Genomic DNA, 54698 nt, shown 5'->3' with positions numbered 1-54698 from the left:
GGTGCCTCGGGCGGCATGGGAACCCTGCTGGTCCAGCTCGCGAAGGCGGCGGGCGCCCGGGTCGTCGGAGTGGCGCGCGGCGACCGCAAAACCGCTCTCGTCCAGGGGCTCGGCGCCGACGCCGTCATCGACGCGACCCTCCCCGACTGGGTGGAGCGGGCGGGCGCCGCCCTGGGCGGCAGCGGCGCGGACGTCGTCCTGGACGGGGTGGGCGGCGAGGTCGGCCTGGCCGCGTTCTCACTGGTGGCGGCCGGCGGCAGGTTCTCCGCCCATGGAGCTCCGACCGGAGGCTTCGCGGCGGTGGACCCCGCCGACGCCGAAGCCCGTCAGGTGCGCCTGCTCGGCATCGGAGACGTACAGCTGACGGCCGCTCAGCACGCCGAACTGGCGGCCGAGGCGCTGCGCGCGGCGGCGGAGGGCCGGCTGCGGCCGGTGATCGGCGGGACGTTCCCGCTGGAGCGGGCGGCCTCCGCGCACCGGGCGATCGAGAGCCGCGAGCTGCTGGGCAAGACGGTGATCACCGTCTGACCGGCCGGGGCGGGGGCCCCGCGTCAGAAGATGTCGGGGCACCAGGGCCGGCGCGGGGTGCGGAAGAGGGCCTCCGCCACCGCCGCCGTGCCCGCCGTCGACTCCTCGATCCGGCCCAGCGCCGCCAGCCGGACCGCCGACTCGTCACCGAGAATCAGCGCCCCCAGCTCCCCGATGTCCAGGGTGAGGTCGGCGGACTGCGTGGTCGGGACGCAGGACGCCCCGGACGGTGTGGCATCCAGCAGGAAACGGCCGCCCGCCAGACCCATCGCGTCGCTCAGCTCCAGGACCAGACGCGCCGAGGTGCCGTACGTCCGCGTCTCCAGGACCCGTACGGGATCGAGCACCCGCACCCACAGCAGATCCGCGTGCGTGGTCACCCTGGCCGCGCGCGGGTCGGGCAGCAGCAGCGGAAGCAGGTCGTCGGGGGCGCGGTAGCCGCTCTTCACGGTCTCGATCCAGTCGATCGAGCAGAGGAAGTGCCACAGCGCGCGCTCCGCCGCCGGGGAGACGGCGATCAGGTCCTGCACGGTCGCGGTGTTCTGGGGCTGCTTGCTGTCCGCCCACAGGTCGTCCGCGGTGTAGGCGGCCAGGCCCTCGATCTCGCCGGCCGCCGAGCGGTACACCGCGTAGAAGGGCTCGGTGAAGGGGTAGGAGGCCTGCCGCGCCCGGCCGGTGGCGAGGTCCCAGACGCGTGCGTCGCGGGTGATCACGCCGGGCCGCGCGGCGCGCAGCCGCTCATGCAGCTCGGGACCGGCCTTGCGGACCTCGTCGCCGTCCGTGAGATCGATCCGGCCCCCGTCCCCCGGCCCCGCCCAGCGTGGGTCGAGCCCGGCGCGCCGGGCGTCCACGGTCCACTCGGTGGTCCAGGTGGCGGGGCCGAAGCCGTACCGCCCGTAGATCGGGTACTCGGCCGCGATCAGCGTGGCGACCGCGTCACCGCGCTCCTTCGCCTCCTGAAGGTCCGCCGTGATCATCCGGCTCAGCAGTCCGCGACGGCGATGGGTCGGCGAGACGGCCACCTGCGTCACCGCGTCGGCGGCGAGCGGGGCACCGCCCACGGCGGTCAGCTCCTGCGCAAAGGAACGGTAGGTGGCGACGATGCGGCCGCCGTCGAAGACGCCGCGGACACGCGAGAGATCGACATGGGCGAGCCGGTCGGCGGCCTCCTCGTCCGAGATCACCGGCGGCCGCAGAAAGCCGGTACTCACGGCCTTCACCCAGTCGGGAAACTCGGACTCTGTGACCGTGCGGACATCAGGGCTCATGAGTTCACGCTAGGCAGACGGCCGCGCGGCCCGCACCCGCTTTTCCGTCCGCCGCTCGCGGGGCGGCGGTCCTTCACCTCAACAGGTCGTCGACCTGCGCCTCACCCTCGCGATACCGGCGGGCGATCTCCGCGCTGCAGTCGTCGGCGGTGCGCTGCAACTGCTGGCGGCGGCGCGAGACCTGGTGCTCGTAGCCCGCGAGCCGTCCCATCGCCGTGTGCAGTTCCTCGTCCGTGCGCGCGCCGAGGTCGGACAGCTCCACCTCGGAGAGCATCTCGGCGGCCAGCCGCCGGTACTCCTCGCCGCGCGGGGTGGAGAGCGTGACATGGCGCGCGGAGGTGCGGTGCCGGGACGGGACGTCGGCCAGGATCTCCGAGAGCCGGTCGACGACCGGGGCCTTCGGGCCCGTACGCCGTGCAAGCTCGGCCCTGAGGATGTCGATGCGTCCTTGCAGCAGTCGCCGCACATAGCTGAGGTCCGCCTCGTCGCCCTGCGAGTCACGGCGCAGGGCGCGCAGCTCCGGCAGCTGCATCGTGGAGATCTCCGGCTGCCGCTGTTCCGGCAGGGCCGCCTCGGCCGACCGCTGCGCAGGCGGGCGCACGGCGCCGGTGGCACCGGCGCCGGCTCGGGTCATCGGTACGGGACCGGGCGACTGCCCGGCGCCAGGTGTGTTCATGTGGATCCGTCCCCTCGACCGGTGCGGAGCCGCACCGCCTGACTGGCATGGTGCCACTCCTCCCTGTGGACGTGCAGGCGCTCTGCACCCGTTCAGCCGCCGGATAGGTTGGTCTGTATGCGTGCGGTGGTGCAGCGGGTCGACGGCGCGAGCGTCGTGGTGGCCGGAGAGACAGTCGGCGAGATCGTCGGTGAGGGACTGTGTGTGCTGGTGGGAGTGACCCACGAGGACACTGGGGCGAAAGCGGCACAGTTGGCCAGAAAGCTCTGGTCCGTCCGGATTTTGGAGGGTGAGAAATCCTGTTCGGATGTGAATGCGCCCTTGTTGGTGATTTCTCAGTTCACCCTCTACGGGGACGCCCGCAAGGGCCGCCGGCCCACCTGGAACGCGGCGGCGCCCGGCGAGATCGCCGAACCGCTCGTCGACGAGGTGGTCAGGCAGCTGCGCGAGCTGGGGGCGCGCGTGGAGACGGGCCGGTTCGGAGCGGACATGCGCGTCTCGCTCACGAATCACGGCCCGTTCACGGTGATCATCGAGGTCTAGCGGGTGCGGGGACGCGGCGCGGGGTCATCGCTCCGGCGCCGGCCGCGGCCCGGCCGCGGAACTACGGCTCGACGACGACTTCCTGCGCCGCCGCCGTGTCGCCCGCCATCAGCCGCGCGTCCAGCGGCACATTGCGCTTGATCATCGCCAGGGCGATCGGCCCGAGCTCGTGGTGACGGGCGGAGGTGGTGATGAAGCCCAGCTGGCGGCCCTCCGCGCCGTCCTCGGCCAGCCGCACGGGCGTACCGTGCCCCGGCAGGTGCACCTCGCTGCCGTCCAGGTGCAGGAAGACCAGCCGGCGCGGCGGCTTCCCCAGGTTGTGGACCCGCGCCACCGTCTCCTGCCCCCGGTAGCAGCCCTTCTGCAGATGGACGGCGCTGCCGATCCAGCCCAGCTCGTGCGGGATGGTCCGGTGATCGGTCTCGAAGCCGAGCCGGGGCCGGTGCGACTCGACGCGCAGCGCCTCGTACGCCAGGATCCCGACCGCCGGGCCGTGCCCGGCCGCGTACGACTCCAGGTCGGCACGCGGCAGGAACAGGTCCCGGCCGTGCGCGGTCTCCCGTACGACCACACCCTCCGGCACATCGGCGATGGAGCCGGCCGGCAGGTGGACGACCGCGAACTCCTCCGTGCGGTCGGCGACCTCGACCCGGTAGAAGAACTTCATCGACTCCAGGTAGCCGAGCAGCGCCTCCTGCGTACCGGGCTCGACATGCGCCCAGACCGTCTCGCCGTCGTCGACGAGATAGAGCGCGTGCTCGATGTGGCCGTTCGCCGACAGGATCAGAGCTTCGGTGGCCTGGCCGGGCGGCAGCTCGCTGACGTGCTGGGTGAGCAGCAGATGCAGCCAGCTCAGCCGGTCTTCGCCGGTGACGGTGACGACCCCGCGGTGCGAGAGATCGACCAGGCCGGCACCGTCGGCGAGGGTCCGCTGCTCGCGGAACAGGTCACCGTAGTGCGCGGCCACACCTTCGTCGCTGCCCTCGGCCGCAACGGCGCCGGGCAGGGACAGGAGAGGGCTGATCGTTGAATGTCGCTGCATACGGATAAGCCTACGACTCGGGGGTCGCCGCCTTCGCGGAACAGTCCGCGCACCGGCCGAAGATCGCGAAGTGCTTCATGTCCGTCTCGAAGCCGAAGGTCTCCCGCAGCTTCGCGGTGAAGTCGGCCGCCACCTCCGTGTCGGCCTCGATCACCTCCGTGCAGTCCCGGCAGACCAGGTGCAGATGGTGATGGCGGTCGGCCAGGTGGTACGTCGGGGCGCCGTGCCCCAGGTGCGCGTGGCTGACGAGGCCCAGCTCCTCGAGCAGCTCCAGCGTCCGGTAGACGGTGGAGATGTTCACCCCGGAGGCGGTCTTGCGCACCTCGCCCAGGATGTCGTCCGGCGTCGCGTGCTCCAGAACGTCGACTGCCTCCAGGACAAGCTGGCGCTGAGGGGTCAGCCGGTACCCGCGCTGCCGCAGATCGCTTTTCCAGTCGGTGCTCACCACGCCGTCCAGTGTAGGTCGGCGTGGTGCCACGACCGCCGCGCGTGCGGCCGGATCCTCCGCGGGGAGCCGCTTCTCGCGGGGAGCTGCTCGCGCGGATCTACTTGAAGAACGCGATGCCGTCGTCCGGGAGGTCACCGAGGCCCCTGGCCATGGCGGCGACGTCCTCCGGCGAGACGACCTTCTTCAGGTGCGCCGACATGTACGGCCGCAACGGGACCTCCGGGGTGGCCTTCTCGCCCACCCACATCAGGTCGCCCTTGACGTAGCCGTAGAGCCGCTTGCCACCGCTGTACGGCCCGGAGGCGGCGGTGCGGGCGACCGCGTCCGTCACCAGGTCGATCTGCGGCTTCTGGTCGGCGAGGTCGCCGTACCAGATCTCCACGACGCCGTGGTCGCGGACCATGACGATCTCGACCTTGCGGTCCTTGTCGATCCGCCAGTAGCCGGACTCGCTCTCCAGCGGCTTGACCTTGTTGCCCTCGTCGTCGAGGACCCAGGTCCGCGAGACGTACTCGAGGAAGTCCCGGCCGTCGTGGCTGAAGGTGACCGACTGGCCGAAGTTGCACTTCTCGGCGCCGGGGAAGTCGGAGACGCCCGCGCCCTCCCACGTGCCGAGGAGGAACGCGAGGGGGACGAGGTCCGGATTGAGGTCGGACGGGATCTCGATCATGAGCAGCTCTGTCGATCTGTAGAGGTGATTAACGCTGACCCTGGTACAGCTTCTTCACAGCCAGTCCGGTGAAGGCGAGCACGCCGACGCAGACCAGAGCCAGAAGGGCTTCGAAGAAAACGATCACAGGTGCTCCTCGAATGAGCGTGGAGGCGGAACGGGCCGTCTCCCAGCTTAGTGGGCGGGGAGACGGCCCTCCGTGTGAGGTGCGCGTCAGCCCAGGAGCTGGTTCTGGAGGATCACCGTCTGGTGGAACGGCACCTCGGCCGCGGCGCCCTTGCGGGACTGGACGATCATGGCGAAGGTGTCACCGGCCAGGACATAGGCGAGGCGGGTCTGTTCGGGGCCGTACGGCTTGGTCTCCTCGTACACATAGGCACTGGTCCGCCTCACGGCGGCGGAGGCCGACCACTCCTCGTCGAGGACCCGATCGGGGTTGCCGACGAGCGGGGTGCCGGCGGTCATCCCGATCTCGATCTCCTCGTCCTTGAAGGCCTCCGCGTAGGCGACCGAATGGAACTGGACCAGATAGATCCGCGTCGACGTCCCGTCCGGCATGGTCCATCCCCGGGCGGCGACGTGCCGGAGGGCGGAGTCGGCGAGAGCCTGCTTGAGTCCGGCGCGCTTGTCGGGCGCGTACTCGGAGAGGTACGCGTCGACGCTCGTCCAGCCGCCGTTCAGCGTCTTGTGCGCGGTCGCGCCGGCCGGGGCGGGCAGCAGCAGCTTCCGCAGGTCGGCGTGGTGGATCTCGCCCTCGTTGCCCTCGCTGAAGGGGCGCGGGGTCCCCTCGGCGAGCGCGGGCAGGGCGAGCTTCGGGTACGCCCAGCGGCCGTCGTCCGCGGTGGCGAGACCGGGGACGTCGGTGCGCTCCATGGCCGTGATCCCGGCGGTGACACCGGCGCCGAGTCCGCCGCAGACGACGACGGCGGCGGTCCAGAGGGCGACGGCCGCGAGCACCCGCCGACGCGGCGCGCCGTCCCCGGCGGGCTGCGCCTCCGGCACCGGCGGGACAGCGGGGACGGCGGAGGTGTCCGCCGGGGCCGCCGGGGCATGCGGAGGTTCGGGAGTCGCCGGGGTCTCCGGGGACTGAGCCTGCGGAGCGGCCGGGGGCTGCGGAGTCTCCGGGGCCGGCGGGACGGCCGGGACGGCGGGGACGGCGGGGACGGCCGGGACGGCCGGAACGGCGGGGGTGTCCATCGGCTGCTGGGCCGGGACGGTGGGGGTGTCCATCGGCTGCTGGGCCGGGATGGTCGCCTCCGGCCGGTCGGTCGGCTCGATCACTTCGGGCTGCTGCTCGGTCATACGTACTCCCCCGGGGACGAGATGTGGTCGAGCTGCTTCTTCACCAGCTCCGAGACGGCGCCCTTGTCGAAGGGCTTGCTCCCGAACGCGGACACCGTCACCAGCAGCTCGGAGTCGTACGCCGCACACGTCATCCCGTCGAGCTCCGACCTCTTCTCCTCGCCGTCGCCGTCGCCCTTGCGCTTGGGCATCAGGAAGCACGCGGAGTTCTTGTGACCCTTGATCGCCGGGCCCTTGGGGAACTCCAGGAGGGTGTAGAGCTCGGACTTGACCTCGTACATGTCGTGGAGCCGGCTCTTGTTCTTCATCCGGATGATCTCCACCTCCACGACGAGATCGTTCGCACTCGCGCTGAAGGAGCGCATCGCGACGCCCCGCACGCCGAGCGTGTCGACCCGCTTCTCGTAGTCACGGCGCTTCTTGCCGGACAGGCCGCGCCCCTCCTCCTTGAGCAGGGCGACCGCCTGCTTCTCGGTGAGCTCACCGTCATTGCCGTAGGCGTCGATGTCCGGGCCGAGGCGGTACCCCTGCGGTACGGGCAGCAGCAGCTTGCTGAGCGGCGTCGTGGCGCGGCCCCGGGCGACTCCCGCCGCCGGGTCCTTGGGCGGTGTGCCCGTGGGCGGTTCCCACACGGTCGTTTCGGCTGTGCGGTCGGCGGCGTTCACGGTGACTGCGGTGTACGTGAGACCGCCGCCGACGGCGCCCACGACGAGGACGGCGGGGAGCACGACGGTGAGCAGCTTGCGGCCCCTCGTCGCCGGGGACCCGTCGGAGTGCCCGTCCGCCGGGGCGGTCGCGGGGACGGTCGCCGCGGACACGTCGGGCTGTTCCTCGGTCACAGACGCTCCAGCTGTCGTTCGGCCACCGTTCGGATGGCGTCCTTGGTGATCCGCTCGGTGTCGAAGATGGTGATGTCGACCATCACGTCCCCACGGTGGAAGAGGGCACGGGCCTGGTACATGTCCAGATAGCCGGCCTTCTTCTCGACCGGGTAGAGGAAGTAGCGGCCGTTGCCGCTGCCCTTGATCGCGTCGCCCGCGTTGCCCGCGTATTCGGCGTCGGGCATGTAGCCGAGCTGTCCTTCGGCGTGGTCCGCCGCGCCCGTCACGTCGCTCGGGCGGAACTGCACCAGATGGATGACCGTCTGGCGGTGCTCCCCCTGCTCCCAGGACGTGGCCGCGACCCGGCGGATCCGGCTCTCCGACAGGGACTCGAGCATGCGGCCCTCGTCCTTGAACCCCTCGGCGTAGGAGGCGACATCGACCCAGCCGTCGCCCCGCCGGATCTCCGGCTCGCGGGCGCCCGAAGGCCTCGGCAGCAGCAGCGTCCGCAGGTCGCCGTCCGTCTTGACCGTGCGGTCCTCCGCGGCGGTGAGCGGCTCCGGGGTGCTGCCCTTCGGGAGCGGCTTCGCGGGATGCGCGAGGTCCGGCTGGTTCAGCGCGGGCAGCGGTGTCGGGTCGCGGTCGGCCTGGATCGTGTAGCCGACGGCGGTGCCGCCGACGACGCCGAGGACGGCGGCGACGGCGAGGATCAGGGCGGTACGGCCGCGAGTGCGGCGGCGCACCGGCGCGACCGACGGCGTCTTTGCCGGTTCCTGCTGGTCAGGAACGGTTTCTACGGGTTGATCGATATCCAACGGGGTCCCCCACAAGACCAGAATCGCGGGTTCCGTCACCCGCGCATCCAACTGACCCGTGACGCACGGCCGGGGTTGTACCCCCGCGTATTACAGTTCGGCATATGGCGAAGAAGCTCGTGATCAAGGTGACCGCCGGGGCCGACGCCCCCGAACGCTGCTCGCAGGCCTTCACGGTGGCCGCCGTCGCCGTGGCCAGCGGGCTCGATGTGTCGCTCTGGCTGACCGGCGAGTCCTCCTGGTTCGCCCTGCCCGGCAAGGCCGCCGAGTTCGAACTCCCCCACGCCGCCCCGCTGCCGGACCTGCTCGCGGCGATCCAGGCCTCCGGGCGGATCACACTGTGCACGCAGTGCGCGGCCCGTCGTGAGATCACCGAGGAGGACGTCCTGGACGGTGTCCGGATCGCCGGCGCGCAGGTCTTCGTCCAGGAGATCACCGCGGACGACGTGCAGGCGCTCGTCTACTAGGTCCGGCCCGCGACCAGTTCCGGCCCGCGACGGGGCCCGGGCGGGCCTCCGGCGGCTCAGGGCTCTCGGCGCTTCTTGCCGTCGAGCTCGTCCCACCACTCGTCGGACTTCGGGTCGCCCGACGGATCGTCCCACCAGCGGTCCTCGGGCCCTCGCCGGTTCGCGATCATGGCGGCGACCGGCGGAATGACCATGGCGACGACGCACATCCCGATCGCGACGGGCATCGACCACAGCCTGACGACGGCCCAGGCGCCCACGAAGAGCGCCAGGCACACCCCCATCATCAGGAAGTAGAGGTGCCGCCGGCGCGCGTACATACCTTCAGCGTACGACCGAAGGGGCCGCGGGAGACCGGCGGACGGAGGGCGGCGCGGCGGCGCGAGGCCCGGAGCGCGCGCCCCGCGCGGGAAGACCGAAGGGCCGCACCTCAGGTCCTGGAATGGCGTCCAACCCCCCAGGAGGTGCGGCCCTTCGGCCGGTAGTGCGTCGCCGTCAGACGGCGATGGCGACCTCTGCCAGGCCACCCGTCTGCGCCACGACCGTACGGTCCGCGGTGCCGCCCGGCACCAGCGCGCGGACGGTCCAGGTGCCCTCGGCCGCGTAGAAGCGGAACTGGCCGGTCGCGGAGGTCGGGACCTCCGCCGTGAACTCGCCGGTCGAGTCCAGCAGGCGCACGTAACCGGTGACGGGCTGGCCGTCGCGGGTCACCTGGCCCTGGATCGTGGTCTCACCGGGCTTGATCGTCGAGGCGTCGGGGCCGCCGACCTGCGCTCCACACATGTTTCTGTCCTTACGGTCGGGAGGGTCCGGGTGGTCCGGGAGGGTCCGGGAAGGGGCCCGGGGTCTTACTTGTTGGCGCCGAGCTCGATCGGGACGCCGACGAGGGAGCCGTACTCGGTCCACGAGCCGTCGTAGTTCTTGACGTTCTCGACACCGAGCAGCTCGTGCAGCACGAACCAGGTCAGCGCGGAGCGCTCACCGATGCGGCAGTACGCGATGGTGTCCTTCGCCAGGTCGACCTGCTCCTCCTCGTAGAGGGCCTTGAGCTCGTCGTCCGACTTGAAGGTGCCGTCGTCGTTGGCGTTCTTCGACCACGGGATGTTGCGGGCGCTCGGCACGTGGCCGGGACGCTGCGACTGCTCCTGCGGGAGGTGCGCCGGGGCGAGCAGCTTGCCGCTGAACTCGTCGGGGGAGCGCACGTCGACCAGGTTCTGCGCGCCGATCGCCTTGACGACGTCGTCGCGGAAGGCGCGGATCGCGGTGTTCTGCGGCTTGGCCTTGTACTCGGTGGCCGGACGGACCGGCACCTCGGCGACGAGGTCGCGGGAGTCGAGCTCCCACTTCTTGCGGCCGCCGTCGAGCAGCTTCACGTTCTCGTGGCCGTAGAGCTTGAAGTACCAGTAGGCGTAGGAGGCGAACCAGTTGTTGTTGCCGCCGTAGAGGACCACGAGCGTGTCGTTCGCGATGCCCTTGGCCGACAGGAGCTTCTCGAAGCCCTCCTGGTCGACGAAGTCACGGCGCACCGGGTCCTGGAGGTCCTTGGTCCAGTCGATCCGGATGGCGTTCTTGATGTGGTTCTTCTCGTAGGCCGAGGTGTCCTCGTCGACCTCGACGATGGCGACCTTCGGGTCGTCGAGGTTGGCCTCGACCCAGTCGGCGTCTACCAGGACGTCGCTGCGGCTCATGCTGTTTCTCCTCCGGGGCAGTGTGCGGCGGGGTGGTGCGGGTACGCGGCATCGCGTGCGTACGGTGAGCACGGTTCGGCCCTGAACGCGGTCAAAGGGCCGGGGGAATGCGGGCGTGAGCGCCCGCTCAGACGGAACGACAGAGCATGGCGGCGACGCGGCACAGGTCTACTGCCCGCCGCTTCGTGAGATCCGCCTGTCGCTTCATGCGTCGATCGTAGGGACGGACAGGCGGCCATGTCACCGGCGTGTCGTATTTTGAGACGCGATCGTCCACGATGCGGGACGTGATCGCCGCGTCACGCGTGCCCGGGCCCGGGGAACGGGCCGGGGGCCGTTGCGCATCTACGGACCGGACGGCGGTGTCTCACCATATGGCCGAAGGCCGTTTTCAGCCCGCCAGGACGACGTTCCGGCCGGTGACCGCTATCGCGACCCCGTCGGCCCGTGCCTCGACCTTGGACAGCTTCAGCCCCTCGGGCAGCCCGCCGATCTCGCGGTCGAAGTCGGTCCGCTCGCGAATCAGGCCGGCCAGGCCCGGGATGCCCTCGCCGGGCACCCGGTCGGCCCTGACGCGAATGGTGTCGCCGTCGACCAGGGTCACGGTGGAGACCACGCTGCGCGCGAGCGTGCGGCCGAGGATCTCGAACCCGCCGGTGACCTTGACCTTGCCGTTCCCGCCGTAGGAGACGCTGACATTGCTGTTGGCGGCGCGGGTGAGGTCCTCGTACGAGATGAGCGCGGTGCCGGTGGCGGTGGCGGCCGTGGCGCCCGCGTAGTCGTCCTCGACCCGCACGTCGTGCAGCTCGGCCGACATCTCCGAGATCCGCAGACGGCGGCTGCCCGCGGTCGTCTCGACGCCGGTCAGGGTGACGTCGACCTCGTCGAAGCGCTTGTCGAGGGCCTGGGTGAGGAACGGGAAGCCCTTGATGGAGACGTCCGTGGAGGCGGCTCGCGCGGGGCCGAGCCTGATCCGGTCCGCGGCCTCGGACTCGGCGTAGTTCACCGCGATCCGGTCCAGGGCGACGAAGACGCCGCCGAGTATCACGGCGACGATCAGCACGATCCGCAGCGCCCGCATTGGTCTCAGTCCCCCACCCTGGTCCGGGCCCTGGTCCGGCCCCCCGACATCAATGATCGACGTGCCGGAGGGCCGGATGGTTCCCCTCGGGGCCCCTAGGCGAGGGCGCGGCCCAGCAGGTAGACGGCGGGCGCGGCGGCGGCGAGCGGCAGGGCGACCCCGGCGGTCATGTGGACGAACCGGGACGGGTAGTCGTAGCTCGCCGCCCTCAGCCCGACCAGGGCGCACACCCCGGCGCCGAGCCCCAGCAGCGCGCCCGAGGCGCCCAGATCGGTGAGCCCGCCGGCGGCGATCCCGGCGCCCGTGGCGGCCAGCAGGGCCACCACGACGGAGGCGGGCCCGGGCAGCGGCAGCGCGCGGGCCGAAGTGGCGACCGCGACCGCGACACCACCGACCACCACCGCGTCGGGCTCGGCCCCCAGGTGCCCGGCGGCGACGATGGTCAGGGCGGCCGAGGCGACCGTGGCCATCAGCCCGTACATCCGCTCGTCCGCGCCCGCGTGGCTGCGCAGCTGGAGGACGAGCGTGAGCAGCACCCATACGCCGAGCGTTCCGATGATCGCGGCCGGGGCGTTCTCACGGCCCACGGCGAGCAGCGCGATGTCGGCGGTCACACCGCCGGCGAAGGCGAGCGCGATGCCCTGCCGGGCGGGCCACATGCCGTTGAGGCGGAACCAGCCGGCGGCGGTCACGGCCTGGAGCAGGACCAGCGGGACGAGCAGCGCGTAGGAACCGACGGACGCCCCCACCGCGAGCAGCAGACCCAGCACGGCCGTCAGACCCGCCGGCTGGATGCCCGGCTCGATGACGGGCGAGCGCCCCTCGGCCCGGGCGCGCTGCGCGTCGGTGACACGGGCGTTGCCCAGGGTGGTGGGGGCGCTGTAGGTCGGCCCCGCGTCGGCCCGCGGCTCCTGCCGCTCGTCGTACGCCACGGGTGCGACCGGGACCTCCGGCGGCAGGGGGTGGGCGTGCGCGGGTGCCTGCGGCGGCAGATACGCCGTGTCCGCGGCGGTCGGCTGCGCCTGGGGCCGCGCGGTCGGCTGGTACTGGGTGTCCCAGGTCTGGCCCTCCCAGATCTGGGTGGCCGGCTCCTGGTACCCGTACTGCTGCCCGTGCGCACCATGCTGGTCCTGCGGGGCGTACGGGTCGTACGGGTACTGCTGATCGCTGCTCATGACGTGCGGTTCACCCTCCTGCGAACGGCGGGAGCACCTCGACCGTGCCGCCCTCGGCCAGCCGTACCGTCTCATGTCCGCGCTTCCCGACGGGGTCACCGTCGACCAGGAACGAACACCGCTGGAGTACCCGGACGAGCTCGCCCGGGTGCCTCTCACGGGCGGCGTCGAGCGCCTGCGCCAGGTTCTCCGCCGTGTACGGCTCCTCGGCGACACCGGCGGCGGCCTTGGCCGCGGCCCAGTAGCGGATGGTCCCCGCTGCCATAGCGGCACTCCCTTCGTTGGTCTGCGCGCCGCCCTCCATGATGGGCTATCGGCGCGTGAGCCAGTCCGCGATGCGGCCGAGGAGCTCGTCCCCCGCCGCGTTCTCGGCGTGCCCCATGCCGGTCTCCAGCCACAGCTCGGCGTCACCGGCGGCGGCCAGCGTCCGGGGGTGGTCGAGCGGGAAGTACGGGTCACGGTCGCCGTGGACGATCAGCAGCGGCGTCGGCGCGATCAGCGGGACGGCCTCCACGGGCGAGAGCGGTACGGGGTCCCACTCCTCGGGGTGGATACGCGTACCGAAGCCGTAGCGCCCGACGAGCCGCCCGGCGGGCCGGGTGACGACCCAGTGGAGCCGGCGCATCGGGGCCGTACCCCGGTAGTACCAGCGCGCGGGGGCGCTGACGGCGGCCACCGCGTCGGACCGCGCGTCCGTGCGCCCCCCGTGCGACGGCTCGTGCAACGCGGCGTGCCGGAGCACCACCGAACCGCCCATCGAGAAGCCGACGGTCACCACACGCGGATGGCCGAGCGCCCGCGCCCAGGCCACGGCGGAAGCCAGGTCGAGGACCTCGCGGTCGCCGACGGTGGAGCGGCCGCCCGAGCGCCCGTGTCCCCGGAAGGAGAAGGTGACCACGGCCGCACGCTGGGCGAACACCGCTGCCGCCCGCCGGACGGCGGGCCGGTCGGCGGATCCGGTGAACCCGTGGGCGACCACGATGGCGGTATCGGTCGGGCCGTGCGTGAATGGCTGGTAAACCGCGTCGATCGCGACACCGTCGTCGGTCGTCAGGGTTGCGCGCCGGAGTCCGTACGTGATCGAGGAGACATCCACCATGTGAAATCGGCCCTCTGCCTCGGAACTCATGTGAGCTATTGTGCTGGGAAGAGGATCCGGGCAACGCAGCCCCCGGGTCCTTTTGTGTTTCCCGACCGTTGTTACGGCTGGGTGAACAAACGCTCACAGACGGTTCGCAGGGCGCGAGAACCGTGGTGGGGCGAGTAGGAGTACGAAGCAGTGCCGCAACGTCCTCGCAGGGACCGAGGAGGAACCGACGTTATGGGCGAGCGAACCGTGCACGACCGGAAGACGACGAACCAGGCAGGGACGGCCCGGGTATGGGGATCTCCCCTGCTCGACCGGAGCGACGAGCTCGGGGGTGGGTCGCGATGAGCTCACTTCTCCTGCTGACCAATGCCCTCCAGCCGTCGACGGAGGTGCTCCCCGCCCTCGGACTGCTTCTGCACAACGTGCGGGTGGCCCCCGCCGAAGGACCCGCTCTCGTCGACACCCCCGGTGCCGACGTCATCCTGATCGACGGCCGGCGCGACCTTCCGCAGGTCCGGTCGCTGTGCCAGCTCCTGCGCTCCACCGGGCCCGGCTGTCCGCTGATCCTCGTGGTCACGGAGGGCGGTCTCGCCGCCGTCACCGCCGACTGGGGCATCGACGACGTCCTGCTGGACACGGCCGGCCCGGCCGAGGTCGAGGCGCGGCTGCGGCTCGCGATGGGCCGCCAGCAGATCGTCTCCGACGACTCCCCGATGGAGATCCGCAACGGAGACCTGTCGGTGGACGAGGCGACGTACAGCGCGAAGCTGAAGGGCCGGGTCCTGGACCTGACCTTCAAGGAGTTCGAGCTGCTGAAGTATCTGGCGCAGCACCCGGGACGGGTCTTCACCCGTGCCCAGCTGCTCCAGGAGGTCTGGGGATACGACTACTTCGGCGGCACCCGAACGGTCGATGTCCACGTGCGGCGTCTGCGGGCGAAGCTCGGCCCCGAGCACGAGTCGCTGATCGGGACCGTGCGAAACGTCGGATACCGCTTCGTGACGCCCGAGAAGGTGGAGCGCGCGGCGGAGGAGGCGAGGGCCCAGGAGGCACGGGTCAAGGAGGCGGCCGCGGCGGTCCCCCGTTCGGAGGATGCCGTGGAGATCGAGGAAGCAGCGGTACGACCTGCCAAGAGGTAGGTCACCCCGCGTAGACTTCCGCGCGTGGCCAAGGTGACGCGGGACGATGTGGCAAGACTGGCGGGTACGTCGACCGCGGTCGTCAGCTACGTCATCAACAACGGACCCCGGCCGGTCGCCCCGGCCACGCGCGAGCGTGTCCTCGCCGCGATCAAGGAACTGGGATACCGGCCCGACCGGGTCGCCCAGGCGATGGCGTCGCGGCGGACCGACCTCATAGGCATGATCGTGCCGGACGCGCGGCAGCCCTTCTTCGCGGAGATGGCGCACGCGGTCGAACAGGCGGCGGCCGAGCGCGGGAAAATGGTCCTCGTCGGGAACTCCGACTACCGGGACGAGCGCGAGGTGCACTATCTGCGCGCGTTCCTCGGGATGCGGGTCTCCGGGCTGATCCTGGTCAGCCAGGGCCCGAGCGAGCGGGCGGCGCAGGAGATCGAGGCCTGGGACGCGCGGGTGGTGCTGCTGCACGAGCGGCCCGAGGCGATCGACGACGTCGCGGTGGTGACGGACGACATCGGCGGCGCGCAGCTCGCCACCCGGCACCTCCTGGAGCACGGGTACGAGTACGTGGCCTGCCTCGGTGGTATCGAGGAGACCCCGGCCGTGGGTGACCCGGTCGCCGACCACGTCGAGGGCTGGCGCCGCGCGATGCTGGAGTCCGGCCGCTCGGTGGAGGGCCGGCTCTTCCAGGCCCCGTACAACCGCTACGACGCCTATCTCGTCGCCCTGAAGATCCTCTCCGTCCCCGACAGGCCGCGGGCGATCTTCTGCGCGACCGACGACCAGGCGATCGGTGTCCTGCGGGCGGCCCGTGAGCTGCGGATCGACGTGCCGACGGAGCTGGCGGTGGCCGGCTTCGACGACGTCAAGGAGGCCGGGCTGACGGACCCGCCGCTGACCACGGTCGCCTCGGACCGCCCGGCGATGGCCCGCGCCGCGGTCGACCTGGTGCTGGACGACGGGCTGAGGGTGGTCGGTTCGCGCCGGGAGCGGGTCAAGCAGTTCCCGTCCGCGCTGATCGTGCGACGGTCCTGCGGCTGCGGGTGAACCGGAAGCGGTAGTCGCCCGGCGGCGGTCGCGCGGCCGACTTCGGGCGACGAACTTGCGACAAACTTCGGGCGGCGCCCTTTGCGCGGCCTCCTTTATGTGGGGCATACACGCTTCTGTCCGGGTTCTCAGACCCTCCTCAGACAGTTCTCATGTACGGCTCCGAGAGTCGTAGCCATGACGGACCACTACCGCCACAGCGGCGAAGACGGCACCCCGCACCCCTCCCAGCCGGCCGGCGCCTTCCCGCCGCCGCCTCCGTACGCCCCCGGGCCCACGCACGCCGCGCCGCGCGCCAAGCGGCCCGTGGCGCTCCTCGCGGCCGTGGCGATCCTGGCGGCGGTCGTCGGTGGCGGTGCCTCCGCGCTCGTGAACGAGTTGACCGGCGGAAGCACGGGCACCTCGGCAAGCGGCGTCTCCGGCACGACCGTGTCGCAGAGCACCAAGGGCACCGTCGCCGGGGTCGCGGAGGCCGTCTCCCCCTCCATCGTCGAGATCAACGCGACCTCGAACGCGGGCAAGTCCACCGGCTCCGGGGTGATCATCACCGGGGACGGCGAAATCATCACCAACAACCACGTCGTCTCCGGCGCCCAGTCCGTCAAGGTGCGGCTCAGCGACGGCACGACGTACGACGCCCAGGTCGTCGGCACCGATCCCGACAAGGACCTCGCGCTGATCAAGCTGAAGGGCGCGAAGGGCCTGAAGGCCGCCACGCTCGGGGACTCGTCCAAGGTGAAGGTCGGTGACGAGGTCGTCGCGATCGGCTCGCCCGAGGGCCTCACCGGCACGGTCACCAGCGGGATCGTCTCCGCCCTCGACCGCGATGTGACCGTCGCCAAGGACGAGGGGGGCGGACAGCCGCAGCAGGATCCGCGCCAGGGCTGGCCGTTCGAGTTCGGCGGCCAGCAGTTCAACGGCGACACCGGCTCGTCGAAGACGACGTACAAGGCCCTGCAGACCGACGCCTCGCTCAACCCCGGCAACTCCGGCGGCGCCCTGATCAACATGAACGGCGAGATCATCGGCATCAACTCGGCCATGTACTCGCCCAGTTCCTCCAGTGGCTCCAACGCGGGCAGCGTCGGCCTCGGCTTCGCGATCCCCGTCGACACCGTCAAGGCGGACCTGGAAAGCCTGCGCTCCGGCGGCGACAGCTGAACGCGTGCGAGGCTGAGTCCATGACGACGCCGCCCCCGCACACCACCGAGCCCGACCGCATTCTCGTCGTCGACGACGAGCCCGCCGTCCGGGAGGCGCTGCAGCGCAGCCTCGCCTTCGAGGGGTACGGCACCGAGGTGGCCGTGGACGGGATGGACGCCCTCGCGAAGGCGGAGGCGTACGCGCCCGACCTGATCGTCCTCGACATCCAGATGCCCCGGATGGACGGGCTGACGGCCGCCCGGCGGATCCGGGCGGGCGGCTCCACCGTGCCGATCCTGATGCTGACCGCCCGGGACACCGTCGGCGACCGGGTCACCGGCCTGGACGCGGGCGCCGACGACTATCTGGTCAAGCCGTTCGAGCTGGACGAACTGTTCGCGCGGATCCGGGCGCTGCTGCGGCGCAGCTCGTACGCGGCCGGCGCGGGGGAGCTTCCCGGGGCCGACGCCGACGTGCTGTCCTTCGCCGATCTGCGGATGGACCTGTCGACGCGCGAGGTCACCCGGGGCACCCGGCGCGTCGAGCTGACCCGGACCGAGTTCACGCTCCTGGAGATGTTCCTGACGCATCCGCGCCAGGTGCTCACCCGGGAGCAGATCCTCAAGGCCGTGTGGGGCTTCGACTTCGAGCCGACCTCCAATTCCCTGGACGTGTACGTGATGTACCTGCGGCGCAAGACCGAGGGCGGCGGCGAGCCGCGCCTGGTGCACACGGTGCGCGGGGTGGGGTACGTGCTGCGGGCCGGCGGCGCCTCGGGCGGTGACGGATGAGGGGGCCGGCCGGACGGTTCCGGACGCTGCCGCTGCGGTCCAGGCTGGCGCTGCTGACGGCGACGGCGGTCGCGGTGGCGGTGGCGGCGGTCTCCGCGGCGTGCTGGTTCGTGACACGGGCGCAGCTGACGCAGGAGTTCGACGCGACCCTGCGCAACAGCCGGTTCCCGGACGGAGCGGTGCAGGGGCTGCTGGCCTCGTGCGCGGCCGGGGGCGACTCGGCGGTGCCGTCGGCGCCCGTCGGCTACACCATGCGGATCGTCCTCGCCAACGGCACCACGTGCATCAACGGCTCCTCCCCCATTCCCGCCGACGCGAGCGACATCGCGGTGGCGCGCAGGGAGATCCCGGACGTGCTGCACACCTCGACGGCTCAGGACGGCACGGAGATGCGGGTCTACACCTATCCGTTTCCGTACAACGGCCGGGATCTCGTCGCGGTCTCCATGGCGCGCCCCCTGACCGAGATCGAGAATTCGATGTCCACCCTCGCCTGGGTGCTCCTCGCCGTCTCCGGGGTGGGCATCGTCGGCGCGGGGGCCGCCGGGCTGTGGGTCGCCCGGGCCGGGCTCAAGCCCGTGGACCGGCTCACCGGAGCGGTGGAGCACGTGGCCCGTACGGAGGATCTGACCGTCCGCATCCCGGTCGAGGGCGAGGACGAGATCGCCCGACTGTCCCGGTCCTTCAACTCCATGACCGCCGCGCTGGCGTCCTCCCGCGACCGGCAGGCGCAGCTGATCGCCGACGCCGGACACGAGCTGCGCACCCCGCTGACCTCGCTGCGGACGAACATCGAGCTGCTGGCCCGCAGCGAGGAGACGGGCCGGGCGATCCCGCCCGACGACCGCCGGGCACTGATGGCGTCGGTAACCGCCCAGATGACGGAACTGGCCTCGCTGATCGGCGACTTGCAGGAGCTGTCACGACCGGACGCGGTGCATCCGGGGCCGCTGGAGGTGGTGGGGCTGCACGACATCGTGGGCGCCGCCCTGGAGCGGGCGCGGCTGCGCGGTCCGGAGCTGACGATCACGGCGGCCGTGGACCCCTGGTTCGTACGGGCGGAACCGGCGGCCCTCGAGCGGGCGCTGGTGAACGTGCTGGACAACGCGGTGAAGTTCTCGCCGCCGGGCGGCAGGATCGAGGTGACCCTGGCGGACGGCGAACTGACGGTACGGGACCACGGGCCGGGGATCGCCGACGAGGAACTGCCGCATGTCTTCGAGCGGTTCTGGCGTTCCCCGTCGGCCCGCAGCCTGCCGGGCTCGGGGCTCGGCCTGTCGATCGTGGCCCGTACGGTGCAGCACGCGGGCGGCACGGTGTCGCTGACGGCGGCCGAGGGCGGCGGCACGCGCGCGCTGATCCGGCTCCCGGGCGCTCCGACGCCACCGCCGCCGGTGTCAGTTGTGACGGATGAGTGACTCGACGAGCCCGGAGCGGGTCTGGGGGAAGTCCATCGGGACGATCCCGAGGCCCTTCCAGCCGCTCGCCTCGCCGCCGTCGACGAAGGAGTGGACCCTCGGGTTGAGGCGGTCGGAGTTCCAGCGGGGCGGGAGCAGGGCCGAGGTCGAGACGTAGTTGATGTACAGCCTGCCGGGCTGCTGGACGGCCTTGCGGAAGTGCGCCTCGATCTTCGGGTACTTGACGCCGGGTTCGGCCATGTAGTCGTCCTGGATGTCGAAGAGCGCGCCGTCGCCGTAGCGGACACCGGGCAGTCCGCCGTTGTCGGCGAGGAGGACGACCTTGCCGCGTGCCTCACCGAGAGAGGGGAGGCCGTCACCGATGCGGAAGAGGGGCCGCCAGCCCTTGGTGTCCAGGTAGAGGTCGAAGATCCGGCGGAAGGTGGCGTCGGAGTCCTCGGAGTACTCCTGCTTCACGCGCATCAGGACGGTTTCGGAGGGGTGGGCCGCGAGGAAGTCGCGGCAGGCGATGAGGACGTCGCCGAACATCAGGTTCTGGAAGTACGCGCCGTGGTGGATGGCGAAGGAGTCGCCGGTGACCCGGCACCGTACGTCCAGGAAGCGGATACCGCTGTTCAGCTGCTGGGCGATGGTGGTGTTCTGGCAGGCGACCCAGAGACCGCCGTAGCGGGCGCCGGAGTCATGGGTGCCGGGGATGGTGAGCTGCCGCAGGGGGGTGGCGTCGCCGTGGCCGGCCATCCAGTCCTGGACGCCGAGGGCCGACGCCGGGGCGGAGGCGCCGATGAGGGCGGTCGCGGAGACGGCCAGGGCACCGGCGAGAAAGCTTCGTCGCTCCATGAAGCGGGATTATGACGGGTCCACGTCAAGAAACACCAGAGTCGAGACGCTCCGCGAGGGCCCGCAGCCCCGCCGCGATCTCCCGCCCGTCCGGGGCGTGTTCGGGATCGGTGAGCCACTGCGTCATCACACCGGTGAGCAGGGCCATGTGCACGGATCCGAGCGTACGGATGTCCTCCTCGCCGACCTCGTCCTCCGGCACGCCGGCGAGCTCGGCGGCGACCCCGCGCCGGCCCGCGCGCTGCCCGGCGGCAAGGAGCGCGAGAAGCTCCGGCGAGGTCTGGGCGTGGACGAACGCCTCGAAGCTCGCGAGCCACAGCCATCGATGGGTGGCGAACGAGCGGATCTGCGCGTCCCACAGGTCCGCGTAATCGCCGCCCCCGGCCCTCCCCGCCCCCCGCTCCTTGCCCCACTCGTCCATCGCGGCGAACAAGGCCTGGTTGAGCAGGGCTTCACGGGAGCCGAAGTGGTAGCCGATGGCGGCCATCGAGACCCCGGAGGCGGCGGCGAGGTCCCGCACGGTGGTCCGCGCGTACCCCTTCTCCTCCAGGCAGCGTCGCGCTCCGGCCAGCAGCTTCTCCCGGTTCCCCATGCGGGGATCGTACGGGCAGACCTTGGGCGCACGCCTTATACAAGTGTCTTGCGCGATCGATCTATACACACGTATAGTTCAGGTGTCGGCGCACACCGGACGAGGGAGACACGCGATGCGCAAGGAACTGACGATCGACGGCCGCACCATCTCGTACCTGGACTTCGGGCCGCGGGACGCCCGCCCGCTCGTCGCCCTGCACGGACACCTCTCCGAAGGCGCCTCCTTCAGCCACCTCGCCGAGGCCCTCGGGGACACCTGCCGTGTCATCGCCCCCGACCAGCGCGGCCACGGCGACTCCGACCGCGCCGCCGAGTACACCCGCGAGGGCTACGTCGCCGACCTGGTGGCGCTCCTGGACCACCTGGGCCTGGAGCGGGCCGTCCTCGCCGGCCACTCGCTGGGCGGGATCAACGCCTACCACCTGGCCGCCGCCCACCCCGAGCGCGTCGAGGCCCTGATCAACGCCGACGCACCCGTCGAACTCCCGGACAGCGGGCCGAGCCCGCTCTCCTTCGTCCTCGGCTTCCCCTACACCGCCGCCACCCGCGAGGAGCTCATCGCCGCGTGCGGACCAGTCGGCCCGATGGTCGCGCCGGTCCTGCGCCCGCACCCGGACGGCTGGCGCCTGCCCTTCCACCCGCAGGACACGGTCGACTCCGAGACCCTGGTCCACGGGGACCACTGGGCGTACTGGCTGAAGAGCACCTGCCCGGCGCTGCTCATTCACGCCCGCCGGAGCCAGGCGCTGCCGACCGCGCAGGCGCGGGCGATGGTGGAGCGCCGGCCGGGCACCTCGCTGGTCGAGGTCGACACGGACCACTTCATCCAGCTGCAGGCCCCGGAGGCGTTCGAGGCGGCGGTACGGGACTTCCTGGCGACGCTCTGAACACGCCGGAGGGGCGGCGGACATGGTGTCCGCCGCCCCTCCTGCCGTACGGGACGCGCGCTTACTTGATGACGGTGATCCGGCCCGTCACCGGCGGCGCCAGCGGGGCGCTCGCGCTGGAGTGCGCCGCCAGGTAGGCGGTGAACAGGTCCAGGTCGGACGCGCCGACCAGCTTGTTCTTGTGCTCCTTCAGGACGGCGAAGCCGTCGCCACCGCCCGCGAGGAACTCGTTCATCGCGACCCGGTAGGTCTTCGCCGGGTCGATCGCCTCGCCGTTCAGCTTCACCGAACCGGTCACGATCCGGTCGGCGCCGGTCTTCGTCATGTCCAGGGTGTAAGTGAAGCCCTTCGACACCTGGAGGATCTTCGGCGCCGCCAGGTTCGCGCCGCTGACCTGCTGCTGGAGCGCGGTGATCAGCTGGGCGCCGGTCAGGTCCACGGCCGTCATCATGTTGGTGAACGGCTGGACGGTGTAGGCCTCGCCGTAGGTCACCACCCCGTCGCCCTCGCTGCCGGACGCCTTGTGCACCAGGGGCGCGCGCACGCCGCCCGGGTTCATCAGCGCGAGCTGGGCACCGCCCTTGTCGGCCGGGGTCATGCCCTCCAGCTGCGCGTCCGCGATCAGATCGCCCAGGGGCTTCTCGTACGCGTCGGAGGGGTTGTCGATGTCACCGGCGATGTAGCCGACGGGCCGTGAGGCGATCGGCGCGGCCAGCGTGTTCCAGCGGGTGATCAGCCGGGTCATGTCCTCGGCCTTGGGCACATCACGCGTCACGACGTGGTTCGCGGAGGCGACGGCCGTACGGACGATGTCCTTGGTGCGGCGGTCGTAGGTGAGCGTCGTGTCGGTGTAGAGCCGGCCGAAGGACGCCGCCGAGGTGACCGTGCGCGGCTTGCCCGACGGGTCGGGGATGCTGCATGCGTACGCCTGGTGGGTGTGACCGGTGACCAGGGCGTCGACCTGCGGGCTGACGTTCTTGGCGATGTCGACGATCGGGCCGGAGATGCCGTCGCCCGGGCCGGGGCTGTCGCAGTTGTAGTTGTACGACCCCGAGGCCGGCAGTCCGCCCTCGTGCAGCAGGGCGACGATCGACTTGACGCCCTTGCGCTCCAGCACCTTGGTGTACTTGTTGATCGTCTCGACCTCGTCACCGAACGCCAGGCCCTTGATGCCCTCGGCGGAGACGATGTTCGCCGTGCCCTCCAGGGTCACGCCGATGAAGCCGATCTTGACCCCGTTCTTCTCCCAGATGAAGTACGGGTCGAGCAGCGGCTTGCCGGTCTTCTCGTCCGTCACGTTGGCCGCGAGGTAGGGGAACTTCGCCCCGTTGAAGGTCTTGCCCTCCTCGTAGCAGCCGCCGGTCGGGTGGCAGCCGCCGTTCTGGATCCGGGCCAGCTCCTTGGCGCCCTCGTCGAACTCGTGGTTGCCGACGGAGGTCACGTCCAGCTTCAGCCGGTTCAGCGCCTCGATGGTCGGCTCGTCGTGGAAGAGCCCGGAGACCAGCGGAGAGGCGCCGATCATGTCGCCCGCGGCGGCGGTGATGGTGTACGGGTTGCCCTTGCGGGCCTCGCGCAGGTGCGTGGCGAGGTACTCCACACCGCCCGCGTCGATGGTCTTGGTGGTGCCGTCCGCGTTGGTGTGCGTGACCCGCCCGGACGAGCCGGCCGGCGGCTCCAGGTTTCCGTGCAGGTCGTTGAAGGAGAGCAGCTGCACATCGGCGTAACGCCCCTGCCCGTATCCCCCGCCCCCGGTCCCGGTGGTCTCGGACGCCCCCGCGGGCATCGCCGCGACGAGCGCACCCAGGGTGGCGATCCCCGCGCCGGCGGCGAGTATCCGCCGGGCCGCTCGGTTCTTCTGCGGTGTCGCTGACATCTGTCCCCTTGTGATTCAGCGTGTCTCTTGTGTGGCCAGCGCAAGTCTGGCCAGCGCAGCCTAGGGTCAACGCGCGTAGCGCAACAGGGGGGAGCGGGTTACGAGCTGGTTGCCTTTGAGGACGGCGGGGCCGCCCGGGCGTCTCGGCGGGGGAGGGAGCCGGCGCCGGGGCCGACGGCGGCGCGGTCACCGATCGGGGTGGTGCGAGAGGCCGCTGGCCCGGTCGCCGTCGGCCCGGCCGCCCTCCGCCGTACGCTCGTACGTATGACGACTGACGCACCAGCAGCCCTTGAGCCAGGACGGCAGATCCACACCCTCGACGAGCTCGGCCCGGACCAGGTCGAGCAGGTCAACGACCTGCTCGCGGCGGCCGCCCGCGCCGACGGCATGCAGGCCGTGTCCGAGCAGGGCCGGCTGTATCTGCGCGGCGGCCGGCGCGAGGGCGTACGGCACTTCCTGCTGACCGTCGGCTCCCAGCTTCTCGGATACGCCCAGTTGGAGGACACCGACCCGGTGGAGGCGCCGGCCGCCGAGCTGGTCGTCCACCCCGCGCACCGCGGCCGCGGCCACGGCCGGGCGCTCGGCGCCGCGCTCCTGGCCGCGACCGGGAAGCGGCTGCGCGTCTGGGCGCACGGCGGCAAGTCCGCGGCCCGCCATCTCGCGCAGGTGCTCGGCCTGACCCTGTTCCGCGAACTGCGCCAGCTGCGCCGCCCCTTGAGTCCGCTGAACATCCCCGAGCCTTCACTCCCCGAGGGCGTCACCGTGCGCACCTTCGTACCCGGCCAGGACGACGCCGCGTGGCTCGAGGTCAACGCGGCCGCCTTCGCCCACCACCCGGAGCAGGGCTCCCTGACCCAGCGGGACCTGGACGACCGCAAGGCGGAGCCATGGTTCGACCCGAAGGGCTTCTTCCTGGCGGAGAAGGACGGCGGGCTCATCGGTTTCCACTGGACGAAGGTGCACGCCGAGGATCGGCTCGGCGAGGTCTATGTGGTCGGCATCAGCCCGGACGCGCAGGGCAGCGGCCTCGGCAAGGCACTGACGGCGATCGGGCTGCGGCATCTGGCGGCGCAGGGGCTGCCGACGGCGATGCTGTACGTGGACGCCGACAACACGGCGGCGGTGACGGTGTACGAGCGGCTGGGTTTCGTGACGCACGAGGTCGACCTGATGTACCGCACCGAGTCCTGAACCGGTGATTCCGGCACGCTGACGCCGCGACGGCAACTCGAGCCGACGAGGGGGCGGTTGACACCGCCCCCTCTTTTGCACCACCCTTTCACTACTCAATTAGTGAAAGGGCGGTGCAAGGGATCGTGGTCGAATACCGCATCGACCGGCGCAGCGGCGTCGCCACCTACCTCCAGATCGTCCAGCAGACCAAACAGGCCCTGCGCCTCGGCCTGCTGGAACCCGGCGACAGACTGCCCACCGCCCGCGAGGTCGTCGAGGCGACGGCCATCAACCCGAACACCGTGCTCAAGGCCTACCGCGAACTGGAACGCGAGGGCCTCGTGGAGGCTCGCCGCGGCCTCGGCACCTTCGTACGGAAAACCCTGGGCAGCGCCCCGGTCGACTCCCCGCTCCGCTCCGAACTCGACGCCTGGGCCCTGCGAGCCCGCGCGTCCGGACTCGAACGGGACGACGTGGCCGCGCTCTTCACTTCCGTACTCGACGCACACTTCAAGGGGGACGACGACCAGTGACCGCATCGGCCATCGAGGCGCACAGCCTCGGCAAACGCTACGGACGACGGCGCGGATGGGCGCTCAGGGACTGCTCCTTCCGGCTCCCCGCCGGCCGCGTCTGCGCCCTCGTCGGACCCAACGGCGCCGGAAAGTCCACGCTGCTCGCCCTCGCCGCGGGCCTGCTGCGGCCCACCGAGGGCACCCTCCGCGCCCCGGCGCGCGAGCGGCTGGCGTACGTCGCCCAGGCCAAACCGCTCTACCCCCAGCTGACGGTCGACGAGACGCTCAGGATGGGCCGCGAACTCAACCCGGGCCACTGGGACGAGACGACCGCCCGGCGGATCGTGGACGACGGCCGCCTGGAACCGGCCGCCCGGATCCGTACGCTCTCCGGCGGCCAGCGCACCCGCGTCGCGCTCGCCCTCGCCCTCGGCAAGCGCCCCGAACTGCTGCTGCTCGACGAACCGATGGCCGACCTCGACCCGCTGGCACGCCACCAGCTCATGGGCACCCTCATGGCCGACGCCGCCGAACGCGGCACCACGGTCGTGATGTCCTCGCACATCCTCACCGAGCTGGAGGGCGCCTGCGACTACCTCCTCCTCGTCGACGGCGGCCACATCCGCCTCGGCGGCGGCATCGACGACATCCTCGCCGCCCACACCCTGTTGACCGGCCCGGTCGCCGACCTCACCCCGCACACGGTCGTCGAAGCCCGTACGACGGGCCGCCAGCTCACCGCGCTCATACGGCCCGAGGGCACGGTCGAGGGCCCCTGGCAGACCACCGAACCCTCCCTGGAGGAGCTGTTGCTGGCCCATCTGCGCTCCCCCGAGGCGCCCGTCCTGCTGACGCCCAGCGCGGAGGCGGTGAAGACGGCATGAGCACGATCACCCTGAAGGGACCGGAGTGGGTCACCGTACGCCAGCACCGGCGTGCGCTGTGGTGCGCCCTCGCCCTCGTGGCCCTCGCCGCTGCCGCGCTGATCACCTCACGGCTGTGGGCGGACAGCGCCCAGGAGGCACTGCGGGCGGCCGGTTGCGCCGTGAACAGCACCGAACAGTCCTGCTTCCAGCCCGCCCGCGACTACACGGACACCCGGTGGTTCGCCCACCTCCTGATCGAGTACACCGCGCTCGGCATGCTCGTCCTGCCCGGTGTCGTCGGCGCGTTCGTGGCGGGCCCGATGATCGCCCGCGAGCTGGAGAGCGGCACCCACGCCCTGGCGTGGACCCAGTCCATCACCCCGGCGCGCTGGCTCGTCGCCAAGCTGGCCGTGCCCGCCGTGTGCGTCCTCTCCGGCGTCTCGCTGCTGAGCCTGCTCTTCCACTGGTCCTGGTCGACCGGACCGTCCAACGACGTCCCCTCGTACTGGTACGAGCCCAGCATGTTCGTCTCGTACGGCACCGTGCCGGTGGCCCACGCCCTGCTCGGCCTCGCCGTCGGAACGCTCACCGGCCTGCTCGTACGCCGGACGGTGGCCGCGATGAGCTGCACCGCGCTGCTCACCGGTCTGCTCCTGGCCGCCTTCGCCGCCGTACGCGCCGGGCTCTGGCCCGTCCAGACGCTGACGGGCCACGATCTGTCCCCCCGGGGGAACGCCTGGCAACTGAGCAGCGGCATGCTCACCGCCTCCGGGGAGCGGCTCCTCTGGAAGGACTGCTGGGCCGCCGTGCGGCCGGACCGGGGCGCGAACGACTGCATGGCGTCACGCCGCGGGGTCGTCGGGTTCCTCGACGTCCATCCCGCGTCGCACTACTGGCCGCTCCAGCTGGTGGAGACGGGCATCGCGCTGGCGCTCGCGGCTCTGGCCGTCTTCGCGGCGTTCAGGGTGCTGCGGGCGCGGCACGCGTGAGGGGGCAACGGGGCGGGCCCGGGGGGCGCTGGGGCACCTCGGGGGCCCGCCCCGATATCCCGCACGTCATGTGACCGTTACCGGCCATTCAGACACGCTTGCGACGCTCACTGAATGAAGCCCGCCGTGTCCGCGCTCCCCAAGGGGAGACTTCCCTCCACCACGGCCCGCTCCGACGCGCCCGACCACCCCTTCGCGCGGAAGAATAGGGCCATGAGCCAGCAGCCCGCCGAGGTCCCGGTCCAGTCGTCCCCTTCCGTCGCCGCCCAGCCCTCCGTCGGCTCCATAGCCGCGCACCGGCCCCACACCGTGGCCACCGGGCCGACCAACGGCCTGGAGCCGGACATCGACGCCGATCTCGACGCGTACGAGGAGGACGGCTTCGACGCCGAGCTCCCCCAGGGCCGCTTCCTCGACCGCGAACGCAGCTGGCTCGCCTTCAACGAGCGGGTGCTGGAACTCGCCGAGGACCCGGCGACCCCGCTCCTCGAGAGGGCGAACTTCCTCGCGATCTTCGCGTCGAACCTGGACGAGTTCTTCATGGTCCGCGTGGCCGGTCTCAAGCGCCGCATCGCCACCGGCGTCGCGACGCGGTCCGCGTCCGGCCTGCAGCCCCGCGAGGTCCTGGAGCAGATCTGGACCCGCTCGCGCGAGCTCATGGCCCGGCACGCCGCGTGCTTCCAGCAGGACATCGCGCCCGCACTCGCCGACGAAGGCGTCCACCTCATCCGCTGGCCCGAGCTGACCGAGAGCGAGCAGGCCCGGCTGTTCACGCTCTTCCGGCAGCAGATCTTCCCGGTCCTCACCCCCCTCGCGGTGGACCCGGCGCACCCCTTCCCGTACATTTCCGGGCTCTCGCTCAACCTGGCCGTGGTCGTCCGCAACCCGGTCAGCGGCCACCGCCACTTCGCCCGCGTGAAGGTCCCGCCGCTGCTCTCCCGGTTCCTGGAGGCCTCCCCCCAGCGGTACGTGCCCCTGGAGGACGTCATCGCGGCGCACCTCGAGGAGCTCTTCCCGGGAATGGAAGTGCTGGCCCACCACATGTTCCGGGTGACCCGGAACGAGGACCTGGAGGTCGAGGAGGACGACGCCGAGAACCTCCTGCAGGCCCTGGAGAAGGAGCTCATGCGGCGCCGGTTCGGACCGCCGGTGCGCCTGGAGGTCGAGGAGTCCATCGACCCGTACGTCCTCGACCTGCTCGTACGCGAACTGAAGGTCTCCGACGCCGAGGTGTACCCGCTGCCCGGGCCGCTCGATCTCACCGGCCTGTTCGGCATCGCGGCGCTGGACCGGCCGGAGCTGAAGTTCCCGAAGTTCATCGCCGGCACCCACCGGGACCTGGCCGAGGTCGAGTCCGCCTCGGCCCCGGACATCTTCGCGGCGCTGCGCGAGCGGGACGTCCTGCTGCACCACCCGTACGACTCGTTCTCCACCTCCGTCCAGGCGTTCCTGGAGCAGGCGGCGGCCGACCCGGACGTCCTCGCGATCAAGCAGACGCTGTACCGGACCTCCGGCGACTCCCCGATAGTCGACGCTCTGATCGACGCGGCCGAGTCGGGCAAGCAGGTCCTCGTCCTCGTCGAGATCAAGGCCCGCTTCGACGAACAGGCCAACATCAAGTGGGCCAGGAAGCTGGAGGAGTCCGGCTGCCACGTCGTCTACGGCCTGGTCGGCCTGAAGACGCACTGCAAGCTGTCGCTGGTGGTCCGCCAGGAGGGCGAGACCCTGCGCCGCTACTCCCATGTCGGGACCGGCAACTACCACCCCAAGACGGCCCGCCTCTACGAGGACCTGGGGCTGCTCACCGCCGACCCGCAGGTCGGCGCGGACCTCTCCGACCTCTTCAACCGGCTCTCCGGCTACTCGCGCCGCGAGACCTACCGGCGTCTGCTCACCGCCCCCAAGTCCCTGCGCGACGGGCTGGTCTCCCGGATCAACAAGGAGGTCACCCACCACCGCGCCGGGCGCCCGGCCTACGTCCGCATCAAGGTCAACTCGCTGGTCGACGAGGCCATCATCGACGCCTGCTACCGCGCGGCCCAGGCCGGTGTACCGGTGGACATCTGGGTCCGCGGCATCTGCGCCGTACGCCCCGGAGTCCCCGGCCTCTCCGAGAACATCCGGGTCCGCTCGATCCTCGGCCGCTTCCTGGAACACTCCCGGATCTTCGCCTTCGGCAACGGCGGCGAGCCCGAAGTCTGGCTGGGCAGCGCCGACATGATGCACCGGAACCTGGACCGGCGGATAGAAGCCCTGGTCCGCGTCTCCGACCCGGCCCACCGCGTCTCGCTCACGCGGCTGCTGGAGACCGGGATGTCCGACACCACCTCGTCCTGGCACCTGGGCCCGGACGGCAACTGGACACGGCACGCCCACGACGCGGAGGGCCAGCCGCTGCGACATGTCCAGGCGATGCTCATAGACGCGCGGAGGCGCCGGCGTGCACAGCCCTGAATACACGCGTGACGTGACGGCGGGGGAGGTCCTGGCGCCGTATCTCCACGCACAGGCGGCCGCCTTCCTGCGGAGCCTGCGGCTCCACGCGGAGGCCGGCGCGAACACGTCGGCCGCGGAACAGGCCACCCGGGCGCTGCGGGGCGCGGCGCGGCGGATCAGCGGAACACTGCACACGTTCCGCCCGCTGCTGGAGGCGTCCTGGGCGGACCACCTGCGCTCCGAACTCGCCTGGCTGTCCGGCACCCTCGCCCTCGAGCACGCCTGCACGTCCCGGCTCGTCCGACTGGTGGACGCGCTGTCCCGCCTCTCGGGCGGGGGCGGAGCCGTGCCCGTCGCCCGGGGAGCGGACAGCGGCGGACTGACCGTGGGCGCCGCGCGGGCCGGGGCGCTCCTCGAACGGCAGCTGACACTCGCCCGAACGCGCGCGCACTCGGCGGCGCTCCAGGCCCTCGGCTCGTCCCGCTTCCACGCGGTCGCGGACGCGGTCGCGCTGCTCGCCTCCGAGGTCCCGCTCGGCCCGGCGGCGGCGGCCCCCGCCCCGGAAATCCTCGACCTGCCGGCCGAAACGGTCGAACGGCGGCTCCTCGACGCGGTGGCGGCGCTTCCGCTGGGCCGCGCCGCGCATCCTTACAACGCGGACGCCCTGGCGCTGTCGGCCGGGGAGAGCCAGGACGCGCCCTGGCACCAGACACGGCTGCTGCTGCGGCTCCACCGGTACGCGGAGGAGGTCCGCACCGGCGGCGGTCCGGACCCCGTGCTGTACGAGGCCGGGCGCGCCCTCGACCGCCACCGCGACGCCTCGGACGCGGCGTCGGCGGCCTCGACGGCGGCCCGCACCCCTCGCATCGCCCCGGCCACCGCCTACGCCCTCGGGGTCCTCCACGCCGACCAGCGCCACGAGGTCGAGGCGGCCCGCTTCGCCTTCCAGCACGCCTGGCGGCAGCGCGCGACGGTCGCGGTCCCATGACGGTCCTGGCGGCGGGGTGCGTGCTGTGGCGGCGCTCGCCGTACGGGGACGGCGGCATCGAGATCGGTCTCGTGCACCGGCCGAAGTACGACGACTGGTCCCTGCCGAAGGGCAAGCTGAAGCGCGGCGAGGACGCGCGGACGGCGGCACTCCGCGAGGTCCTGGAGGAAACGGGCCACACCTGCACCCTCGGCTCCCGCCTCCCGACCGCCCGCTATCTGGCGAACGGCCACCGGAAGGAGGTCTCCTACTGGGCGGCGGAATCGACGGGCGGCACCTTCATCCCCACCACGGAGGTCGACCGCCTCCTCTGGCTTCCCCCTTCGGCAGCCCACCACCGCCTGACCCACTCCCGCGACCGGCCCCTGGTGGACGCGCTGCTGAGGACCCTGCCGTCGGCCTAGCCCGGCGCCGGGGCCGCGCGCGGGGCCGCGAGGGGCCCCGCGCACCACCTCACCGCAGCTTCCGGCACGGTTCACTTCCCGTTCATCCTTCCCCGTCGGCCGCTTCACCTGTTCTGCCTAATTTCGGCCTTACACGGTGCCCGGCAATGCGCCGCACCCACCACCCCGACACACGCCGCCGTACAACGTCAGGACACAGGTCCACGGCAGGCGGCTTCTGGAAGGAACACCCGAAAGTGAAGCTTTCGCGGAAGAACGGGCTTCGCGCCACTGCGGTCGGTGCCCTTGTCGTCTCCGGCGCCCTGGCCCTCACGGCGTGTGGTTCGGACAACAACACGGGCACCAAGGACGGCGGCACCAAGACCTCCGCCGCCTCGAACATCAAGTGCGACGGCGCCAAGGGCCAGCTCCTGGCCGCCGGTTCCACCGCGCAGAAGAACGCCATGGACCTCTGGGTCAAGAACTTCCAGGCGGCCTGCTCCGGCGTCGAGGTCAACTACCAGGCCATCGGCTCCGGCGGCGGCATCACCAAGTTCAACCAGGGCCAGGTCGCCCTCGCCGGCTCCGACTCCGCCCTGAAGGAGGAGGAGGTCGCCGCCTCGCAGAAGATCTGCAAGGGCGGCAAGGGCATCAACCTCCCCATGGTCGGCGGCCCCATCGCCATCGGTTACAAGCTCGACGGCGTGGACAACCTCGTCCTCGACGCCCCCACCCTCGCCAAGATCTTCGACGACAAGATCAAGAAGTGGAACGACGAGGCGATCGCCAAGCTCAACCCCGGCGTGAAGCTCCCCGACACCGCCATCCAGGCCTTCCACCGCTCCGACGAGTCCGGCACCACCCAGAACCTGGGCAAGTACCTGAGCCAGGCCGCCCCGGCCGACTGGAAGCACGACCCGAAGTCGAAGTCGTGGCCCGCCCAGGGTGGCCAGGCCGCCAACGGCTCCTCCGGTGTCGCCTCCGCGGTCAAGGACGCCAACGGCGCGATCGGCTACTTCGAGCTCTCCTACGCGACCGCCGGCAAGATCAGCACGGTCAAGGTGAACACCGGCGCCGCCGCCCCGGTCGAGGCCACCACGGCCAACGCCTCCAAGGCCATCGCCGCCGCCAAGGTCAAGGGCACGGGCAACGACCTGGCCCTGAGCCTCGACTACGCGACGAAGGCCGAGGGCGCCTACCCGATCATCCTGGTGACGTACGAGATCGCCTGCGACAAGGGCAACAAGGCGGAGAACCTGCCGACCCTGAAGGCGTTCCTGACCTACACCGCCGGCGAGGACGGCCAGAAGGTCCTCTCCGAGGCCGGCTACGCCCCGCTCCCGGCGGAGATCGCGGCGAAGGTCCGCGCGATCGTCCCCACCCTGTCCTGATCCCTGCCGGGCCGGCCCGTCCACACCCCTGACGGGCCGGCCCGGCATCCGGTGCACCGCCGCCAGGAACCCGTGAGGGTTCCGCAGACCGGAGATTCCGATGGTTACGACGACCAACCAAGTACCACCGCCCAGGCGCTCCGACATACGCGCCGAGCGGTCCAGGAGCACGACCCGCCCCGGTGACCGGATCTTCCTCGGGCTGTCCCGCGGGTCCGGCATCACCCTTCTGGTGATCATGGCCGCGATCGCGGTCTTCCTGACCTACCGCGCCGCCCTCGCCATCTCGAAGGACGACGCGAACTTCCTCACCGCCTCCGAGTGGAACCCGGCGGGCCGGCCCCCGGTCTTCGGCATCGCCGTCCTCGCCTTCGGCACGATCGTCAGCTCGGTCATCGCGATGGCCATCGCCGTGCCGGTCGCCATCGGCATCGCGCTGTTCATCTCGCACTACGCGCCGCGCAGGCTCGCCGGCCCGCTCGCGTACATCGTCGACCTGCTCGCCGCCGTGCCCAGCATCATCTACGGCCTGTGGGGCGCGATCTTCCTCGTGCCGTACCTCGACGGCCTCAACCAGTGGCTCGACGAGTACTTCGGCTGGACGTACGTCTTCGACAAGGCCGGCGAGGGCCTCGCCCGCAACCTCTTCACCGTGGGCATCCTGCTGGCGATCATGATCCTCCCGATCATCACCAACGTCACGCGCGAGGTGTTCCTCCAGGTCCCGAAGATGCACGAGGAGGCCGCCCTCGCCCTCGGCGCCACGCGCTGGGAGGTCATCCGGCTCTCGGTCCTCCCCTTCGGCCGCTCCGGCATCATCAGCGCCTCGATGCTCGGCCTCGGCCGCGCCCTCGGCGAGACCATGGCCGTCGCCGTGGTGCTCTCGCCGAGCTTCGTCATCTCGGCGCACATCCTCGACCCGGGCGGCGGCACCTTCGCCCAGAACATCGCCGCCAAGTTCAACGAGGCCAACGAGTTCGGCCGCGACGCGCTGATCGCCTCCGGTCTGGTGCTCTTCTTCATCACGCTGCTGGTCAACGGCGCGGCCCGATGGATCATCGCGCGGCGCAAGGAGTACTCGGGGGCCGCCGCGTGAACGACGCACGCTCGGCCGCCGTGCCGCGGACAACGCCGAAACCCGCACCCCTGTGCCGCGCGGGCGGAGAAGAGAACGTAAGGGGAGCAGCATGAGCCAGAGCCACGCCGTCCAGGACCGCCCGGTCTCGAGCGCCGTCCGTCACGACCCGCTGCGCCACGCCCGGCTCCCCCGCTGGACCCCGCTCGCCATCGCCGCCGGATCGATCGCGGCCGGCGTCGGACTCGGCCTCGCCGCGGGCTGGCACAGCCGCGTGCAGTGGGGCATGATCGCCGCCCTGATCTTCGTCGCCGCGACCTACCTGATCACCGCCAAGGTGGAAGGCGGCCGCCAGGCCAAGGACCGGGTCGCCACCAGCCTCGTCTGGGTGTGCTTCGTCCTCGCCGTCGTACCGCTGCTGTCCCTCGGCTGGGTCACCATCAGCAAGGGCCTGGAGGTCCTCGACCCGTACTTCCTCGGCCACTCGATGAACGGCGTCCTCGACGCCGAGACCGGCGGCGGCATCTACCACGCGTTGCTCGGCACCATCGAGCAGGTCGGCATCGCGACCCTGATCGCCGCGCCGATCGGCATGCTGACCGCCGTGTATCTCGTCGAGTACGGACGCGGGAAGCTCTCCCAGGCCGTCACCTTCTTCGTCGACGTGATGACGGGCATCCCCTCGATCGTCGCGGGCCTCTTCATCCTGGCCACCTGGAATCTGATGCTGGGCTTCGGGCCCTCCGGATTCGCCGGCGCGATGGCCCTGGCCATCCTGATGATGCCGGTGGTCGTCCGCTCCACCGAGGAGATGCTCAAGCTCGTTCCCAACGAGCTGCGCGAGGCCTCCCTCGCCCTGGGCGTGCCGAAGTGGCGAACGATCCTGAAGGTCGTCCTGCCCACCGCGATCGGCGGCATCACCACGGGCGTCATGCTCGCGGTCGCCCGCATCACCGGTGAGACGGCCCCCGTGCTGCTCCTGGTGTTCGGTACGAAGCTGATCAACCCGAACCCCTTCGAAGGCGCCCAGGCCTCCCTGCCGCTGTACGTCTACGAGCAGTACGCAGTGGGCACCGACTCATCGGTCGCCCGCGCCTGGGCAGCCGCCCTCGTGCTGATCGCCTTCGTCATGCTCCTCAATCTGGTGGCCCGCGGCATCGCCCGCTGGAAGGCCCCGAAGACCGGCCGCTGACGCGGTCAATTGGAAGTGATTCACATGGCCAAGCGAATCGACGTCAGCGGCCTCTCCGCCTACTACGGCGCCCACAAGGCGATCGACGACATCTCGATGACCGTCGAGCCCCGCTCGGTGACGGCCTTCATCGGCCCCTCCGGCTGCGGCAAGTCCACGTTCCTGCGCACCCTGAACCGGATGCACGAGGTCACCCCCGGGGGCCGCGTCGAGGGCAAGGTGATGTTGGACGACGAGAACCTGTACGGCTCCCACGTCGACCCGGTCGCCGTCCGCCGCACGGTCGGCATGGTCTTCCAGCGCCCGAACCCGTTCCCGACCATGTCGATCTTCGACAATGTCGCGGCGGGCCTGCGGCTGAACGGCAAGTACCGCAAGAGCGAGCTCACCGACATCGTCGAGCGGTCCCTCAAGGGCGCGAACCTCTGGAACGAGGTCAAGGACCGGCTCAACAAGCCCGGCTCCGGTCTCTCCGGCGGCCAGCAGCAGCGTCTGTGCATCGCCCGCGCGATCGCGGTCGAGCCGGACGTGCTGCTCATGGACGAGCCCTGCTCGGCGCTCGACCCGATCTCGACGCTCGCGATCGAGGACCTGATCGGGGAGCTGAAGGAGCGCTTCACGATCGTCATCGTGACGCACAACATGCAGCAGGCGGCGCGCGTCTCGGACCGTACTGCGTTCTTCAACCTGGCGGCCGTGGGCCAGCCGGGCAAGCTCATCGAGTTGGACGACACCGAGCGGATCTTCTCGAACCCGTCCGTCCAGGCGACCGAGGACTACATCTCCGGCCGCTTCGGATAGACGCAAGGGACTTGCAGTGCTGCATGGCGGTGCCACTGCAAGGCGAAGGGCCCGCCCCCTCTCCCGGGGGCGGGCCCATCTCGTTCTCAGGTCCGTACTGCCGAACGGCGCGCCTAGCCGAAGAACAGCTGCACCACGAAGTAGCTCACCGCCGCCACGACCGCTGCCGCCGGCATCGTGATGAACCAGCCCATCACGATGTTCTTGGCGACACCCCAGCGCACCGCGCGGGAGCCCTTCGTCGAGCCCACACCCATGATCGCCGAGGTGATCACATGCGTCGTCGAGATCGGCGCGTGGAACATGAACGACGCCGTGTACATCACGGACGCCGCCGTCGTCTCCGCGGCGAAGCCCTGCGGCGGGTCCAGTTCGATGATGCGGCGGCCCAGCGTCCGCATGATGCGCCAGCCGCCCGCGTACGTACCCAGCGACAGCGTCAGCGCACACGCGACCTTGACCCAGATCGGAATGGCGTCGGCCGCGGTCTGCACATCGGCGATGACCAGGGCCATCACCACGATGCCCATGGTCTTCTGCGCGTCCTGGAGGCCGTGTCCGAGCGCCATGCCCGCCGCCGAGACGGTCTGGGCGATCCGGAAGCCCCGCTTCGCCTTGCTCGGGTTGGCCTTACGGAAGATCCAGAGGATCGCCACCATCACCAGGTAGCCGAGGATGAGCCCGACGAACGGCGAGACGAACATCGGGATGACGACCTTCTCCAGGACGCCGGTCCAGATCACCTCGGTGCCGCCCGCGAGCGCCGCGCCCACCATGCCGCCGAACAGCGCGTGGGAGGACGACGAGGGCAGCCCGAAGTACCAGGTGACCAGGTTCCAGACGATCGCGCCGATCAGCGCGGCGAAGAGGATGCCCATCCCCTTCGAGCCCTCGGGCGTCTCGATCAGGCCCTTGCTGACGGTCTTGGCGACCCCGCTGCCCAGGAAGGCACCGGCGAGGTTCATCACGGCCGCCATGGCGAGCGCCGCCCGCGGGGTCAGCGCCCGCGTCGAGACCGAGGTCGCGATGGCGTTCGCCGAGTCGTGGAAGCCGTTCGTATATGTGAAGCCGAGCGCGACACCGATGGTCACGATCAGCGCGAAGGTGTCCACGAAGCCTCAGGACTCCTTGACCGCGATGGTCTCCACCGTGTTGGCCACGTGCTCGAACGCGTCGGCCGCCTCCTCGAGCACATCCACGATCTGCTTGAGCTTGAGCACCTCGATGGCGTCGTACTTGCCGTTGAAGAGCGTCGCGAGCAGCTTGCGGTGCACCTGGTCGGCCTGGTTCTCGAGGCGGTTGACCTCGATCCAGTAGTCGGTGAGGTTGTCCATGGTTCGCAGGTGCGGCATGGCCTCGGCGGTGAGCTCGGCGGCCCGCGCCAGCACCTCGATCTGCTGCTCGACGCCCTTGGGCAGTTCCTCGACGTTGTAGAGGACGACCAGGTCGACGGCCTCCTCCATGAAGTCCATGATGTCGTCGAGGGACGAGGCGAGCTTGTAGATGTCCTCGCGGTCGAACGGCGTGATGAACGAGGAGTTCAGCTGGTGGAAGATCGCGTGGGTGGCATCGTCCCCCGCGTGTTCCGCCGCCCGCATCCGCTCCGCGATCTCGGCCCTGGCGGAAGCATCCGCACCGAGCAGTTCCATCAGGAGCTTCGAGCCCGTGACGATGTTGTCCGCGGACGCGGCGAACATGTCGTAGAAGCTCGTCTCCCTGGGGGTCAGACGAAATCGCACGTGGGGTCCTCGGGGTGCATGGGTTTCGGTCAGGCTGATGCTAGGCGCATCATCCGGCCACGGCTAACCGGCGTCCCTTCAGTGTCGCCCATCAGGCACAGTGTTCCGCACGGGCCCCCGCAGCGATAGGCGGGGATCGGTACCATATACCCACGCGGGGTATACACACCCTTTCTGGACAACGGGAGGACGCGATGACGACCACCGAGGCGACCGGCCCCACGGTCACGGACGAGGTCACCGAGGTCACGGGCGCGGCGGCCGACCACGACCACGGTGTGCACGGGTACCACAAGCAGAAGGACGAGCACCTCAAGCGTCTGCGCCGGATCGAGGGGCAGATCCGCGGCCTGCAGCGGATGGTCGACGAGGACGTCTACTGCATCGACATACTCACCCAGGTCTCGGCGTCCACGAAGGCGCTGCAGTCCTTCGCGCTGCAGCTCCTGGAGGAGCATTTGCGCCACTGCGTCGCGGACGCGGCGCTCAAGGGCGGCGACGAGATCGAGGCGAAGGTCGAGGAGGCCACCAAGGCCATCGCCCGCATGATGCGCACCTGAGCCGCCCGGTCGGCCCGGGCGGCGCGGACCTCAGCGCTCGGCCCGGTCGGCGGTCACCTTCAGCACCTCGTCGATACGGTCGGAACTGAGCCGCTCCCCGGCCGCCGCGGCGGCCGCGATCATCAGCTCACCGCACAGCTCGATCTCGGCGAGGGCGACGTGGTCCTGGACGGTTGTCGTACTGGGCGGTGCCACGTGCGTTCACCTCTTCCAGCCGGTGTCGACTTCCTAGCGTAGGGACCGCGGCACACACCGCGCATGGCACGTCCGGACCATTCTTCCGGCCCCACAAGGCCCACCCCGGACCACTGTTTTCCGGCCAAGGCGCCCCATGCCGCCCACACGTGCCGCGGCGGGGCGGTCCCCGCGTCAGGTCTTGATCTTCCCGGCGTAGATGTCCCGCGGATCCGGAAGCCGTACGTCCACCGGGGAGCCGAACGCGTACAGCAGGGTCGTCGACGCGACCGCGACCGAGCGGCCCTGATTGACGAAGCTGAACTGGTGCCGCACCTTGCGCAGCCGCCCCTCCTCGTCGATGTACGCGTCGAACGGCACGCTGTCCTTGGCGAACCCTTTCGCCGCCGCCGCGAGCGCGCCGCGCAGCTGGGGCGACGCGGCCCGCGCGGCGTGGCCGATGTCGGTGGTCCCCCGGTAGTGCCGGACCTTCACGCCCGCGAGCTCCTCCTCGCCGGCGAACGTCACCTGCCGTGCACCGCGCAGCAGTTCGGCGGCGGCCGCCGGGTCGGTGGCGCCCCCGGTGACCAGGTTGCCGTCCTCCAGGGTCGTCGTGTCGATCCGGACCCACTTGTCGTCGGGGACGCCCGCCCCGCGGTTCTTCATGTACAGCGCGCCGGGGGCGAGGAGTTCGGTGATGGGCCGGTGTTCGCTGGCCCCGGCGGCGTCCTTGGGAAGGACGACCTTGAGCCGCCCGAGCCGGCGGCGGAAGTCGTAGCCGCCCTCGCCCCGGATGGTGACCCGGGTCCCGCCGGTCGCCATCTCCATGGACGTACGCGCCTTGGAGGTGCCGGACCTGGTCAGCACGTCGGACGCCGCCCGCACCGTCCGGCCGGGGTCCGCCTCGGCGGCGCCGCCCGCTCTGGCCCCGGCCACCTCTCCGGCGCACCCGGCGGCCATCGCCCCCATCACGGCCACAGTGACGGCGAACGCCCCGCCCTTGAGCCTGTGCTGTTGCACCACCATCGCCTGCCAACCCCCAACGCCCGACCGCCGCTTGCCCGAGAGCCCCACCCTTCCCCTGAGCCCTGAGGACCTGGGGACAACCCATCCGGATAACGACTGCCCCGGCTCCCCGTCACGCGGGCGGTGGACGCCGTGGGCCGAGTACCGTGGAAGCGTGCATCAGCAGGCCCCGTCCCACGACAGCCCCGTACACCGGACCACCACCGTCGAACGTGGCTCCTTCTGCCTCGCCCGGTGCAGCTGCGGCTGGACGGGACCCGCCCGCCGCTCGCGCGACCGTGCCCGCACGGACGCGGCGCAGCACCACGAGCCGGGCGCCTGAGGACGCGGCCGGGCGGCCAGAACCGCCACGCGGCCGGACAGCGGGTCGGGCGGCGGGCTCGGCAGGGCGCCAGGCAGCGCGCCGTCAGACTGCGGGGGCGGACAGCTGCGTCAGGCCGCGCGCTCGGGCGGCGGCGTCAGGCGTCAGGCCGCGAGGTCGTTCTCGCCGCTGCCGAGGTGGGCCTCGGGGATGTCCAGCGTCTCGGGCCGCTCCAGGGCCGGAGCGCGCCGGGAGCGTACGAGCCGGCCGGCCGTCCCGGAGCGGGCGAGGACCGAGACGAGCGGGGTCAGCAGGGCCAGCGCGACCGGAGCGAGCAGCAGCGCGGCCGCCGTGCCCAGCGCGAAGCCGCCGATGACGTCGGTGGGGTAGTGGACGCCCATGTAGACCCGGCAGAAGCCCTCGGCCAGGGCGAGGCCGATCGCCGCGAGGCCGAACTTCCGGTGCGCGACGAAGACGCCTACGCCCAGCGCCATGGCCAGGGTGGCGTGGTCGCTCACGAAGGAGAAGTCGGTCTTGCCGGCCACGAGGACCTCAAGGCCCTCGTGGTCCAGGAACGGGCGGGGCCGTTCCACGAAACCGCGGATGGGAATGTTGATCAGCAGGGCGATGCCGGCCGCGAGCGGCGCCCAGACCAGCCCGGCGACGGCGCTCACCGAGTCGGACGGCGTGCCGCGCCGGCGGACGCTCCACCAGCACCAGAGCACGACGAGCACCATCGCGAGCATGATTCCGTACTCGCCGACGAACTCCATGACCCGGTCGAACCACGACGGAGCGCTGCGCGCCAGCCCGTTGATGTCGTAGAGCAGGCCGACATCGGGGTTCGAACCGTCCGATGCGAGTCCAGCCATCTGCTGAGGCCCCTTGCCTTGTCGCCTGCGGCGGCGCACGTCCGTGTGCGCCGCGCTTCCAACCCCCGTGTCCGTGCGGTCAGTACTGCGCGGTCAGTCGCATGGTCATATGCGGCTGTCCCAGACCAGGGAACGACCCGCTCGAGGGGTACGTTCCACTCTCCACCGAACGATCACCATGACGTTATCGAAGAGTGACACATCGTCGCAGTTCAGGGCCTCGGCTCAACGGAGGGTTCCAGCCATCGCCGACACCGCGTCAGATGGCCGCCGGGTGCCCGCCGACCGGTCGTCAGACCCGGGGCCTGGCGGGCGGCAGGGCCGCCGCGCCGTCCTTGGTGACCCGGGTCGCCCCGAAGTAGTCCGGTGTGTCGATCTTGTCGAACCGGATGACGGCCCCGGTGTACGGCGCGTTGATCATGTAACCCCCGCCGACGTAGAGCCCGACGTGCCGGATCGCGCGCGAGTTCGTCAGATCGTCGGAGAAGAACACCAGATCGCCCGGGAGCAGCTCGTCACGGGACGGGTGCGGTCCCGCGTTGTACTGGTCGTTGGCGACACGCGGCAGTTCGACGTCCACCGTCCGGTACGCCGCCTGCGTCAGCCCCGAACAGTCGAACCGGCCACCCTGCTCCGGCGTCCCGTTGCCGCCCCACAGATAGGGCGTCCCGAGCTTCTTCTGCGCGAAGTAGATGGCCCCGGCCGCCTGCCGCGACGGGTCCACCCTTCCGACGGGCCGCGCGAAGCTCTTCTCCAGGGTCCTGATGATCCTGACGTAGTTCTGCGTCTCGCTGATGCGCGGCACCCCGCCGGACTTGATGACCCGGTACGCCCCCGCGTTGTACGCGGCGAGCATGTTGTCCGTCGGATCGCCGGGCACCTTCCTCACGTACTGGGCGAGCTCGCAGTCGTACGAGGCGGCCGACGGAATCGCGTCGTTCGGGTCCCACACATCGCGGTCCCCGTCCTTGTCCCCGTCGATGCCGTGCCCGGCCCAGGTGCCGGGGATGAACTGGGCGATGCCCTGGGCGTTGGCCGGGCTGGTGATCTTCGGATTCCAGCCGCTCTCCTGGTACAGCTGCGCGGCGAGGAGGGCAGGATTGATGGCGGGACAGAGGTTCCCCCACCGCTGCACCAGCGCCTGGTACGCGGCCGGCACGGACCCCTTGGCCAGGCCCACGGAACCGTTCTTCCCGGTGCCCGCGCCGCCGATGAGGCCGGCGGCGGCGGAGTACGTACCGACGACCAGCAGCCCGACGAAGCTCAGGCAGACCCCGAAGGACACCGCGGCGACGAGCCAGGCCTTACGCACCGTCAACCACCCCTCGGGTCTTGGCAGTCCACCGCCCGTCAGTCTAGGTGTCGGAGCCCCTCTTGAGGGGAGGTCGGCCGATTCGTGCCGGTCACCGGGCCGGAATGCGCGGGGCGCGGCCCCAAGAGTGCAACAACGACAGTCATTGCCCGGAGTCACCCTCCGTGATACACAGAGTGACCATACGACTCCTCGCACACAACCGGTCCGTCCGTCGCAGGTCAGCGCGGCCGGTTCGGTCAAATGTGCGGTGATCGGGTAAAGAGAGCCGCCAAGTCGGCATACTCGGACGGTTTCATCAGCGAAGATAGGGCGATGACCCATGCCATCAGGCAGGGGGCAACGAACTACCCAACAGGGGCGGTGAGTTACATGTACCTGGCGGCCGAAAAGGGCGACATCACCACCATCATCGGTGGAATCGCCCCGAACTGGGGGCCCTTCGGGAGCCTGGGGAACGAGGCCCGAGTGATGATCGAGGTCGTGATGGCCGTGGCCATCCTGCTCTGTCTCGGTATCGCGATCTGGGGAGCGGCCAAACAGCGCATCGGCGCGACCGCGCTCCGGGACACCTTCAGCGCCGAGCAGGGCAAGGGCCTGATCGTGGCCGGCCTGACCGGCGTCTTCATCATCGGGTCACTGGGGACGCTCTTCACCATCGTGTACGGGATGGCTGTCTAGCCGCCCCGCCAACCCCACTTTCCTCCCGTTCCCACGAGGTTGCGTCTCCCTGATGTCCAGTCACCACACCGCGCCCGCGCGGGAACCAGCACGGCTACCGTCGTACTACCTGCAATCGGTTGAGGGGGCGAACCCGTCATGAGCCTCGGCGACGAGAACGACGGCTTCGACGGCATGGGCGGCGCGGGCCAGACCCGTACGCGCCTCCCCGACGGCGGCACCGGCGACGTCTACGGCGACACCCGCCGCCCGGTCCGCGCGTCGCGGTCGCTGATCACGGTGGTGGGGGTGGTGGTGCTGCTGATCGCGGCCATCGCGTTCGCGAACCGGGGCGGCGGGACACCGGACACACCCGAGACCAACGCGAAGGGCGGCGGGGCGGCACCGACGGCGCCGACGGGGGTGAGACCGGTGGGGTCGGGATTCGCACGGGACGAGCAGGGGGCGCAGAGCGCGGCGGCGAACTACGCGGTGGCGCTCGGATCCGACGGCATGTTCAAGCGGGCCAGCCGCCACACGATCGTGGACACGCTCTACACGGCCACGGCCGCAGCGAAACTGAAGGAACATCAGGACCGGGCCTACTCGGCGGACCTTCTCAAGAAGCTCGGTCTGGACCCCCAGGGGAACCCGCCCAGTGGCAGCACGTTCGTCTCCCGGGTCATTCCCGTGGGAACCAAGGTCGAGGCCTTCTCCGAAAACACGGCGAAGGTCTCCGTCTGGTACACGGGACTGATCGGCATGTCAGGAACCGGTTCCACCGATCCCGTGCGCACCACGTGGAAGACCTGGACCTTCGACCTCCAGTGGGCCAACAACGGCTGGAAGATCACCCAGGATTCGGAACGGGACGGCCCCGCTCCCGTACCCGGTGATGTCGCGGCATCCAGCGCCGACGAGATCAGCAAGGCAGTAGAGGATTTTGGAGGGTTCACTTATGCCCGGTAGTCCTCGCTCCCGCACCTATCCGGTCGTCGCGCTGCTGACGGGAGTGCAGACCGCGGCCTTGCTGTTCGCCGCCCGTGCAACCGCCGCTCCCTCACCGACACCGACCCCTTCCCCCAGCGACAGCAGCGACGTCTGCCGGTACCTCAGCGGCCACGCCAAGCGGTACTGCGAGCAGGGCCAGAACGGGAACCCGGGCACGGGAGGCGGGAACCCAGGGAGCCCGCTCGAACAACTCGACCCCCTCTCCTCCCTCGCCCGCGGCTGCGCCGACGCCGCCGTCTCCATCGTCGACACCCTCTCCAAGGCCGTGAAGGAGACCGCCGACGTCGACTTCACCAACCCCGCCTTCCTCGCCCGCTACGCCGTCGTCTTCGCCGCCGCCACCGTCCTCACCCTCCTCCTGTGGCTGCTCGCCGTCGCCAAGCGCGCCATCCGCGGCGTGCCCCTGGCCACCGCGCTGTCCGAGGCCATCGGCTTCCTCTGGCTCACCGTCCTCGCCTCGGCCTTCACCCCGCTGATCCTCTACACCGTCGTCTCCGCCACCGACGCCGTCACCGAGGTCATCGCCTCCGGCACCGGCAAACAGACCGACGTCTTCTTCGGGTCCTTCAAGGAGGCCCTGCAGAAGGGCGACTCCATCGGCGGCGGGCCCATCATGCTCATCATCGTGTCGCTGGTGACCGTGCTCGCCGCCGGTGTGCTCTATCTGGAGCTGTTCCTGAGGGCCGTCCTGCTCTACGTCGGCGCCCTCCTCGGCGTCGTCGTCTACGCCGGGCTCGTCGACAAGAACATGTGGGGCCACGTCCGCCGCTGGGCCGGAATCATGATCGCCGTCATCCTGGTGAAACCGGTGATCGTGATCGTCCTCGGCCTCGCCGGGGCACTCGCCGCCGACGACGGGCCGAACTCCTTCTCCGCCGTCGTCTCCGGCCTCGCCATCATCCTGCTCGCCATCTTCGCGTCCGCGATGATCTACCGCTTCGTACCCGGATTCGGCGACGAGATCATCGCCTCCCGGAACAACCGCCTCCACCAGGGCGGGGAGAACACGGCCGCCGCCGTCATCTCCTCCCCCGCCGCCCTCGTCTCGCAGGGCATCAAGACCCACAGCAGCCGCGGCCCCCAGGGCGACGGCGGAAGCGCTGGCGGCGGCGGCCGCCCCGTGAACCCGCTCGCCGGGGGCGTGGCGGCGCACAGCTCCCGGACGTCGACGGCCGGGGGCGGGTCCGGCGGCGGAACTGTCCCCTCCGCCGCGCCCCCGCCCCGTAGCGGCAGCCCCGCCGTGGGCACCCCGCACAGCAACCGCAAGAGCACCGGCACAGGTACAGGAAGCACAGGAGGTGGAGGGCGTTGACGACCCAGTCCCAGCCGATCACGCCCCGTCGTACGTATCTCATCGGCCGCGCCCGGCCGAACGCGATCGTCGGCAAGAACCGCGAGACCGGCGAGATCGCGCTGATCATCGCCGGCGCGTTCCTCGGCATGATGAGCGGGCTGCTTGTCCCCGTCCTGTCCGCGCGGATCGTGCTGCTCATGGGGTTCCCGCTGCTCGCACTGGCCGCCGTGTACGTCCCGTACAAGCACCGGACCTTCTACAAGTGGTTCGAGATCAACCGCAGTTACAAGCGCACGCTCAAGCGCGGCACCGCCTACCGCTCCGGCTCCGCCGAGGCGGGCACCCGGCTCGACGGCCGCGAGGTCGAGGTCGGCCCGCCGCCCGGCATCGGCCGCATCGGCTGGCTCGCCGCGCCCTTCGGCCCCGACGAGATCGCCGTACTGCTCCACGCCGACCGCAGGACCGTCACCGCGGCCATCGAGATCGAGGGCCCGGGCGTCGGACTGCGCGACAGCGAGGACCAGGAAGCCCTGGTGGACCGTTTCGGCACCCTCCTCAAGCACGTCGCCAACGGAGACGGCTTCGTGACCCGGCTCCAGATGCTCGCCCGCACCCTCCCCGCCGACCCCGACGCGCACGCCAAGGACGTCGCCCAGCGCGGCGACCACAACGCCCCCGGCTGGCTCCAGGACTCGTACGACCAGCTCCAGTCGATGGTGTCCACCTCCAGCGAGCAGCACCGCGCCTACCTCGTCGCCTGCATGCACTACAGCCGCGAGCTCGCCGCCGAGGGCCAGGCCATGGCCCGCGCCGCTGCCCAGGCCACCGGCCGCCGCAAGCTCGACAAGGACGCCGGGCTCGCCGTCGTCATGGCCCGCGAACTCACCGACATCTGCGCCCGCCTCGCCGAGGCCGACATCCGGGTCCGCCAGCCCCTCGGCCAGAGCCGGCTCGCGTCCCTGGTGCACTCCATGTACGACCCGGACCACCCCATCGACCACATCCAGGCCATGACCAAGCGCAACGCCTGGCCCGCCGAACTCGACGCCATGGAGCCCACCTACCTCCAGGCCAAGACCCGCGAGTCGTCGACCCGCGCGCCCTGGTGCCATGCCACCGCCTGGATCAAGGAGTGGCCGATGACGCCCGTGGGCGTCAACTTCCTCGCCCCGCTGCTCGTCCACACCCCCGATGTGATCCGTACGGTCGCCGTCACCATGGACCTGGAGCCCACCGAGGTCGCCATCGAGCGGATGCTGACCGAGAAGACCAACGACGAGGCCGACGCCTCCCGGGCGGCGAAGATGAACCGGACCGTCGACCCCCGCGACATCGCCGCCCACGGCCGGCTCGACCAGCGGGGTGAAGATCTCGCCAGCGGCGCGGCAGGCGTCAATCTTGTCGGGTACATCACTGTGTCGTCACGTTCGCCCGAGGCCCTGGCCAGGGACAAGCGGACGATCAGGGCCTCGGCCGGCAAGTCGTATCTGAAGCTGGAGTGGTGCGACCGCGAGCACCACCGGGCCTTTGTGAACACCTTGCCGTTCGCGACCGGCATCCGCCGATAGCGCTGATAGGGGCCCTGACTGATGCGAGATCCGCTGTCCCTCCTCACCGAAGCCTTCACCTCCCTCCTCTTCGGCAAGGTGGAGACCACCCGGCTGCCCGTACGGACGTCGACCGGCCAGGCGCAGGCCGTCTATCTGCCGACGGCCGCGCCCGGCCTCGGCGACTCCGGCGTGATCATCGGCCGGGAGGTCTACAGCGGCAAGGGCTACATCTACGACCCGTTCCAGCTGTACGGACAGCAGCTCCCCGCCCCCCACTGGCTGGTACTGGGCGAGTCCGGCAACGGCAAGTCCGCGCTGGAGAAGACGTACGTCCTGCGGCAGTTGCGGTTCAAGGACCGGCAGGTCGTCGTCCTGGACGCCCAGGGCGAGGACGGCGTCGGCGAATGGAACCTCATCGCCCAGGAGCTGGGAATAACCCCCATCCGGCTCGACCCGATGGTCGCCGTCGACGACGGGATCCGGCTCAATCCGCTGGACCCCGCCATCACGGCTACCGGGCAGCTCGCGCTGCTGCGCACCATCATCGAGGTCGCGATGGGCCACGGCCTCGACGAGCGGGCCGGCTTCGCGCTCAAGGTCGCGCACGCCTACGTCGTGCAGACGATCACCGACCGCCAGCCGGTCCTGACCGACATCGTCGAGCAACTGCGCCACCCCGAGGCCGACTCGGCCGAGTCGATGAACGTCGACATAGACGACGTACGGGCCTGGGGCCTGGACGTGGCGCTGGTGCTCGACCGGTTGGTCGACGGTGACCTGCGGGGGATGTTCGACGGGCCGACGACCGTCGGCATCGACCTCGACGCGCCGCTGATCGTCTTCGACCTCTCCCACATCGACCGGAACTCGATCGCCATGCCGATCCTGATGGCGATCGTGGGCGTATGGCTGGAGCACACCTGGATCCGGCCCGACCGCAAGAAGCGCATCTTCCTCGTGGAGGAGGCGTGGCACATCATCAACTCGCCCTTCGTCGCCCAGCTCTTCCAGCGGCTTCTGAAGTTCGGCCGGCGGCTCGGCCTGTCCTTCGTCGCGGTCGTCCACCATCTCTCCGACGTGGTCGACGGGGCCGCGGCGCGGGAGGCCGCCGCGATCCTGAAAATGGCGTCGACCAGAACGATCTACGCCCAGAAGGCGGACGAGGCACGGGCCACCGGCCGGGTCCTCGGTCTGCCCCGCTGGGCGGTCGAGATCATTCCGACGCTGACACCCGGTATCGCGGTGTGGGACGTCAACGGCAATGTCCAGGTCGTCAAACACCTCATCACGGAGACGGAACGACCTTTGGTCTACACCGACCGCGCGATGACCGAGTCCTCGCTCCCGGACCTCCCGGAGGAACTCCAGGCCGCGGAGTGGGAGGCGGAGCAGCGCGCGTCCCTGAGCGAGTCGTCCGAATCGACGGTGGCGTGACATGCCCCCGGCGCACCCCCGAGAGGAACGGGGGATCCCGGACGGCCTGTTGGTGGGGCTCCTCGGGTTCCTGCTCGGCCTGACGGTCATGGTGTGGACGGCCACGGGCCTCGCGGGACTTTTCTCGCACGGCGCGTGGCCGCGGGGCGTGACCTTCGCGCACACCCCGTCCGCGATGCGCGGCCTGCTCTCCCGGCCGCACGACCTGGCGGCCGCCTGGCCCGCCACACCGCCGGGACAGCTCTCCGGGTACGGGTTGTTCTGGGGCCTGTTCATCGGCGAGCTGATGGTGCTGGTGGTCCTGACGGTGTTCGTCCTGGGGACGGTGGCGCGCTGGCGAGCGGTACGGGCGGCGCGCAAGGCCCGTTCGTACGGCACGAAGTACGAAGCCGGGGACGGAAGGGAACAAGGGTCGGAGTACGGGACGGAGTACGCCGCCGCCGGGAGACGGCCGAAGGCGCCGGCACCGCTCCCCGCCCGGGCGTCCGCGTCCGTACCCCTGCAGCCGCAGCCGGTCCACGAAGCGGAGACCACGGCATTGCCGGGACCGGTGCCGGCGCCTACGGCCGTATCCGCACCCGCACCCGCACTCGCGCCCGCGCCCGCGCCGACCCCCGTCGTCCCCTCCCCCCGTGGCGCCCGCCTCCTCTACGGCGACTCCGCCACCCGCCGCCCCGCCGCCCTCCAGGCCATCCGCGACGCGGAGGGAGCCGCCCTCGTGGTCACCTCCGACACGACCCTGTGGTCCGAGACGAAGGACGCCCGGGCCAAGCTCGGCCCCGTCCTCGTCTACGACCCCGGCCACCTCTGCGACACCCCCGCACGTCTGCACTGGTCGCCCGCCACCGGCTGCGAGGACCCCGCCACCGCCGAGGCCCGCGCCGCCGCGCTGCTGGCCCCCGTGCGGCCCCACGCCCGCCTCGACGCGGCCGTCGCCGACGCCGCCGAAACGCTCCTGCGATGCTGGCTGCACGCCGCCGCGGTGGACGCCCGGCCGTTCAAGCAGGTCCACCGCTGGGCCCAGGGCGGCGCGGCCCACGAACCCGTACGTGTCCTGCGTACCCATCCCAAGGCCGCCGGTGGCCAGGCCGGGCTCCTGGAGTCCGCGCTCACCGCACATCCCGAACGGCGGGAGATGGCCCAGGAACTGACGGCGCGGGCGCTGTCCGCGCTGTCGTCGATCCACATCCGGGACGCCTGCACCCCGAATCGAACTGATTCGCTGACGCTGGAATCTTTCATCGACGAGGGGGGCACTCTTTATGTGGTGGGTGAAGCCATCGAGGACCCCCGCACCCACCCCGGCGCGATGCCCCTGCTCACGGCACTCGCCTCCAGCGTGGTCGAGCACGGCCGCCGCATGGCCGTACGGTCATCCGACGGTCGGCTCGACCCACCACTGACGCTGATCCTCGACGACATCGCCGCCGTCGCTCCGCTTCCCCCGCTACCGGAGCTTCTGACGCGGGGCGAGGATCTGGGGCTGCCCGCCCTGGCTCTCCTCCGCTCCCCGGAACAGGCCCGCGCGCGCTGGCCGGAGCCCCTGCCGCAGAACTGACCCTAGGACCCGAGCAGTCGGGCCAGATGGGCGTCGCGCTCGTAGACCTCGGGGGCGTACGCGCGCAGAGCGGCGTCCAACGCCGTGAGCTCCGTACGCGCCACCCGCGGGTCGGTGAACGGCAACGCGACCGCGGCGGCATCCGCCCGCCCCTCCCACCGGAAAGGCACCGGGACGCTCACCCCGGATCCGTCCCGCGGGTGCAAGGAGACCAGCCAGATCAGGTTCGACGCCGACGCGTCCCGCAATTCCACGGTGACCCGTTCGAGCTGGTGCCAGGAGAGATGCCACTCGTGCGTCCAGAAACGGCACGTCAGCCCCCAGTCCCTCACCCCGACCACGTTCACCACGGAGCTCTCGCGCCTGAGCACGGCGATGGCGCCGCCGATCAGCAGGGCCGCGCCCAGCACGGCCAGGCCGAGCACGCCCTCGTTGAGCCCCACGCCGCCCCCCACGATGCCCGCGACGACGGCCACTCCCCCGGGCCCCGAGGGGACCTTCGCGTGGACGCGCACCCGCACATCCACCGGGCGGGCAGGGGTCGTCCGCGCGGCCGGTACGGGCGTGGCACGGGGCTCCGGAACCGGCGCGGCCCGAGCCGTAGGCATCACCCCTCCGCTGAGCAGGTCCAGCAACTCCCCCGCCCGCGGCCTGTGTTCCGGCCGCTTCTCCATGCAGATCTCCACCGCCCCCCGCACCCCCGCCGGCACCCCGTCCAGCCGCGGCACGTCATGCACCACCCGGTACAGCAGCGCCGGTACGCTCCCCTCGCCGAACGGCCCCTCGCCCGTCGCCGCGAAGGCCAGCACCGAGCCCAGCGAGAACATGTCACTGGCCGGACCGACCCGCCCGCCCGACGCCTGCTCCGGTGACATGAACCCCGGCGTGCCGACCACCAGACCCGTGTCCGTGAGCGTCGTCGCGCCCTCCAGTGCCTTGGAGATGCCGAAGTCGATGACGCGCGGCCCGTCCCGGGCGACCAGGATGTTCGACGGCTTGAGGTCCCGGTGGACCAGCCCCACGCCATGAATGGCCTCAAGCGCCTCCGCGAGCCCGGCGGCCAGCGCCCGCACCCCGCTCTCGCCCAAGGGACCCTCGCGCCGCACCAGTTCCGCCAGGTCCGGCGCGTCGATGTAGTCGCTGGCGACCCACGGGGCCGACGCGTCCGGGTCGGCGTCCACGATCGGCGCCGTCCAGAAGCCGCCCACGGCCCGGGCCGCCTCGATCTCGCGCCGGAAGCGTTCCCGGAAGCCGGGGTCGGCGGCGATCTGGGGCCGTACGACCTTCACCGCGAGCCGCCGCCCGCTGCGCGACTCACCGAGATAGACCCGCCCCATCCCGCCTTCGCCGAGCAGACCCGTGAGCCTGTACGGACCCATGGCCGCCGGATCCTCCGCCGTCAGCTGCTCCACCCCGAAACCCCCGACCCTCAAGCCCCGTAGTCGATCTCGTCCGAGTGAAGCAGGGCGGCGATCCCCGGCACCACCCCTCCGCCCGGGAGCGCGTTCGGGGCAGCCCGGGAGCGGCAGGCCCCTACGCGGCCGGCCGCCGGATCTCGTACTCCAGCTCACGCGCCCCGTCGCCGCCCGGCACTGCCTCCGTCACCCCGCTCAGTACGAACCCGAACCGCCGGTAGAAGGCCGACGCCCGCGGATTGTTCTCGTGGACGTACAGCCGCACCCGCTGAATCAGCGGCTCGGGCAGCGACCAGGACCACTCCACCGCCGCCCGGAACAACTCCTCCGTCAGCCCCGTCCCCCGCGCCTGCGGCCGGACCCACACGCCCACCAGATGCGTCTGGTCGACCGTCGCCGCCGAACCGAACCTCACCTCGGCGTCGGGCCGCTCGACGAGGACCGTCACGGTGCCCGCCCAGCTCCCGTCCGGCGCCTCCGCGACGAACTGCCGCGCACCCAAGCTGCCTTCGGCCGCCCCCTCGGCCCGCTCCTTCCAGAAGGCGTCGGGCCGGGTCACGGCCTGCTCGTAGGTGTCCAGGAAGGCGACGGGCGCGGCGGGATCCCTGAGGGAGGTCAGCCTGATCTCGCGGGTCTGCGCCCACTCGTCGGCGCGGATGGGCCGTATGACGTGTTCCATGCCCCGATCCTGACGAACGGGCCCCCGGGAAGCAACGCGATTCCCCGTGCCCCCCGGGGACGGCGTCGTACCCCGGTACTACGGCCCCGCCCGCGCTCCCGCCCACGGTCGGACGATCCGCCCCCGCCCGCTCCGTAGCGTCGACGACATGATCCGCGCATACGAACTCACCAAGCGGTACGGCGACAGAACCGTCGTCCAGGACCTCGACTTCACCGTCCACCCGGGCACCGTCACCGGCTTCCTCGGTCCCAACGGCGCCGGCAAGTCGACGACCATGCGCATGCTGCTCGGCCTGGACGCGCCGACCCGCGGCCGGTCCACCATCGGCGGCCGCGCCTACGCCACCCACCCCGCGCCGCTCACGGAGGTGGGCGCGCTGCTCGAGGCACGCTCGGTGCACCCCGGCCGCACGGCCTTCAACCATCTGACCGCCCTCGCCCTCACCCACGGCATCCCGCGCACCCGCGTCGAACACGTCCTCGACCTCGCCGGCCTGACCGCGGTCGCCCACCGCCGGGTGAAGGGCTTCTCGCTCGGCATGGGCCAGCGCCTCGGCATAGCGGCGGCCCTGCTCGGCGACCCGGCCACGGTCATCCTCGACGAGCCGGTCAACGGCCTCGACCCGGAGGGCGTGCTGTGGATCCGTACCCTGCTGAAATCCCTCGCGGCGGACGGCCGTACGGTCCTCGTCTCCTCGCACCTGATGAGCGAGATGGCACTGACCGCCGACCACTTGGTCGTCATCGGCCGCGGCCGGCTCCTCGCCGACACCACGGTCGCCGCGCTCGTACAGGAGGCGGGCGGCTCCTCCGTCAAGGTCGTCACCCCCGAGGCGGACCGCCTGCGCACCCTGCTCCCCGCCGCCCGGATCACCACCGAGGGCGCCGACACCCTCCGGATCACCGGCCCGGACGCCGCCCACATCGGCCGCACCGCCGCCGCCCACGCCATCGCGCTGCACGAACTCACCCCGCAATCCGTCTCGCTGGAGCAGGCCTTCATGGACCTCACCCAGGACACCGTCGACTACCAGGCCACCACCGACACCCTCACCGGAGCATCGGCATGACGACGACCACCGCCACCCCCGCGCCGTACCGCGTCACACCGTCCCGCGTCCTGCGCTCCGAGTGGCACAAGCTCTGGTCCCTGCGCTCGGGCTGGATCACCCTCCTGTCGTCGGCCGTCCTGACCCTCGGCATCGGGATCGTGATGGCGACGACCTACACCTCGGGCGGCGGCGACGCCGACGTCGACACGGTCGTGCTCGTCCTCTACGGCTCGCTGCTCGGCCAGCTCTGCCTCGTCGTCCTCGGCATCCTGGTCACCGCCGGCGAGTACTCCACCGGCATGATCCGCGCCTCGCTCTCCGCCGTCCCACGCCGCACGCCCGTCCTGTGGGCGAAGGCCGCGGTCTTCACGGCAGCCGCATTCACGGTCTCGCTCACGACCAACCTGGTCACCTTCCTGGTGGCCCAGATCTTCCTCTCCGAGACCGACCAGGCGGCGTCCCTCACCGACCCGGGCGTCCTCGGCGCGATCGCCGGCAACGCCGCCGGCATCACCCTGCTCAGCCTGCTCGCCCTCGGCCTCGGCGCCCTGCTGCGCTCGGTCCCCGGCGCCATCGGTGCCTTCATCGGCTGCGTCATGGTCCTGCCCGAGATCCTGGGAATGCTGCCGTACGACGCCGTGGAGAGCGCCGTCCGCTACTTCCCGACCCAGGCGGCCGGCGCCCTCGGCTCCGCCGGCCCGATCCCGGGGGCCGCCGCCACGGGACCGGCGCTCCTCGCCCTCTGCCTGTGGGCCGCGGCGGCTCTGGCCGTCACAGCCGTTCTTCTGGAGCGCCGGGACGTGTGAGCGGCGAACGGCGAAGATGATCACGTGACCACCGAGAGGAACACGCCCAGTGGGGGCGCCGCGGACCGGGACTGGACCGCGGGCGCCCCACCGCTCAGCCGGTACATCCAGCGCAAGATCCGGCGGGTACGGGCCTTCGACCGCCACCACCCATGGCTCTGGGACGCCCTGTTGACGCTCTTCTGGCTCGTCGCCGCACTGGTGGACGCGTCGGGAGGCTGGCGCCACAACGCCCGCAACCCGGCCGTCCCGGTCTGGCTGGTCGTCACCCTGAGCCTCGGCTTCGCCCTCCCCCTGCTGTGGCGGCGCCGGCGCCCCCTCCCCGTACTCGCCCTCATGGCAGCGCTCGCCGTGGCCAACTCCTGGTCGGGCGCCTTCCTCCAGGCCGCCTTCCTCCAACTCGTCGTCGTCTTCCACATCGCGCTGCGCCTGCCCCTGCGCACCCTGGCCTGGAGCGCCGCGCTGATCGTCCCGCCTCTGGTGGTGGGCGCCGCACGCTACCCCCAAGGCAGCTGGGACCAGCAGATCGTGCCGACGATGTGGGCGTACGCGCTGGTCGCGTTGCTCGGCATCGCCGTCCGCACGCGCCAGGACCACACGGCCGCCCTGGTCGAGCGGGCCCGCCGGCTGGAGGTCGAGCGCGACCAGCAGGCCCAGCTCGCCGCGGCCGCCGAACGCAGGCGCATCGCCCGGGAGATGCACGACATCATCGGCCACCACCTCTCCGTCATCACGGGCCTGGCCGACGGCGGCGCCTACGCGGCCGCGAAAAACCCCCAGCGCGCGAGTCAGGCCCTGACCGCCATCGGCACCACCAGCCGCCAGGCCCTCGACGAACTCCGGCGCCTGCTGGACGTCCTGCGCGACCAGCCGCCCGAGGCCGAACGCGCTCCCCAGCCGACCCTCGACGACCTGGGCGCCCTGATCGACGCCGTACGGAAGGCGGGACTTGCCGTACGTGAGGACTCACGCGGCCTCACCGACGCACCGCCCCTGTCCCCGGGCCGCCAGTTGACGGTCTACCGGGTGGTGCAGGAGGCCCTGACGAACACCCTGAAGCACGCCGGCCCGGACGCGACCGCCGACGTCTCGATCACCTACCGGGCCACGGAGTTGGAGGCCCGCGTCACGGACACCGGCACCACCACCACGACCGCCCCCGCCCGCGGCACCGACCGTGCCACCGACCGCGGCAGACCCGACGACCGGCAGGCCGCTCCAGGTCAGGGGCTCGCGGGAATGCGGGAGCGCGCTTCCCTCTATGACGGCACACTCGAAGCGGGCCCGCTGCCGACCGGCGGCTGGCGCGTACGGCTCCGACTTCCCCTGGAGGAACTCCCCTCGTGACCACCGTGCTCATCGCGGACGACCAGCCGATGCAGCGCTTCGGCTTCCGCATGCTCCTGGAGAGCCAGGACGACATGACGATCGTCGGGGAGGCCGCCAACGGCACCGAGGCCGTCCGCCAGGTCGCCCAACACCACCCGGACGTCGTGCTGATGGACATCCGGATGCCCGGCCTGGACGGCATCGAGGCCACCCGCCGCATCATCGCCACGGGCGCCCGCACCCGCGTCCTGATCGTCACGACCTTCGACCTCGACGAGTACGCCTACGAGGGCCTGCGCGCCGGCGCCAGCGGCTTCCTCATCAAGGACGCCCTGCCGGAGGAGCTTCTCTCCGGGATCCGGGCGGTGGCGAGCGGCGACGCGGTGGTCGCGCCCAGCCTCACCCGCCGGCTCCTGGACGCGTATGTCCAGCACCTGCCCTCGACGCCCGGCGGCCCGGCCGAAACGGACCGCCGGATCGCCGCCCTCACCGAACGGGAGCGGGAAGTCCTCACGGTCATCGGTCAGGGGTGGACGAACACGGAAATAGCCCAGCGGCTCCACCTCGCCGAATCGACAGTGAAGACGCATGTGAGCCGCATTCTGGCGAAGACGGGGGCGCGGGACCGGGTACAAGCGGTCATCCTGGCGTACGACACGCAGTTGGTGACCCGGTCCTGAACGCAGAAAAGCCCCGCACCATAAGGTGCGGGGCTTTCCCACAATGATTGTTCGGCGGCGTCCTACTCTCCCACAGGGTCCCCCCTGCAGTA

58 protein-coding genes (1 of these 58 running past the window's edge) are annotated in these 54698 nt (G+C 71.1%); 32 read left to right on the top strand and 26 right to left on the bottom strand.

Annotation, left to right across the window (positions count from 1 at the left end):
- Positions 1-528: the 3' portion of a zinc-binding dehydrogenase gene (locus tag ACZ5VC_RS30205; protein WP_469123159.1), read on the top strand. The gene continues 444 nt to the left of window position 1, outside the view; the window shows 528 of its 972 coding nt (coding positions 445-972); the start codon falls outside the window, past its left edge; the stop codon is at positions 526-528.
- Between the two features lie 23 nt (positions 529-551).
- On the opposite strand, the gene ACZ5VC_RS30200 is transcribed toward ACZ5VC_RS30205, so the two are convergent.
- The gene (locus ACZ5VC_RS30200) at positions 552-1796 is read right to left on the bottom strand and encodes a GNAT family N-acetyltransferase (protein ID WP_469123158.1); all 1245 of its coding nucleotides are present in this window, start codon (positions 1794-1796) and stop codon (positions 552-554) included.
- A gap of 73 nt (positions 1797-1869) precedes the next feature.
- Positions 1870-2472, bottom strand: coding sequence for an RsiG family protein (locus ACZ5VC_RS30195; protein ID WP_468712553.1), 603 nt, complete (start codon positions 2470-2472; stop codon positions 1870-1872).
- A 117-nt stretch (positions 2473-2589) separates the two neighbouring features.
- Between ACZ5VC_RS30195 and dtd the strand changes: the two genes are divergently transcribed.
- Positions 2590-3015 carry a D-aminoacyl-tRNA deacylase gene (dtd, locus tag ACZ5VC_RS30190; protein WP_468712556.1) on the top strand — a complete coding sequence of 142 codons (426 nt, stop codon included), beginning with the start codon at positions 2590-2592 and terminating at the stop codon, positions 3013-3015.
- Positions 3016-3076: 61 nt separating this feature from the next.
- On the opposite strand, the gene ygfZ is transcribed toward dtd, so the two are convergent.
- The 6 genes from ygfZ to ACZ5VC_RS30160 all read right to left on the bottom strand — a co-directional run bounded on the left by ygfZ (position 3077) and on the right by ACZ5VC_RS30160 (position 8041).
- Positions 3077-4057: a CAF17-like 4Fe-4S cluster assembly/insertion protein YgfZ gene (gene ygfZ / locus ACZ5VC_RS30185; RefSeq protein ID WP_469123157.1), complete on the bottom strand. Its 981-nt coding sequence runs from the start codon at positions 4055-4057 to the stop codon at positions 3077-3079.
- A gap of 10 nt (positions 4058-4067) precedes the next feature.
- A complete protein-coding gene (locus ACZ5VC_RS30180; RefSeq protein WP_468712561.1) occupies positions 4068-4505 on the bottom strand; it encodes a Fur family transcriptional regulator in 438 nt (145 codons plus the stop codon).
- A gap of 97 nt (positions 4506-4602) precedes the next feature.
- On the bottom strand, positions 4603-5175 hold the full coding sequence (locus tag ACZ5VC_RS30175; RefSeq protein WP_469123156.1) for a heme-binding beta-barrel domain-containing protein: 573 nt from the start codon (positions 5173-5175) through the stop codon (positions 4603-4605).
- A 213-nt stretch (positions 5176-5388) separates the two neighbouring features.
- Positions 5389-6477, bottom strand: coding sequence for a hypothetical protein (locus ACZ5VC_RS30170; RefSeq protein ID WP_469123155.1), 1089 nt, complete (start codon positions 6475-6477; stop codon positions 5389-5391).
- Positions 6474-7316, bottom strand: a complete 843-nt coding sequence (locus ACZ5VC_RS30165; protein WP_469123154.1) for a hypothetical protein — start codon at positions 7314-7316, stop codon at positions 6474-6476. The genes ACZ5VC_RS30170 and ACZ5VC_RS30165 overlap by 4 nt, the downstream gene beginning before the upstream one ends.
- Positions 7313-8041 (bottom strand): hypothetical protein, encoded by a 729-nt coding sequence (locus ACZ5VC_RS30160; protein ID WP_469123153.1) that lies wholly within the window; start codon positions 8039-8041, stop codon positions 7313-7315. Before ACZ5VC_RS30160 ends, ACZ5VC_RS30165 begins: the two co-directional genes overlap by 4 nt.
- Positions 8042-8217: 176 nt before the next feature.
- Between ACZ5VC_RS30160 and ACZ5VC_RS30155 the strand changes: the two genes are divergently transcribed.
- Positions 8218-8580 carry a DsrE family protein gene (locus ACZ5VC_RS30155; RefSeq protein WP_468712572.1) on the top strand — a complete coding sequence of 121 codons (363 nt, stop codon included), beginning with the start codon at positions 8218-8220 and terminating at the stop codon, positions 8578-8580.
- Between the two features lie 56 nt (positions 8581-8636).
- On the opposite strand, the gene ACZ5VC_RS30150 is transcribed toward ACZ5VC_RS30155, so the two are convergent.
- The 7 genes from ACZ5VC_RS30150 to ACZ5VC_RS30120 form a co-directional block, all read right to left on the bottom strand.
- On the bottom strand, positions 8637-8900 hold the full coding sequence (locus tag ACZ5VC_RS30150) for a DUF3099 domain-containing protein (RefSeq protein WP_469123152.1): 264 nt from the start codon (positions 8898-8900) through the stop codon (positions 8637-8639).
- 175 nt (positions 8901-9075) lie between these two features.
- A complete protein-coding gene (locus ACZ5VC_RS30145; protein WP_328399094.1) occupies positions 9076-9363 on the bottom strand; it encodes a DUF1416 domain-containing protein in 288 nt (95 codons plus the stop codon).
- A 65-nt stretch (positions 9364-9428) separates the two neighbouring features.
- Positions 9429-10268: a sulfurtransferase gene (locus ACZ5VC_RS30140; RefSeq protein WP_468712576.1), complete on the bottom strand. Its 840-nt coding sequence runs from the start codon at positions 10266-10268 to the stop codon at positions 9429-9431.
- A 391-nt stretch (positions 10269-10659) separates the two neighbouring features.
- Positions 10660-11349 (bottom strand): LmeA family phospholipid-binding protein, encoded by a 690-nt coding sequence (locus ACZ5VC_RS30135; RefSeq protein WP_469123151.1) that lies wholly within the window; start codon positions 11347-11349, stop codon positions 10660-10662.
- 95 nt (positions 11350-11444) lie between these two features.
- Entirely contained in the window at positions 11445-12599 is a 1155-nt protein-coding gene (locus ACZ5VC_RS30130) for a hypothetical protein (RefSeq protein ID WP_469123150.1), read from the bottom strand.
- Positions 12535-12789, bottom strand: coding sequence for a MoaD/ThiS family protein (locus ACZ5VC_RS30125; protein WP_468712582.1), 255 nt, complete (start codon positions 12787-12789; stop codon positions 12535-12537). The genes ACZ5VC_RS30130 and ACZ5VC_RS30125 overlap by 65 nt, the downstream gene beginning before the upstream one ends.
- A gap of 45 nt (positions 12790-12834) precedes the next feature.
- Positions 12835-13653, bottom strand: a complete 819-nt coding sequence (locus ACZ5VC_RS30120) for an alpha/beta hydrolase (RefSeq protein ID WP_469123149.1) — start codon at positions 13651-13653, stop codon at positions 12835-12837.
- A 302-nt stretch (positions 13654-13955) separates the two neighbouring features.
- On the opposite strand from ACZ5VC_RS30120, the gene ACZ5VC_RS30115 reads away from it, so the two are divergent.
- From ACZ5VC_RS30115 to ACZ5VC_RS30095, 5 genes are all read left to right on the top strand, one after another.
- Positions 13956-14753: a response regulator transcription factor gene (locus tag ACZ5VC_RS30115; RefSeq protein ID WP_469123148.1), complete on the top strand. Its 798-nt coding sequence runs from the start codon at positions 13956-13958 to the stop codon at positions 14751-14753.
- A 24-nt stretch (positions 14754-14777) separates the two neighbouring features.
- The gene (locus tag ACZ5VC_RS30110; protein WP_468712587.1) at positions 14778-15800 is read left to right on the top strand and encodes a LacI family DNA-binding transcriptional regulator; all 1023 of its coding nucleotides are present in this window, start codon (positions 14778-14780) and stop codon (positions 15798-15800) included.
- A 177-nt stretch (positions 15801-15977) separates the two neighbouring features.
- On the top strand, positions 15978-16961 hold the full coding sequence (locus ACZ5VC_RS30105) for a S1C family serine protease (protein ID WP_469123147.1): 984 nt from the start codon (positions 15978-15980) through the stop codon (positions 16959-16961).
- Between the two features lie 20 nt (positions 16962-16981).
- On the top strand, positions 16982-17734 hold the full coding sequence (locus ACZ5VC_RS30100) for a response regulator transcription factor (RefSeq protein ID WP_469123146.1): 753 nt from the start codon (positions 16982-16984) through the stop codon (positions 17732-17734).
- Complete coding sequence (locus tag ACZ5VC_RS30095; RefSeq protein WP_469123145.1) at positions 17731-19152, top strand: sensor histidine kinase; 1422 nt, start codon at positions 17731-17733, stop codon at positions 19150-19152. Before ACZ5VC_RS30100 ends, ACZ5VC_RS30095 begins: the two co-directional genes overlap by 4 nt.
- Here the strand turns inward: ACZ5VC_RS30095 and ACZ5VC_RS30090 are convergent.
- Positions 19132-19989 carry a phosphatidylinositol-specific phospholipase C gene (locus ACZ5VC_RS30090; RefSeq protein ID WP_469123144.1) on the bottom strand — a complete coding sequence of 286 codons (858 nt, stop codon included), beginning with the start codon at positions 19987-19989 and terminating at the stop codon, positions 19132-19134. The two genes, ACZ5VC_RS30095 and ACZ5VC_RS30090, sit on opposite strands and share 21 nt — an antisense overlap.
- Before the next feature lie 25 nt (positions 19990-20014).
- Positions 20015-20581 (bottom strand): TetR/AcrR family transcriptional regulator, encoded by a 567-nt coding sequence (locus ACZ5VC_RS30085; RefSeq protein ID WP_469123143.1) that lies wholly within the window; start codon positions 20579-20581, stop codon positions 20015-20017.
- 115 nt (positions 20582-20696) lie between these two features.
- Here ACZ5VC_RS30085 and ACZ5VC_RS30080 point away from each other — a divergent pair, with 115 nt between their 5' ends.
- Entirely contained in the window at positions 20697-21470 is a 774-nt protein-coding gene (locus ACZ5VC_RS30080; RefSeq protein WP_469123142.1) for an alpha/beta fold hydrolase, read from the top strand.
- Between the two features lie 61 nt (positions 21471-21531).
- Here ACZ5VC_RS30080 and ACZ5VC_RS30075 read toward each other — a convergent pair whose 3' ends face one another.
- The gene (locus ACZ5VC_RS30075; protein ID WP_469123141.1) at positions 21532-23343 is read right to left on the bottom strand and encodes a bifunctional metallophosphatase/5'-nucleotidase; all 1812 of its coding nucleotides are present in this window, start codon (positions 23341-23343) and stop codon (positions 21532-21534) included.
- Between the two features lie 264 nt (positions 23344-23607).
- Here ACZ5VC_RS30075 and mshD point away from each other — a divergent pair, with 264 nt between their 5' ends.
- From mshD to pstB, 11 genes are all read left to right on the top strand, one after another.
- Positions 23608-24534 carry a mycothiol synthase gene (gene mshD / locus ACZ5VC_RS30070; protein ID WP_469123140.1) on the top strand — a complete coding sequence of 309 codons (927 nt, stop codon included), beginning with the start codon at positions 23608-23610 and terminating at the stop codon, positions 24532-24534.
- A 125-nt stretch (positions 24535-24659) separates the two neighbouring features.
- Positions 24660-25049 (top strand): GntR family transcriptional regulator, encoded by a 390-nt coding sequence (locus tag ACZ5VC_RS30065; protein ID WP_469123229.1) that lies wholly within the window; start codon positions 24660-24662, stop codon positions 25047-25049.
- Positions 25046-25915, top strand: coding sequence for an ABC transporter ATP-binding protein (locus ACZ5VC_RS30060; protein WP_469123139.1), 870 nt, complete (start codon positions 25046-25048; stop codon positions 25913-25915). The genes ACZ5VC_RS30065 and ACZ5VC_RS30060 overlap by 4 nt, the downstream gene beginning before the upstream one ends.
- Complete coding sequence (locus ACZ5VC_RS30055) at positions 25912-26886, top strand: hypothetical protein (protein ID WP_469123138.1); 975 nt, start codon at positions 25912-25914, stop codon at positions 26884-26886. Before ACZ5VC_RS30060 ends, ACZ5VC_RS30055 begins: the two co-directional genes overlap by 4 nt.
- A gap of 213 nt (positions 26887-27099) precedes the next feature.
- A complete protein-coding gene (locus tag ACZ5VC_RS30050; RefSeq protein ID WP_469123137.1) occupies positions 27100-29340 on the top strand; it encodes an RNA degradosome polyphosphate kinase in 2241 nt (746 codons plus the stop codon).
- The gene (locus ACZ5VC_RS30045) at positions 29327-30310 is read left to right on the top strand and encodes a CHAD domain-containing protein (protein WP_469123136.1); all 984 of its coding nucleotides are present in this window, start codon (positions 29327-29329) and stop codon (positions 30308-30310) included. The genes ACZ5VC_RS30050 and ACZ5VC_RS30045 overlap by 14 nt, the downstream gene beginning before the upstream one ends.
- Positions 30307-30714 carry an NUDIX hydrolase gene (locus tag ACZ5VC_RS30040; RefSeq protein WP_469123135.1) on the top strand — a complete coding sequence of 136 codons (408 nt, stop codon included), beginning with the start codon at positions 30307-30309 and terminating at the stop codon, positions 30712-30714. The genes ACZ5VC_RS30045 and ACZ5VC_RS30040 overlap by 4 nt, the downstream gene beginning before the upstream one ends.
- Positions 30715-30950: 236 nt before the next feature.
- On the top strand, positions 30951-32084 hold the full coding sequence (gene pstS, locus ACZ5VC_RS30035; RefSeq protein WP_469123134.1) for a phosphate ABC transporter substrate-binding protein PstS: 1134 nt from the start codon (positions 30951-30953) through the stop codon (positions 32082-32084).
- 100 nt (positions 32085-32184) lie between these two features.
- The gene (gene pstC / locus ACZ5VC_RS30030) at positions 32185-33180 is read left to right on the top strand and encodes a phosphate ABC transporter permease subunit PstC (protein WP_469123133.1); all 996 of its coding nucleotides are present in this window, start codon (positions 32185-32187) and stop codon (positions 33178-33180) included.
- Between the two features lie 91 nt (positions 33181-33271).
- Complete coding sequence (gene pstA, locus ACZ5VC_RS30025; RefSeq protein ID WP_469123132.1) at positions 33272-34351, top strand: phosphate ABC transporter permease PstA; 1080 nt, start codon at positions 33272-33274, stop codon at positions 34349-34351.
- 24 nt (positions 34352-34375) lie between these two features.
- Complete coding sequence (pstB, locus tag ACZ5VC_RS30020) at positions 34376-35152, top strand: phosphate ABC transporter ATP-binding protein PstB (RefSeq protein ID WP_469123131.1); 777 nt, start codon at positions 34376-34378, stop codon at positions 35150-35152.
- Positions 35153-35265: 113 nt separating this feature from the next.
- Here pstB and ACZ5VC_RS30015 read toward each other — a convergent pair whose 3' ends face one another.
- Entirely contained in the window at positions 35266-36264 is a 999-nt protein-coding gene (locus ACZ5VC_RS30015) for an inorganic phosphate transporter (protein ID WP_469123130.1), read from the bottom strand.
- Positions 36265-36270: 6 nt separating this feature from the next.
- Complete coding sequence (locus ACZ5VC_RS30010; protein ID WP_468712624.1) at positions 36271-36891, bottom strand: DUF47 domain-containing protein; 621 nt, start codon at positions 36889-36891, stop codon at positions 36271-36273.
- 194 nt (positions 36892-37085) lie between these two features.
- Between ACZ5VC_RS30010 and ACZ5VC_RS30005 the strand changes: the two genes are divergently transcribed.
- Positions 37086-37451: a metal-sensitive transcriptional regulator gene (locus ACZ5VC_RS30005; protein WP_469123129.1), complete on the top strand. Its 366-nt coding sequence runs from the start codon at positions 37086-37088 to the stop codon at positions 37449-37451.
- Between the two features lie 30 nt (positions 37452-37481).
- Here ACZ5VC_RS30005 and ACZ5VC_RS30000 read toward each other — a convergent pair whose 3' ends face one another.
- Entirely contained in the window at positions 37482-37646 is a 165-nt protein-coding gene (locus ACZ5VC_RS30000) for a hypothetical protein (protein ID WP_468712629.1), read from the bottom strand.
- Between the two features lie 174 nt (positions 37647-37820).
- Positions 37821-38651, bottom strand: coding sequence for an SCO4651 family lipoprotein (locus ACZ5VC_RS29995; RefSeq protein ID WP_469123128.1), 831 nt, complete (start codon positions 38649-38651; stop codon positions 37821-37823).
- Positions 38652-38805: 154 nt separating this feature from the next.
- Here ACZ5VC_RS29995 and ACZ5VC_RS29990 point away from each other — a divergent pair, with 154 nt between their 5' ends.
- Entirely contained in the window at positions 38806-38973 is a 168-nt protein-coding gene (locus tag ACZ5VC_RS29990) for a hypothetical protein (protein WP_469123127.1), read from the top strand.
- A 143-nt stretch (positions 38974-39116) separates the two neighbouring features.
- Here ACZ5VC_RS29990 and ACZ5VC_RS29985 read toward each other — a convergent pair whose 3' ends face one another.
- Both ACZ5VC_RS29985 and ACZ5VC_RS29980 read right to left on the bottom strand, forming a co-directional pair.
- Complete coding sequence (locus ACZ5VC_RS29985) at positions 39117-39824, bottom strand: phosphatase PAP2 family protein (protein WP_469123126.1); 708 nt, start codon at positions 39822-39824, stop codon at positions 39117-39119.
- Between the two features lie 292 nt (positions 39825-40116).
- Positions 40117-41136: a C40 family peptidase gene (locus ACZ5VC_RS29980; protein ID WP_469123228.1), complete on the bottom strand. Its 1020-nt coding sequence runs from the start codon at positions 41134-41136 to the stop codon at positions 40117-40119.
- A 372-nt stretch (positions 41137-41508) separates the two neighbouring features.
- On the opposite strand from ACZ5VC_RS29980, the gene ACZ5VC_RS29975 reads away from it, so the two are divergent.
- The 6 genes from ACZ5VC_RS29975 (at position 41509) to ACZ5VC_RS29950 (ending at position 48643) form a co-directional block, all read left to right on the top strand.
- Entirely contained in the window at positions 41509-41817 is a 309-nt protein-coding gene (locus ACZ5VC_RS29975) for a hypothetical protein (RefSeq protein ID WP_017945892.1), read from the top strand.
- A gap of 138 nt (positions 41818-41955) precedes the next feature.
- Positions 41956-42765 carry a hypothetical protein gene (locus ACZ5VC_RS29970; RefSeq protein ID WP_469123125.1) on the top strand — a complete coding sequence of 270 codons (810 nt, stop codon included), beginning with the start codon at positions 41956-41958 and terminating at the stop codon, positions 42763-42765.
- On the top strand, positions 42755-44119 hold the full coding sequence (locus tag ACZ5VC_RS29965; protein WP_469123124.1) for a hypothetical protein: 1365 nt from the start codon (positions 42755-42757) through the stop codon (positions 44117-44119). The genes ACZ5VC_RS29970 and ACZ5VC_RS29965 overlap by 11 nt, the downstream gene beginning before the upstream one ends.
- A complete protein-coding gene (locus tag ACZ5VC_RS29960; protein ID WP_469123123.1) occupies positions 44116-45669 on the top strand; it encodes an SCO6880 family protein in 1554 nt (517 codons plus the stop codon). The genes ACZ5VC_RS29965 and ACZ5VC_RS29960 overlap by 4 nt, the downstream gene beginning before the upstream one ends.
- Before the next feature lie 21 nt (positions 45670-45690).
- The gene (locus tag ACZ5VC_RS29955; protein WP_469123122.1) at positions 45691-47085 is read left to right on the top strand and encodes an ATP-binding protein; all 1395 of its coding nucleotides are present in this window, start codon (positions 45691-45693) and stop codon (positions 47083-47085) included.
- A gap of 1 nt (position 47086) precedes the next feature.
- On the top strand, positions 47087-48643 hold the full coding sequence (locus tag ACZ5VC_RS29950) for a type VI secretion protein (protein WP_469123121.1): 1557 nt from the start codon (positions 47087-47089) through the stop codon (positions 48641-48643).
- 2 nt (positions 48644-48645) lie between these two features.
- Here the strand turns inward: ACZ5VC_RS29950 and ACZ5VC_RS29945 are convergent, their stop codons facing one another.
- Both ACZ5VC_RS29945 and ACZ5VC_RS29940 read right to left on the bottom strand, forming a co-directional pair.
- Positions 48646-50022 carry a serine/threonine-protein kinase gene (locus ACZ5VC_RS29945; protein WP_469123120.1) on the bottom strand — a complete coding sequence of 459 codons (1377 nt, stop codon included), beginning with the start codon at positions 50020-50022 and terminating at the stop codon, positions 48646-48648.
- Between the two features lie 154 nt (positions 50023-50176).
- A complete protein-coding gene (locus ACZ5VC_RS29940; RefSeq protein WP_469123119.1) occupies positions 50177-50737 on the bottom strand; it encodes a GNAT family N-acetyltransferase in 561 nt (186 codons plus the stop codon).
- A 148-nt stretch (positions 50738-50885) separates the two neighbouring features.
- On the opposite strand from ACZ5VC_RS29940, the gene ACZ5VC_RS29935 reads away from it, so the two are divergent.
- Genes ACZ5VC_RS29935 through ACZ5VC_RS29920 form a run of 4 tightly spaced genes read left to right on the top strand, consistent with a single transcriptional unit; the run spans position 50886 to position 54606 of the window.
- Positions 50886-51809: an ATP-binding cassette domain-containing protein gene (locus ACZ5VC_RS29935; protein WP_469123118.1), complete on the top strand. Its 924-nt coding sequence runs from the start codon at positions 50886-50888 to the stop codon at positions 51807-51809.
- Positions 51806-52597 carry an ABC transporter permease gene (locus ACZ5VC_RS29930; RefSeq protein WP_469123117.1) on the top strand — a complete coding sequence of 264 codons (792 nt, stop codon included), beginning with the start codon at positions 51806-51808 and terminating at the stop codon, positions 52595-52597. Before ACZ5VC_RS29935 ends, ACZ5VC_RS29930 begins: the two co-directional genes overlap by 4 nt.
- A 24-nt stretch (positions 52598-52621) precedes the next feature.
- Positions 52622-53944, top strand: a complete 1323-nt coding sequence (locus ACZ5VC_RS29925; protein WP_469123116.1) for a sensor histidine kinase — start codon at positions 52622-52624, stop codon at positions 53942-53944.
- Positions 53941-54606 carry a response regulator gene (locus ACZ5VC_RS29920; protein ID WP_469123115.1) on the top strand — a complete coding sequence of 222 codons (666 nt, stop codon included), beginning with the start codon at positions 53941-53943 and terminating at the stop codon, positions 54604-54606. The genes ACZ5VC_RS29925 and ACZ5VC_RS29920 overlap by 4 nt, the downstream gene beginning before the upstream one ends.
- The last annotated feature ends 92 nt before the right edge of the window (positions 54607-54698 follow it).

The organism is Streptomyces sp. NPDC033174, assembly GCF_055577795.1.
The sequence above is the reverse complement of the archived record's forward strand: the minus strand, read 5'-3'. Positions and strand labels throughout refer to the sequence as shown.

What these genes read in the sequence shown, in the direction of transcription:
- ACZ5VC_RS30075 (WP_469123141.1), bottom strand. Translation starts at nt 23,343, where the DNA reads ATGTCAGCGACACCGCAGAAGAACCGAGCGGCCCGGCGGATACTCGCC.
- ACZ5VC_RS30115 (WP_469123148.1), top strand. Translation starts at nt 13,956, where the DNA reads ATGAGCTCACTTCTCCTGCTGACCAATGCCCTCCAGCCGTCGACGGAG.
- ACZ5VC_RS30155 (WP_468712572.1), top strand. Translation starts at nt 8,218, where the DNA reads ATGGCGAAGAAGCTCGTGATCAAGGTGACCGCCGGGGCCGACGCCCCC.
- ACZ5VC_RS30140 (WP_468712576.1), bottom strand. Translation starts at nt 10,268, where the DNA reads ATGAGCCGCAGCGACGTCCTGGTAGACGCCGACTGGGTCGAGGCCAAC.
- ygfZ (WP_469123157.1), bottom strand. Translation starts at nt 4,057, where the DNA reads ATGCAGCGACATTCAACGATCAGCCCTCTCCTGTCCCTGCCCGGCGCC.
- ACZ5VC_RS29945 (WP_469123120.1), bottom strand. Translation starts at nt 50,022, where the DNA reads ATGGGTCCGTACAGGCTCACGGGTCTGCTCGGCGAAGGCGGGATGGGG.
- ACZ5VC_RS30050 (WP_469123137.1), top strand. Translation starts at nt 27,100, where the DNA reads ATGAGCCAGCAGCCCGCCGAGGTCCCGGTCCAGTCGTCCCCTTCCGTC.
- ACZ5VC_RS30200 (WP_469123158.1), bottom strand. Translation starts at nt 1,796, where the DNA reads ATGAGCCCTGATGTCCGCACGGTCACAGAGTCCGAGTTTCCCGACTGG.
- ACZ5VC_RS29985 (WP_469123126.1), bottom strand. Translation starts at nt 39,824, where the DNA reads ATGGCTGGACTCGCATCGGACGGTTCGAACCCCGATGTCGGCCTGCTC.
- pstB (WP_469123131.1), top strand. Translation starts at nt 34,376, where the DNA reads ATGGCCAAGCGAATCGACGTCAGCGGCCTCTCCGCCTACTACGGCGCC.
- ACZ5VC_RS30135 (WP_469123151.1), bottom strand. Translation starts at nt 11,349, where the DNA reads ATGCGGGCGCTGCGGATCGTGCTGATCGTCGCCGTGATACTCGGCGGC.
- ACZ5VC_RS30145 (WP_328399094.1), bottom strand. Translation starts at nt 9,363, where the DNA reads ATGTGTGGAGCGCAGGTCGGCGGCCCCGACGCCTCGACGATCAAGCCC.
- ACZ5VC_RS30095 (WP_469123145.1), top strand. Translation starts at nt 17,731, where the DNA reads ATGAGGGGGCCGGCCGGACGGTTCCGGACGCTGCCGCTGCGGTCCAGG.
- ACZ5VC_RS29975 (WP_017945892.1), top strand. Translation starts at nt 41,509, where the DNA reads ATGTACCTGGCGGCCGAAAAGGGCGACATCACCACCATCATCGGTGGA.
- ACZ5VC_RS29965 (WP_469123124.1), top strand. Translation starts at nt 42,755, where the DNA reads ATGCCCGGTAGTCCTCGCTCCCGCACCTATCCGGTCGTCGCGCTGCTG.
- ACZ5VC_RS29940 (WP_469123119.1), bottom strand. Translation starts at nt 50,737, where the DNA reads ATGGAACACGTCATACGGCCCATCCGCGCCGACGAGTGGGCGCAGACC.
- pstC (WP_469123133.1), top strand. Translation starts at nt 32,185, where the DNA reads ATGGTTACGACGACCAACCAAGTACCACCGCCCAGGCGCTCCGACATA.
- ACZ5VC_RS29930 (WP_469123117.1), top strand. Translation starts at nt 51,806, where the DNA reads ATGACGACGACCACCGCCACCCCCGCGCCGTACCGCGTCACACCGTCC.
- ACZ5VC_RS30040 (WP_469123135.1), top strand. Translation starts at nt 30,307, where the DNA reads ATGACGGTCCTGGCGGCGGGGTGCGTGCTGTGGCGGCGCTCGCCGTAC.
- ACZ5VC_RS30080 (WP_469123142.1), top strand. Translation starts at nt 20,697, where the DNA reads ATGCGCAAGGAACTGACGATCGACGGCCGCACCATCTCGTACCTGGAC.
- ACZ5VC_RS30085 (WP_469123143.1), bottom strand. Translation starts at nt 20,581, where the DNA reads ATGGGGAACCGGGAGAAGCTGCTGGCCGGAGCGCGACGCTGCCTGGAG.
- ACZ5VC_RS30175 (WP_469123156.1), bottom strand. Translation starts at nt 5,175, where the DNA reads ATGATCGAGATCCCGTCCGACCTCAATCCGGACCTCGTCCCCCTCGCG.
- ACZ5VC_RS30120 (WP_469123149.1), bottom strand. Translation starts at nt 13,653, where the DNA reads ATGAGTTCCGAGGCAGAGGGCCGATTTCACATGGTGGATGTCTCCTCG.
- ACZ5VC_RS30105 (WP_469123147.1), top strand. Translation starts at nt 15,978, where the DNA reads ATGACGGACCACTACCGCCACAGCGGCGAAGACGGCACCCCGCACCCC.
- ACZ5VC_RS29995 (WP_469123128.1), bottom strand. Translation starts at nt 38,651, where the DNA reads ATGGTGGTGCAACAGCACAGGCTCAAGGGCGGGGCGTTCGCCGTCACT.
- pstA (WP_469123132.1), top strand. Translation starts at nt 33,272, where the DNA reads ATGAGCCAGAGCCACGCCGTCCAGGACCGCCCGGTCTCGAGCGCCGTC.
- ACZ5VC_RS30150 (WP_469123152.1), bottom strand. Translation starts at nt 8,900, where the DNA reads ATGTACGCGCGCCGGCGGCACCTCTACTTCCTGATGATGGGGGTGTGC.
- mshD (WP_469123140.1), top strand. Translation starts at nt 23,608, where the DNA reads ATGACGACTGACGCACCAGCAGCCCTTGAGCCAGGACGGCAGATCCAC.
- ACZ5VC_RS29935 (WP_469123118.1), top strand. Translation starts at nt 50,886, where the DNA reads ATGATCCGCGCATACGAACTCACCAAGCGGTACGGCGACAGAACCGTC.
- ACZ5VC_RS30100 (WP_469123146.1), top strand. Translation starts at nt 16,982, where the DNA reads ATGACGACGCCGCCCCCGCACACCACCGAGCCCGACCGCATTCTCGTC.
- ACZ5VC_RS30055 (WP_469123138.1), top strand. Translation starts at nt 25,912, where the DNA reads ATGAGCACGATCACCCTGAAGGGACCGGAGTGGGTCACCGTACGCCAG.
- ACZ5VC_RS30090 (WP_469123144.1), bottom strand. Translation starts at nt 19,989, where the DNA reads ATGGAGCGACGAAGCTTTCTCGCCGGTGCCCTGGCCGTCTCCGCGACC.
- ACZ5VC_RS29955 (WP_469123122.1), top strand. Translation starts at nt 45,691, where the DNA reads ATGCGAGATCCGCTGTCCCTCCTCACCGAAGCCTTCACCTCCCTCCTC.
- ACZ5VC_RS30170 (WP_469123155.1), bottom strand. Translation starts at nt 6,477, where the DNA reads ATGACCGAGCAGCAGCCCGAAGTGATCGAGCCGACCGACCGGCCGGAG.
- ACZ5VC_RS30125 (WP_468712582.1), bottom strand. Translation starts at nt 12,789, where the DNA reads ATGGCAGCGGGGACCATCCGCTACTGGGCCGCGGCCAAGGCCGCCGCC.
- ACZ5VC_RS29970 (WP_469123125.1), top strand. Translation starts at nt 41,956, where the DNA reads ATGAGCCTCGGCGACGAGAACGACGGCTTCGACGGCATGGGCGGCGCG.
- ACZ5VC_RS30195 (WP_468712553.1), bottom strand. Translation starts at nt 2,472, where the DNA reads ATGAACACACCTGGCGCCGGGCAGTCGCCCGGTCCCGTACCGATGACC.
- ACZ5VC_RS30130 (WP_469123150.1), bottom strand. Translation starts at nt 12,599, where the DNA reads ATGAGACGGTACGGCTGGCCGAGGGCGGCACGGTCGAGGTGCTCCCGC.
- dtd (WP_468712556.1), top strand. Translation starts at nt 2,590, where the DNA reads ATGCGTGCGGTGGTGCAGCGGGTCGACGGCGCGAGCGTCGTGGTGGCC.
- ACZ5VC_RS30005 (WP_469123129.1), top strand. Translation starts at nt 37,086, where the DNA reads ATGACGACCACCGAGGCGACCGGCCCCACGGTCACGGACGAGGTCACC.
- ACZ5VC_RS29950 (WP_469123121.1), top strand. Translation starts at nt 47,087, where the DNA reads ATGCCCCCGGCGCACCCCCGAGAGGAACGGGGGATCCCGGACGGCCTG.